This window comes from Stenotrophomonas sp. YJH_SMC_57, assembly GCF_059369755.1.
Genome location: NZ_JCAFSZ010000016.1, coordinates 1 through 57,102, shown reverse-complemented (window position 1 = coordinate 57,102; position 57,102 = coordinate 1). Strand labels below are relative to the sequence as shown.

52 protein-coding genes and 1 pseudogene (1 of these 53 only partly in view) are annotated in these 57,102 nt (G+C 64.2%); 19 read left to right on the top strand and 34 right to left on the bottom strand.

Going from position 1 to position 57,102, the window contains the following annotated elements; genetic code table 11:
• Positions 1 to 1,870, bottom strand: partial view of an ATP-dependent nuclease gene (locus AC5P7U_RS18930; RefSeq protein WP_495221345.1) — the 5' portion only. The gene continues 251 nt to the left of window position 1, outside the view; the window shows 1,870 of its 2,121 coding nt (coding positions 1-1,870); the start codon lies at positions 1,868 to 1,870; its stop codon lies off the left edge, out of view.
• Positions 1,871 to 2,237: 367 nt separating this feature from the next.
• On the opposite strand from AC5P7U_RS18930, the pseudogene AC5P7U_RS18925 reads away from it, so the two are divergent.
• A pseudogene (locus AC5P7U_RS18925) lies at positions 2,238 to 2,477 on the top strand (IS3 family transposase); the annotation flags it as partial.
• An 84-nt stretch (positions 2,478 to 2,561) separates the two neighbouring features.
• On the opposite strand, the gene AC5P7U_RS18920 reads toward AC5P7U_RS18925, so the two are convergent.
• The 5 genes from AC5P7U_RS18920 to AC5P7U_RS18900 form a co-directional block, all read right to left on the bottom strand.
• Positions 2,562 to 2,975 carry a hypothetical protein gene (locus tag AC5P7U_RS18920; RefSeq protein WP_490151689.1) on the bottom strand — a complete coding sequence of 138 codons (414 nt, stop codon included), beginning with the start codon at positions 2,973 to 2,975 and terminating at the stop codon, positions 2,562 to 2,564.
• A 28-nt stretch (positions 2,976 to 3,003) separates the two neighbouring features.
• The gene (locus AC5P7U_RS18915; RefSeq protein WP_495221344.1) at positions 3,004 to 4,818 is read right to left on the bottom strand and encodes a hypothetical protein; all 1,815 of its coding nucleotides are present in this window, start codon (positions 4,816 to 4,818) and stop codon (positions 3,004 to 3,006) included.
• A 128-nt stretch (positions 4,819 to 4,946) separates the two neighbouring features.
• Positions 4,947 to 6,500 carry a hypothetical protein gene (locus tag AC5P7U_RS18910; protein ID WP_495221343.1) on the bottom strand — a complete coding sequence of 518 codons (1,554 nt, stop codon included), beginning with the start codon at positions 6,498 to 6,500 and terminating at the stop codon, positions 4,947 to 4,949.
• A complete protein-coding gene (locus AC5P7U_RS18905; RefSeq protein WP_495221342.1) occupies positions 6,484 to 7,719 on the bottom strand; it encodes a tyrosine-type recombinase/integrase in 1,236 nt (411 codons plus the stop codon). The genes AC5P7U_RS18910 and AC5P7U_RS18905 overlap by 17 nt, the downstream gene beginning before the upstream one ends.
• A gap of 162 nt (positions 7,720 to 7,881) precedes the next feature.
• Positions 7,882 to 8,460, bottom strand: coding sequence for a single-stranded DNA-binding protein (locus tag AC5P7U_RS18900; RefSeq protein WP_169411639.1), 579 nt, complete (start codon positions 8,458 to 8,460; stop codon positions 7,882 to 7,884).
• A 292-nt stretch (positions 8,461 to 8,752) separates the two neighbouring features.
• Between AC5P7U_RS18900 and AC5P7U_RS18895 the strand changes: the two genes are divergently transcribed.
• The 3 genes from AC5P7U_RS18895 (at position 8,753) to AC5P7U_RS18885 (ending at position 14,414) form a co-directional block, all read left to right on the top strand.
• Positions 8,753 to 9,784: a LacI family DNA-binding transcriptional regulator gene (locus AC5P7U_RS18895; protein WP_053449060.1), complete on the top strand. Its 1,032-nt coding sequence runs from the start codon at positions 8,753 to 8,755 to the stop codon at positions 9,782 to 9,784.
• Positions 9,785 to 9,914: 130 nt separating this feature from the next.
• The gene (locus AC5P7U_RS18890) at positions 9,915 to 10,817 is read left to right on the top strand and encodes an ABC transporter ATP-binding protein (RefSeq protein ID WP_049458910.1); all 903 of its coding nucleotides are present in this window, start codon (positions 9,915 to 9,917) and stop codon (positions 10,815 to 10,817) included.
• A 12-nt stretch (positions 10,818 to 10,829) separates the two neighbouring features.
• A complete protein-coding gene (locus tag AC5P7U_RS18885) occupies positions 10,830 to 14,414 on the top strand; it encodes a M1 family aminopeptidase (RefSeq protein ID WP_197563840.1) in 3,585 nt (1,194 codons plus the stop codon).
• Positions 14,415 to 14,506: 92 nt separating this feature from the next.
• Here AC5P7U_RS18885 and AC5P7U_RS18880 read toward each other — a convergent pair whose 3' ends face one another.
• The 6 genes from AC5P7U_RS18880 to AC5P7U_RS18855 form a co-directional block, all read right to left on the bottom strand.
• Entirely contained in the window at positions 14,507 to 14,794 is a 288-nt protein-coding gene (locus AC5P7U_RS18880; protein WP_197563855.1) for a hypothetical protein, read from the bottom strand.
• 2 nt (positions 14,795 to 14,796) lie between these two features.
• A complete protein-coding gene (locus tag AC5P7U_RS18875; protein WP_197563854.1) occupies positions 14,797 to 15,261 on the bottom strand; it encodes a GNAT family N-acetyltransferase in 465 nt (154 codons plus the stop codon).
• 113 nt (positions 15,262 to 15,374) lie between these two features.
• Entirely contained in the window at positions 15,375 to 15,761 is a 387-nt protein-coding gene (locus tag AC5P7U_RS18870) for an SseB family protein (protein WP_197563839.1), read from the bottom strand.
• Positions 15,762 to 15,900: 139 nt separating this feature from the next.
• Entirely contained in the window at positions 15,901 to 17,613 is a 1,713-nt protein-coding gene (locus tag AC5P7U_RS18865) for an alpha-amylase family glycosyl hydrolase (RefSeq protein ID WP_197563838.1), read from the bottom strand.
• The gene (locus tag AC5P7U_RS18860; RefSeq protein ID WP_197563837.1) at positions 17,613 to 19,100 is read right to left on the bottom strand and encodes an MFS transporter; all 1,488 of its coding nucleotides are present in this window, start codon (positions 19,098 to 19,100) and stop codon (positions 17,613 to 17,615) included. The genes AC5P7U_RS18865 and AC5P7U_RS18860 overlap by 1 nt, the downstream gene beginning before the upstream one ends.
• Positions 19,097 to 21,295: a glucosidase family protein gene (locus tag AC5P7U_RS18855; protein ID WP_197563836.1), complete on the bottom strand. Its 2,199-nt coding sequence runs from the start codon at positions 21,293 to 21,295 to the stop codon at positions 19,097 to 19,099. Before AC5P7U_RS18855 ends, AC5P7U_RS18860 begins: the two co-directional genes overlap by 4 nt.
• Before the next feature lie 237 nt (positions 21,296 to 21,532).
• Here AC5P7U_RS18855 and AC5P7U_RS18850 point away from each other — a divergent pair, with 237 nt between their 5' ends.
• Positions 21,533 to 23,584 (top strand): glycoside hydrolase family 97 protein, encoded by a 2,052-nt coding sequence (locus AC5P7U_RS18850; RefSeq protein WP_197563835.1) that lies wholly within the window; start codon positions 21,533 to 21,535, stop codon positions 23,582 to 23,584.
• A gap of 251 nt (positions 23,585 to 23,835) precedes the next feature.
• Positions 23,836 to 26,604: a TonB-dependent receptor gene (locus AC5P7U_RS18845; protein WP_197565036.1), complete on the top strand. Its 2,769-nt coding sequence runs from the start codon at positions 23,836 to 23,838 to the stop codon at positions 26,602 to 26,604.
• A 121-nt stretch (positions 26,605 to 26,725) separates the two neighbouring features.
• On the opposite strand, the gene AC5P7U_RS18840 is transcribed toward AC5P7U_RS18845, so the two are convergent.
• The 3 genes from AC5P7U_RS18840 to AC5P7U_RS18830 form a co-directional block, all read right to left on the bottom strand.
• A complete protein-coding gene (locus AC5P7U_RS18840) occupies positions 26,726 to 26,872 on the bottom strand; it encodes a hypothetical protein (RefSeq protein ID WP_197565035.1) in 147 nt (48 codons plus the stop codon).
• Positions 26,873 to 26,890: 18 nt separating this feature from the next.
• Complete coding sequence (locus AC5P7U_RS18835; RefSeq protein WP_414554718.1) at positions 26,891 to 27,694, bottom strand: hypothetical protein; 804 nt, start codon at positions 27,692 to 27,694, stop codon at positions 26,891 to 26,893.
• A gap of 155 nt (positions 27,695 to 27,849) precedes the next feature.
• A complete protein-coding gene (locus AC5P7U_RS18830; protein WP_197565034.1) occupies positions 27,850 to 29,463 on the bottom strand; it encodes an alpha-glucosidase in 1,614 nt (537 codons plus the stop codon).
• A gap of 214 nt (positions 29,464 to 29,677) precedes the next feature.
• On the opposite strand from AC5P7U_RS18830, the gene AC5P7U_RS18825 reads away from it, so the two are divergent.
• A complete protein-coding gene (locus AC5P7U_RS18825; protein WP_008266913.1) occupies positions 29,678 to 30,676 on the top strand; it encodes a polyprenyl synthetase family protein in 999 nt (332 codons plus the stop codon).
• Positions 30,677 to 30,752: 76 nt separating this feature from the next.
• On the opposite strand, the gene AC5P7U_RS18820 is transcribed toward AC5P7U_RS18825, so the two are convergent.
• Entirely contained in the window at positions 30,753 to 31,538 is a 786-nt protein-coding gene (locus AC5P7U_RS18820; RefSeq protein ID WP_197564012.1) for a dienelactone hydrolase family protein, read from the bottom strand.
• A gap of 130 nt (positions 31,539 to 31,668) precedes the next feature.
• On the opposite strand from AC5P7U_RS18820, the gene AC5P7U_RS18815 reads away from it, so the two are divergent.
• Complete coding sequence (locus tag AC5P7U_RS18815; RefSeq protein ID WP_006423457.1) at positions 31,669 to 32,262, top strand: SMI1/KNR4 family protein; 594 nt, start codon at positions 31,669 to 31,671, stop codon at positions 32,260 to 32,262.
• Positions 32,263 to 32,314: 52 nt separating this feature from the next.
• Here the strand turns inward: AC5P7U_RS18815 and murD are convergent, their stop codons facing one another.
• From murD to AC5P7U_RS18800, 3 genes are all read right to left on the bottom strand, one after another.
• Positions 32,315 to 33,724 (bottom strand): UDP-N-acetylmuramoyl-L-alanine--D-glutamate ligase, encoded by a 1,410-nt coding sequence (murD, locus tag AC5P7U_RS18810; protein ID WP_006423456.1) that lies wholly within the window; start codon positions 33,722 to 33,724, stop codon positions 32,315 to 32,317.
• Complete coding sequence (gene murL, locus AC5P7U_RS18805) at positions 33,705 to 35,057, bottom strand: UDP-N-acetyl-alpha-D-muramoyl-L-alanyl-L-glutamate epimerase (protein ID WP_006423455.1); 1,353 nt, start codon at positions 35,055 to 35,057, stop codon at positions 33,705 to 33,707. The genes murD and murL overlap by 20 nt, the downstream gene beginning before the upstream one ends.
• Before the next feature lie 76 nt (positions 35,058 to 35,133).
• The gene (locus AC5P7U_RS18800) at positions 35,134 to 37,728 is read right to left on the bottom strand and encodes a bifunctional aspartate kinase/diaminopimelate decarboxylase (RefSeq protein WP_008265224.1); all 2,595 of its coding nucleotides are present in this window, start codon (positions 37,726 to 37,728) and stop codon (positions 35,134 to 35,136) included.
• Between the two features lie 75 nt (positions 37,729 to 37,803).
• Here AC5P7U_RS18800 and AC5P7U_RS18795 point away from each other — a divergent pair, with 75 nt between their 5' ends.
• Together AC5P7U_RS18795 and AC5P7U_RS18790 are read left to right on the top strand one after the other, a co-directional pair.
• Positions 37,804 to 38,679: a PhzF family phenazine biosynthesis protein gene (locus AC5P7U_RS18795; RefSeq protein WP_308308531.1), complete on the top strand. Its 876-nt coding sequence runs from the start codon at positions 37,804 to 37,806 to the stop codon at positions 38,677 to 38,679.
• Between the two features lie 120 nt (positions 38,680 to 38,799).
• Positions 38,800 to 39,678, top strand: a complete 879-nt coding sequence (locus tag AC5P7U_RS18790) for a PhzF family phenazine biosynthesis protein (RefSeq protein WP_495221341.1) — start codon at positions 38,800 to 38,802, stop codon at positions 39,676 to 39,678.
• Positions 39,679 to 39,749: 71 nt separating this feature from the next.
• Here AC5P7U_RS18790 and AC5P7U_RS18785 read toward each other — a convergent pair whose 3' ends face one another.
• Positions 39,750 to 40,181, bottom strand: a complete 432-nt coding sequence (locus AC5P7U_RS18785) for an OsmC family protein (RefSeq protein ID WP_006423346.1) — start codon at positions 40,179 to 40,181, stop codon at positions 39,750 to 39,752.
• Between the two features lie 371 nt (positions 40,182 to 40,552).
• Here AC5P7U_RS18785 and AC5P7U_RS18780 point away from each other — a divergent pair, with 371 nt between their 5' ends.
• From AC5P7U_RS18780 to AC5P7U_RS18765, 4 genes are all read left to right on the top strand, one after another.
• A complete protein-coding gene (locus AC5P7U_RS18780; RefSeq protein ID WP_008264591.1) occupies positions 40,553 to 40,951 on the top strand; it encodes an HU family DNA-binding protein in 399 nt (132 codons plus the stop codon).
• 247 nt (positions 40,952 to 41,198) lie between these two features.
• Positions 41,199 to 41,507 carry a DUF3861 family protein gene (locus tag AC5P7U_RS18775; protein WP_197564008.1) on the top strand — a complete coding sequence of 103 codons (309 nt, stop codon included), beginning with the start codon at positions 41,199 to 41,201 and terminating at the stop codon, positions 41,505 to 41,507.
• 56 nt (positions 41,508 to 41,563) lie between these two features.
• Entirely contained in the window at positions 41,564 to 42,112 is a 549-nt protein-coding gene (locus AC5P7U_RS18770; RefSeq protein WP_197564007.1) for a hypothetical protein, read from the top strand.
• 82 nt (positions 42,113 to 42,194) lie between these two features.
• Positions 42,195 to 42,791 (top strand): YceB family lipoprotein, encoded by a 597-nt coding sequence (locus tag AC5P7U_RS18765; protein ID WP_008264782.1) that lies wholly within the window; start codon positions 42,195 to 42,197, stop codon positions 42,789 to 42,791.
• Positions 42,792 to 42,804: 13 nt separating this feature from the next.
• Here AC5P7U_RS18765 and AC5P7U_RS18760 read toward each other — a convergent pair whose 3' ends face one another.
• Both AC5P7U_RS18760 and AC5P7U_RS18755 read right to left on the bottom strand, forming a co-directional pair.
• Positions 42,805 to 43,347 (bottom strand): type 1 glutamine amidotransferase domain-containing protein, encoded by a 543-nt coding sequence (locus AC5P7U_RS18760; RefSeq protein ID WP_049456993.1) that lies wholly within the window; start codon positions 43,345 to 43,347, stop codon positions 42,805 to 42,807.
• A 164-nt stretch (positions 43,348 to 43,511) separates the two neighbouring features.
• Positions 43,512 to 43,979: an SET domain-containing protein gene (locus AC5P7U_RS18755; protein WP_197564006.1), complete on the bottom strand. Its 468-nt coding sequence runs from the start codon at positions 43,977 to 43,979 to the stop codon at positions 43,512 to 43,514.
• A gap of 211 nt (positions 43,980 to 44,190) precedes the next feature.
• Here AC5P7U_RS18755 and AC5P7U_RS18750 point away from each other — a divergent pair, with 211 nt between their 5' ends.
• The 5 genes from AC5P7U_RS18750 (at position 44,191) to AC5P7U_RS18730 (ending at position 49,492) form a co-directional block, all read left to right on the top strand.
• Positions 44,191 to 44,646: an SUF system Fe-S cluster assembly regulator gene (locus tag AC5P7U_RS18750; RefSeq protein WP_008264567.1), complete on the top strand. Its 456-nt coding sequence runs from the start codon at positions 44,191 to 44,193 to the stop codon at positions 44,644 to 44,646.
• 17 nt (positions 44,647 to 44,663) lie between these two features.
• On the top strand, positions 44,664 to 46,139 hold the full coding sequence (gene sufB, locus AC5P7U_RS18745) for a Fe-S cluster assembly protein SufB (RefSeq protein ID WP_006423171.1): 1,476 nt from the start codon (positions 44,664 to 44,666) through the stop codon (positions 46,137 to 46,139).
• 73 nt (positions 46,140 to 46,212) lie between these two features.
• The gene (sufC, locus tag AC5P7U_RS18740; RefSeq protein ID WP_197564005.1) at positions 46,213 to 46,977 is read left to right on the top strand and encodes a Fe-S cluster assembly ATPase SufC; all 765 of its coding nucleotides are present in this window, start codon (positions 46,213 to 46,215) and stop codon (positions 46,975 to 46,977) included.
• A complete protein-coding gene (gene sufD, locus AC5P7U_RS18735) occupies positions 46,977 to 48,239 on the top strand; it encodes a Fe-S cluster assembly protein SufD (RefSeq protein ID WP_006423168.1) in 1,263 nt (420 codons plus the stop codon). The genes sufC and sufD overlap by 1 nt, the downstream gene beginning before the upstream one ends.
• Positions 48,236 to 49,492 carry a cysteine desulfurase gene (locus tag AC5P7U_RS18730; protein ID WP_006423167.1) on the top strand — a complete coding sequence of 419 codons (1,257 nt, stop codon included), beginning with the start codon at positions 48,236 to 48,238 and terminating at the stop codon, positions 49,490 to 49,492. The genes sufD and AC5P7U_RS18730 overlap by 4 nt, the downstream gene beginning before the upstream one ends.
• A 335-nt stretch (positions 49,493 to 49,827) precedes the next feature.
• Here AC5P7U_RS18730 and AC5P7U_RS18725 read toward each other — a convergent pair whose 3' ends face one another.
• From AC5P7U_RS18725 to AC5P7U_RS18670, 12 genes are all read right to left on the bottom strand, one after another.
• Entirely contained in the window at positions 49,828 to 50,097 is a 270-nt protein-coding gene (locus AC5P7U_RS18725) for a hypothetical protein (RefSeq protein WP_197564004.1), read from the bottom strand.
• Between the two features lie 482 nt (positions 50,098 to 50,579).
• Positions 50,580 to 50,879, bottom strand: a complete 300-nt coding sequence (locus AC5P7U_RS18720) for a hypothetical protein (RefSeq protein WP_197564003.1) — start codon at positions 50,877 to 50,879, stop codon at positions 50,580 to 50,582.
• 40 nt (positions 50,880 to 50,919) lie between these two features.
• Positions 50,920 to 51,222, bottom strand: a complete 303-nt coding sequence (locus AC5P7U_RS18715; RefSeq protein WP_197564002.1) for a hypothetical protein — start codon at positions 51,220 to 51,222, stop codon at positions 50,920 to 50,922.
• 710 nt (positions 51,223 to 51,932) lie between these two features.
• Positions 51,933 to 52,424: a hypothetical protein gene (locus AC5P7U_RS18710; RefSeq protein WP_197564001.1), complete on the bottom strand. Its 492-nt coding sequence runs from the start codon at positions 52,422 to 52,424 to the stop codon at positions 51,933 to 51,935.
• Positions 52,421 to 52,867, bottom strand: coding sequence for a hypothetical protein (locus AC5P7U_RS18705; protein WP_197564000.1), 447 nt, complete (start codon positions 52,865 to 52,867; stop codon positions 52,421 to 52,423). Before AC5P7U_RS18705 ends, AC5P7U_RS18710 begins: the two co-directional genes overlap by 4 nt.
• A 41-nt stretch (positions 52,868 to 52,908) precedes the next feature.
• Positions 52,909 to 53,379: a hypothetical protein gene (locus tag AC5P7U_RS18700; RefSeq protein WP_495221340.1), complete on the bottom strand. Its 471-nt coding sequence runs from the start codon at positions 53,377 to 53,379 to the stop codon at positions 52,909 to 52,911.
• A 60-nt stretch (positions 53,380 to 53,439) separates the two neighbouring features.
• A complete protein-coding gene (locus AC5P7U_RS18695) occupies positions 53,440 to 54,051 on the bottom strand; it encodes a hypothetical protein (protein ID WP_197563998.1) in 612 nt (203 codons plus the stop codon).
• A gap of 410 nt (positions 54,052 to 54,461) precedes the next feature.
• Positions 54,462 to 54,665, bottom strand: coding sequence for a hypothetical protein (locus AC5P7U_RS18690; RefSeq protein ID WP_197563997.1), 204 nt, complete (start codon positions 54,663 to 54,665; stop codon positions 54,462 to 54,464).
• A gap of 3 nt (positions 54,666 to 54,668) precedes the next feature.
• Positions 54,669 to 55,181: a hypothetical protein gene (locus tag AC5P7U_RS18685; protein WP_414554719.1), complete on the bottom strand. Its 513-nt coding sequence runs from the start codon at positions 55,179 to 55,181 to the stop codon at positions 54,669 to 54,671.
• Complete coding sequence (locus tag AC5P7U_RS18680) at positions 55,178 to 55,627, bottom strand: RHS repeat domain-containing protein (protein ID WP_414554720.1); 450 nt, start codon at positions 55,625 to 55,627, stop codon at positions 55,178 to 55,180. Before AC5P7U_RS18680 ends, AC5P7U_RS18685 begins: the two co-directional genes overlap by 4 nt.
• A 255-nt stretch (positions 55,628 to 55,882) precedes the next feature.
• Positions 55,883 to 56,299, bottom strand: coding sequence for a hypothetical protein (locus AC5P7U_RS18675; protein ID WP_197563995.1), 417 nt, complete (start codon positions 56,297 to 56,299; stop codon positions 55,883 to 55,885).
• Between the two features lie 10 nt (positions 56,300 to 56,309).
• Positions 56,310 to 57,102: RHS repeat-associated core domain-containing protein (locus tag AC5P7U_RS18670; protein WP_495221339.1), on the bottom strand; the 793-nt coding region annotated here is incomplete at its 5' end.

Sequence of the window (57,102 nt, the reverse complement as noted above, 5' to 3'; positions counted from 1 at the left end):
GCAAAGCCTTGAACAGGTCTTCGCCTGTTCCATACTTTCCCGTGCAGACTAGTTGAGCTGCGTACTGGGCGGCGATGGCCTTCGATGCGTCCTTCTCTTGGAGCGGCTTGTAAATGATCGCTGCCAGCTCCTCCTCGGTGTGCCCGGCACCTTCCAGCGATGTCCAGCTCAACTCAGCTTCAACCAACGTCGCTGTCTCATCGGTTTCTGTAAGGCGTTCATCGCGAGACTTTGCCTTGGCTGCCAGCGAAATCGCCATGTGCATCAGCTTCGCACAGCCATGTAACGCTAGGTCGAATTCAAGCGTCCAGCGGTCTGACACACACACGATAGTCTTGCCGCCTTCAGCTCGTTCTTTCTTCCTCTGCACCGCTACAGCCATCTCCAGCGCCGAGTAGTCGGAATCGAAGCGTTTCCCCTTGGCGGGTTTGGCGACATATGTCTTCGCGACGTCGGGAACGATATCCCGGTCTGTCAGGCAGACCACCGGGATCGGAATTTCCGGACCGTCTCCCTCGCGCTGAAGGATGCGAGCGTAGTGATACAGGCCCGTGTGTCCGACATTGACCATTGACACACCATGTTTTGAGAACGACCGCCCGCACATCTCAGCAATAGCGGGAACCAAGATGGCTTCGGCGGGCCCCTCAACCATCATGACGCCACGGGCGAAGAATAAGTTCGCCTTGGTTGCGTCGATGAAGCGACGTAGGAACGAGTAATCGGTGCGGTTGAGCTTGGTCTTTCCGGCGGCAAGCGGAAAGGTGTGAGCCTTGTGCACCAGCGTCATGTCTTCGATGCGCGCGGTCGAGACCAGCGAAGGGCTATGGGTCGTCATGATGACCTGCACGCGCTTCTCCGCCTGTTCCTCATTGGAATGCTCCTTCAGCAGGTCCATCACGCGCTCCTGCAATTGTGGATGGAGGTGAGCCTCGGGCTCTTCGACGAGAAGCAGGGCGAGCTCCTCGCCGCCCCGAAGCAGTACCAGCTCGGTGGCCATGAACAGCGCGTTGTTGTAACCAAGGCCTCGCGCACAGCGTTCGTCCGGGTGGATGTGCGCACCGGGCAACAACGACAGCTCAAACCTTTCAAGGATTGGCGTCAGCGACAGGTCTGGAGCGATGCGGATGCGCGACTGAAGCTTCTCACCGGAGAACGCGAACTGGCCGAGGTAGTTGTCGTTGATGTCCTTCTCTACGCCCTTGACGACCTCATGCTCACCCAGGTGGTGCTGCGCAAACGCCATCAAGCCGACCAGGCGCTCAGGAACGTCCTTTGGCGAGGCCTTGTCGAAGTCGTTCATCTCTTGGCCTGAGATGTCGTTGTGAGCGCCAAGAATCTGCGAAAGACGTGATTGGCGGCCTGGTCGCAGCTCCGCTTCGGCGTCACGCAGTGGTCTCAGATAGGTCGCGCGTACAAGCTCCCTGACTGCGTAGCCGACCTCCGGCCCGGTTCCAGCAGCGCCGGTTCGAATGACGGTTTCGACGCGCGCTCGCTTCGTCGCTTGTGGCGGGTGGTAGCGCGCCTCGAGATGAAGGATGAGCGAGCAGGTTCCGTCCACACCGAGGGTGAGCCATTCGAGGACCGATGCCTCTTGATCTAGGCTTAATCCACACAGCGTAGCCTCGATGCTGAGCGTTTGAGCACGGCTCTTGCCTTCGATGTGGAAGTCCTGCTCGAAGAGCCTGACGGGCTCATAGCTTGTTGTCAGTAACACCTGCCGGATGGCATCGACGATACCGGTCTTGCCCGCATCGTTCTCGCCGACAAGGATGTTTAGCCCGGGATTGAGCTCCCAATCCAGTTTAGGCGCAGTTGTGCCGTCCCCAAACGCGCGATAGTTACGCGCCCGGATGTGCTTCAGATACATCCTGTCCCCCCCCAATTGTTCGACGGCATCACCTACGAATATTCGCAGGCTCAATACCGACTTTAGTTTTCGCTTGCCGCTTAGTATCAGCTATTTAAGTCCCTGCTTGAAAGACTCGGTATAGCCGCCCCTGAACACTGAAATCAACCAAGCGAACTTCCGCCTTTAGCCGAAGAAGCCAGTAACATACGTAGATAGTACGCGAAACGAATATGGGTCTTCGCGGATCAGTGTGGGTGCAATCGGGCACACGGAGGCTGCGACGCGCTAACGCCACTAGGTCACATCGAGTTCCAGGGCAGCATCGTGGGCACAGAGAAGCTCGATTTCAGCGCCTGCGCGCTCGGTGCGTCCGCGCCAGGCCCTGATGGCCGCCCGGCTGCCCCCGGCTGCTAAGCATCAGCCGTTCCGGGATCTATGCGGCTCCACGTCGTCGCCAGAACCCAACGACAAGCCCCTTGCCTGCCTCCGTGCTGACTGCTTCAGAGCCAGCGGTGGCGTCTATGGATCGCGGCGGGTCAGCGCCGTTGTAAAGGTGCAAGGCCTTGCCGTTGGCGCTTTTCGTGCCCGCCGACTGATGCGCGAACAGGGCTTGATGGCACGCTGGCGTCGCAAGTTCACTCACACCACCACCAGTCGACACGATCTCCCAGTTGCAGAAAACACTCTGGACGGCAATTCAAGCCATCGGCTAGCGATGACCACTCGCGCGACCCTTTCTGCTTCCGAAGATGCTGGCCACTCTTCGGTCCGGTGGCGCAACAGGCCTATACAACTCCTCAGGATCAATGCCCATCCGTTTAGCATTGGCCTCAATCAATGCAAGCCGCGCCAGAAGAGAGTGAACCTGCTGTTCCAGCTTATCCACCTCCGATGTTGCTGCGTCGACACGTTCTTCAAGAGATCTCCGCCTAGTGTCTCGACCGCGCTTTGCGTCTCTCCCAGCTCTTTTGTCGGCAGCGGCGATGACAACATCAAGCCCATACTTCTTTAGGACCCGGCGATCATGGCCAATCGACTTCGCAACTGCTAGCGTCGACAGAGGCATTTCGCCGTAGGGAAGCACCACTGCATCCGCGACATACTTGGCAACCTTCTCGGTCACTCGAGCTTCTATCGACGGCCTGGCCATGTTAATCCAAAGACCTATATTTGGAGGAATCGTGCTCGAACGGGGCCACGATCGCAGAATCATCTCTTGGTGCTGTCGCCAGAATAATACGCAACCCCTCATCGGTCGCTTTGAGTTCATCTACCCACTCAGCGACAAGCAACCCGCCCCCTGCATCCTGAGCGGCCACAGCATCCTGGAGCGCTCTTTCGTTCCGGCGTTGGAGATCAACCAATCGTCTTCGCTGGGAGGCATCGCCCGTGTCAAATAGGTATGAACCGCACCGTTTTACGCAGTTCATCGCACTGGGGCAAGGAGAAGCATTGAAGTCATGCACGCAGAATCCCAAGTGTGTCACGTGGACCGCTTGAACAACGGACTCTAGAAAGATATCCCGCTCGTCGGTCGCAAGAGAAAAGTACATAGCAGCGATGTCCCCTTGTAGTCGACCAGCCCGGATATGCTCTCTGAGCCTACGGAGGCGCTCCTCAGACGTCAGGTGCTTGTATGCCAGGAGATCCCCCTCATGCGCCCTGCGCTGCCACCGCACAAGATACGTGTCGGCGATCCCGGCTCCTGATGCCTTGGAGGTGACATAGTGACGGATCTGATGCGAATTGATGTTGATCGCACGACCGTCCTTCTCCAGCAGGCCCAACCGCTCAAAAACTGATTTCGCCCCGTTCCCACTCCCACCAAGGAAAGTGCCAACTTGCTGTTGACGAATCAAGGAGACCATCAGTGAGCTTGTCCCTTTCTCGCTATGCCCGGCATTCTTGAAGCAGATGAACAGCGCCTCATCCAAAGGAAGCCATGTCCCATCCGCGCGCATTGTCACGCCGCGAATAGATTCTTGAAAGTTCTTCTCACGAAGCGTTTGCAAGTAACACTGAAGCGATGACCGGTTAAACACGGCGACCTTGGCGACCGGATCCCTCCTCGTCTCGACATGTCTGGACAGGTACATCGCGCCCTGCGCTCCAAGCAAATCGCCGATCTCGCGAGCAGTTAACCAATCCTTGTCCATCGCCCAGTTCGGCAGAGGGAACTGATGCGGAGATGCAACCAACTCCTTGGCGCGGACCCTCGCATCGCGAGTTAGCTCCAGGGCTCGCCGTACCGCCTCCTGTGCTAGAGCTGCTTGCCCGGCGCTTAATGGGATCTTCTCCTCAATCGTCCCGTGACCCTTCGCTTTGAAGTAGAAGAGGAAGTGTCTCTCCCCCTCTTTACGGACAGGATTCGTTGTGAGCTGAAGCGGTTCACTCACACGCAGACCTGACGCGAACATCAATGCCGGAATACAAGACACCAGTTGCTCAAATGGACTAAGCGCATATTTCCCAGCAAAAACGTCTGCCAATGCCGTGATCGTTTCTTCGCTGGGAAGCAATGACAACCTCGCCTCCTGCCCAGCTAGCGTCATTCGATCAGCGCTCTCCTGCCGAGGAGTGCGGAAATCAGGCGATACGGCCGCGATCACGCCCGCCTCGGCGAGTCCTGTCAGCATTACTTGCAGGTCCACGCACCGACGATAGACGCTGCTTGGCTTCATGCCAGACTCGAGCATCATGTCTTCTGCTCGCTCTGCATCCTCCTTCCCTAAGCTCTCCCATTTGAACAGCTCACCATGGCCGCCAAGACGTACCTCAAGTGCCTCCCATAGCCAGCGCGCTGCGGTCGACCTGTTGTACAGCGTCCCAGGCTCCTTCCCGCAAATGGCCAGGTAAGCCTTGACCACCTCCGCGAATCGATCCGGCAGATTATTTCTGCATTGTCTATTTGCAATGCCCGCGAACAACAGCGAGACATTGCCGTCCCCCGAACCAGACTTCTTCAAATGTCGAATGTTCCATGAGGGAGCGGCGAAGTCCTGCCCGGGAAACCTGACCGCAAATGCGGCCCTCCCTCGTTCGAGGTAGGCACGCTCCGCTGGAGACAATAGCGTCGCAACTGCCCTAACACGCTTCACGATTCACGCTCCTCAGCAATCTGCCGCTCCAAGTCGCGAATGGCTTGGATGGTCAACACCAACTCTCCCCCGATCCTGTCATCAGCGCGATCACCGAACCTGCTGCGCGCCATTGCCTCAAGCGCATCGCCCACCGCCTTGTGGTCCACCTCCCGAAACGCTGCAAACTTTGGGCATCGGTAGCAGGTGATCGGGGGAGCCAATTTACAGATCCCGGACCGTTGTACATCATGGCCGCAGGCGCCAAGCCCCATCTGCAGAATGGGCGCTTCAGGAAGCTGAGGAAACACACCAGGGACCACTCTTCGCTCTAGCCCCACGTATGGCGAAACATCCGCGGCGCCAGCAAGCTTTCCTTGAAATCGATTCAGATGATTTCCGAATGCCTCTTCCAGGCGTTCCTCGATCTGGTCCATGACGGTTCCAGCTGCATCGAAGTACACCTCTACGTTCTGCAGATCTACGTGAAACAGCAGATGCGCAATATCGAAGCGCGAAGCACCATCTCTTGCAGCCTCAGTTGCGAGTGTGTAGCGGAATCTGGAAGGATTTGCCTTTAAGAGATCACCGGTTCGAGGCGAGACGATACCCACCTCATCGACCCACGCTTGCAGGAGGTAACCCAGGTCCCTGCTCGACGTATCCGGGTCCAACCACCAACAAAGCGGTGTTGTTTCGTCGTGCATTGACGGCTTGAGCTTGTCCAGCCTTTCGCCAAGCAAGGCACTGATGGGTCGATCTTCCTCGACCCGGTGTTCCCCCTGCTCCTTAGCGCGAGGGATTGACAGCACATAGCGCACCAATGTTCTTGTTTCACCCGACTCAACGACGTTGGCTTCAAACCGACGCAACCCTGACCACCGCGTTCGCAGCACTTGGATCGGACGCAGGCCCAGTTCCTGAAACAGCTGGGCAATGATCACCCCCTTCGGATCGCCTACGCCTCGCTTCAGTGCTTTGTCGAGAAGCTCCACTTCTTCGGGCGTGAAGCTACCCTCCTCAGGGTTGGAGCCAAGCACCTTGCGACCCTTCATATTTCCGGGCGCCTTTATACCCTTCAACTGCAGTGCGAGTAGAGGATCGAAGTCCGTCAGCCTGGCGACGTGTGCTCCCCACGCGTAAATCGCGCGAAGATGGGCGAAGTCATTCCCACCGACTCCTTGTGGTGATTCCAGTCCGTACGAGAGAAACGCTTGAAAATCTGCGATCCTCAGCGTTGACCAATCAACCTGGCGATCTCGAGATCTCTGGCTCCAGTATCTAACAGCTCTTGAAACCGCAAAGGCTATGTTCGCTAGGCTCCAAGCCAAGTAGGTTCTCGCCTTCCTAGCGACAAATCGTTTCACTATTTCGATGAAGCGAGTAGACGCAACTCCGATCAGCGGCCTGAAATCAATTGAAACGTATCCCCCACCATCGCTGTTGGCACGCAACAACCAGATATCACCTTGCGTACTCAGCTCCTGCCGATCCTTGATCAACACTGTTTCTGGGAGCTCGGGCAGGTCGCTCAGCTGCTCTGCGAGAAGGCGGTCAGGTGTTGGAGTCATTCCCCAACTCCATATCGAACCGTGCATTGCGCTTTCGGAGGTAGGCATTGCCGCGCCTCTTAAGCGCATTCTTAATGTAAGTGAAGGGCGTGTTCGATGTGGGCGCCCAGCCCCCCATCTCGCGCAGCATTCCGAGCACTACTTCCGATGAATCCGGACTGCCCAGATACTGCTCCAGCAGATCGTCCGCAACCTCTTCGGCCCAGGTGTGTCGCAGCACGTGCCAGCTCATTCGACGCGAGAGACGTCCATTGACCGCCTTCCAGATGGCATCCAAGCTCGAACCGGAAATAGGTGTACCTTCTTCAGTCACGAGCAGATAGGGCGTTCGCGCTCCACGCCGACCACCATCACGGAGCAGCGTGTGGCTGTACTGGCGAATGGCCAGCGCCAGTACGTTAGAGATGGGAAGCTCACGTTCGACGGTTTTCACTTTCGGACGGTTAGCGCTGGTGCGTGTATCCAACACATCCTGAGGGCGCCGAACCACTGCGATGCACGGCCCTTCTACGTTGCGCACATCGTCCGTACGCAGTTTCCCCACTTCGCCCCGTCGAAGCCCTGAGTCACGCGCAAGTAGAGCCCCGATCCAGTTTCTCAACCGCGTTTTCGGATGCCAAGGGTTATGATCGGGGAAGCGTAGCGGCGTCTCGTAGCGCCCATCCTTGCGCCTGATTGGACCGATGAGCTCCCACAAGGCCACATCATCGCCGGCAGCAAGAGGCTCGATTCGCTTTCCACGAGACCTGAAGGCACGCAAGTCCGAGAATGTCAGCCGAAGCTGCTCGTCGTAGAGTGTCAGTTCCGACGGGGGCACATAGCCTTTCCCCCCTCGATCCATTGGCTTTGCAAGCCACCGCAAGAAGCGTTCAATGTTGGGCACGCATTGGCCGATCGTGGCCAGTGCCCGGACGCTGCGGGCATCCCCTTGCCCTACTCTCAAGTACTCGATCAGCCGCTCAAGATCATTTGCCGTCAATCGATGGCCGTCAGCGAACAGGTCGTCCAACGATGCATTCAACCGGTCCTCGCAGAACGTGTAGAGCAAGGCCGCTGCACGCAGGCCATCCGCTAACGTCTTTTCACTGACCGCATTTCGTCGCGAGCGCATCACCCATCGCAAGGCCAAGCGTGGAGGTAATCCAGTGCGCTCATCCACCAGCGTGGGCACAAGCTCCTGCTCTTGCGGGCCCGCTGCTGGCAAGGTCACATTGACCACTCGGAAACGTGGTGCTGTCGCGCCAGTCAACCGCACAGCCGGTCCTTTTATGAACAGCTTGGTCTAGATAGAAATCTACCAGCAAACTCTGGCAAAAAAAATGGCAGGAAACCGAAGTTCCCTGCCACCTTAGTAAATGTACAACGGGCACTACATAGTGACCTAGAACGGAATATCGTCGTCAGCGAAGTCGTCCATCGGCGGCGCCTGCTGCGGCTGCGGGCGCTGGTTGCCACCCTGGTTGCCGTAGCCGCCGCCCTGGTTGCCGCCCTGGTTGCCATAGCCACCGCCCTGGCCGCCACGCTGGCCACCGCCACCGCCACCGCCACCGTACTCCTGGCGCGGCGCCTGCTGGCGCTGCGGGCGATCGCCGCCGTAGTTGCCACCACCGCCACCACCGCCTTCACCGCGGCCGCCCAGCATCTGCATTTCATCGGCGATGATATCGGTGGAGTACTTCTCCACGCCGTCCTGGCCGGTGTACTTGTCGTAACGCAGGCTGCCTTCGACGTAGACCGAGCTGCCCTTGCGCAGGTACTCGCCGGCGATCTCGCCAAGCTTGCCGAAGAACACCACGCGGTGCCACTCGGTGCGCTCCTGCTGGTTGCCATCCTTGTCCTTGCGGACGCTGGTGGTGGCCAGGCTGATGCGGGTGATCGCCATGCCGCCCTGGGTGTACTTCACGTCCGGGTCGTTGCCGAGATTGCCGACCAGGATGACTTTGTTGATGCCGCGCGCCATAGGTACCTTCGTCCGTTGTCCAGGGGCAGACCGCCAGTGATAGCACAGCCCCGGGCGGGGGTGCAGTACGCTGGGCCGCCCCTGTTGAAATTTGGGGGAATGCGAGAACGAGGCATCTTAGCATTGCCGCCGCCATCCGCCCGGCCGGAAGACCCCGGCGGCACCTGAGATTCGGGCTGATTTCCTTGTCCGGCAATGACTTACCCTCACCTCAACGGACATCGGGAAGGGCATTCGCGTCTGCCCATGGCATCATGCCCAGGCACCTTCCACCCGGCCCCTTCCGCGCCCCATGATCATCAAAGGCAAAGCCACCTCCCTGGACATCGCCCACCTGGCCGGGGTCTCCCAGCCCACCGTGTCGCGGGCCCTGCGTGGCAGCCCGATGGTCAACGCCGAGACCCGCGAGCGCATCCTGCGCATCGCCCGCGAGCTGAACTACAAGGTCGACAAGAACGCCTCCAGCCTGCGCCTGCGCAATGCCGGCACCCTGGCCCTGCTGTTCTTCGAGGACCCGACCAACGACGATTCGCTGATCAACCCGTTCTTCCACTCGATGCTGGGCTCGATCACCCGCGCCTGCGCGCTGCACGGGCAGGACCTGCTGGTCTCGTTCCAGCAGCTGTCCACCGACTGGCAGGCCGATTACGAAGACAGCAACAAGGCCGACGGCATCATCCTGCTCGGCTACGGCGACTACCACGAATCGCGCGACCGCCTGCAGCGGCTGGTCGAACAGGGTACGCACTTCGTGCGCTGGGGCGCCGCCCTGCCCGGCCAGCCCGGCGTGTCGATCGGCAGCGACAACTTCCAGGGCGGGCACGACATCACAACCCATCTGCTGCAGCAGGGCTGCCGCCGCATCGCCTTCCTCGGCCATGCCTCCAGCCATTACCCCGAATTCCAGGAGCGCTACCGCGGCCATGTGGCGGCGCTGCAGGAGCGTGGCCTGAGCGCCGAGCCGGCGCTGCAGCACGACGCCATCACCACCGAGGCCTCCGGCCAGCAGGCCTGCCAGGCGCTGCTGGCGCGCGGCGAACCGATCGATGCGATCTGCGCGGCCAGCGACCTGATCGCCATCGGTGCGATGCGAGCCCTGCGCGAGGCAGGGCTGCGGGTGCCGCAGGACGTGGCGGTCACCGGCTTCGACGACATTCCGCTGGCGGCCTCGGTGTCGCCGGCGCTGACCACCGTGCAGCAGGACACCAAGCAGGCCGGCCAGCTGCTGGTGGAGCGCCTGCTGGCACTGATCGGCCGGCAGCCGGTGGACAGCCAGAGCATCCCGGTGAAGCTGGTGGTACGCGATTCGTCGCAGCGCGGGTAGGCAGCGAAGGGCCACTGGCCCTGCCAACGCGCGACAGCCGGATTCCCCCCCCCATGACCAACGGCGGATGCGCACGGACGCGGATGCGCGGATAACGCGCAGACATCGCCCAGGGAAAGGTGTACGTCGCATGCTGAAGATCGATTCGCTGTCCAAGACGTACGCCAACGGCGTGCACGCACTCAACAACGTCAGCCTGGACATCCCGCGCGGCATGTTCGGCCTGCTCGGCCCGAACGGCGCGGGGAAGTCCTCGCTGATGCGCACACTGTCCACCCTGCAGGAGGCCGACAGTGGTACGGCCACGCTCAGCATCCCCGGCGAAGCGCCGATCGACGTGCTGCGCGACAAGGACGCCGTGCGCCGCCGGCTGGGCTACCTGCCGCAGGATTTTGGCGTGTATCCAAAGGTCAGCGCGCTGGACCTGCTGGAGCATTTCGCCGTACTCAAGGGGCTGACCCAGCGTGCGCAGCGCCGCGAAGTGGTCGATGGGCTGCTGCAGCAGGTGAACCTGTGGGATGCGCGCAAGCGCAAGCTCGGCACGTTCTCCGGCGGCATGCGCCAGCGCTTCGGCATTGCCCAGGCGCTGCTGGGCGACCCGCGGCTGGTGATCGTCGATGAACCCACCGCCGGCCTCGACCCGGAGGAGCGCAACCGATTCCTCAACCTGCTGGCGGCAATCGGCGAGAACGTGGCGGTGATCCTGTCCACCCACATCGTCGAGGACGTGACTGACCTGTGCCCGACGATGGCGATCATGAACAAGGGCCAGGTGCTGTTGACCGGGCGCCCGGCCGAAGCGATCGACGCGCTGCAGCACCAGGTCTGGCGCAAGCAGGTCGATCCTTCGGAACTGGCCGACCATGAGGCGCGCTACGTGGTGCTGTCCACGCGACTGGTGGGTGGCCGCCCGGTGATCCACGTGCACAGCGCCAACGACCCCGGCGACGGCTTCGCGGCGGTGGCGCCCGACCTCGAGGACGTGTACTTCCAGCGCCTGCGCCTGCAGGCCCGTGCCCGCGCGGCGGCCTGAGCGGAGCGCGCCATGATCCTCAACTTCTTCCGGTTCGAGCTGCGCGAGCAGCTGCGTTCTCCGCTGCTGTGGCTGCTGGCCGGGCTGTTCGCCCTGCTCGCCTTCGCCGCCGCCTCCAGCGATGCCGTACAGATAGGGGGTGGCACCGGCAACGTGCACAGCAATGCGCCGACGGTGATCGCGCAGATGCTGGGCATCTTCACCCTGCTCGGCATGCTGGTCACCGCTCTGTTCGTCAGCAACGCGTTGCTGCGTGACTTCGAACTCGGCACCGCCGAACTGATCTTCGCCAGCCCGGTGAAGCGTCGCGACTACCTGGCCGGCCGCATCGCGGCAGCGCTGGCCGCGGGGCTGCTGGTCTACGTCGTGATCGCGTTCGGCCTGTGGCTGGCGCCGTTCATGCCCTGGGTCGACCCCGAGCGCATGGGGCCGATCAGCTGGCAAGGCTATGCCTGGACCTTCGCGGTCATCGTCATTCCCAACCTGCTGTTCACCACCGCACTGCTGTCACTGCTGGCGGCGCTGACCCGCTCGATCCTGTGGGTGTACATCGGCCTGGTCGCCTACCTGGTGCTGTACGGCGCCAGCGCCGCCCTGCTGCGAGACATCGACAACACGTGGATCGCGGTGCTGAGCGAGCCGTTGGGCATGCGCGCGCTGGGCCGCACCATCCGCTACTGGTCCACCGCTGAACGCAACAGCGGCATTCCGGAACTGGCTGGCTACCTGCTGGCCAACCGCGCGCTGTGGCTGGGCGTGGCCGCGCTGCTGTTTGCCGCCACCTTTGCCCTGTTCCGCACCGAGCGCAGCGGCAGCGGCCGCCGTCGATGGGGCCGCAAGCCCATCCTGCCCGCTGCGGATGCCGTTGCGGTCCGTCCCGCCCGCGCGGACCTGCCACGCGTGGTTCCGGCGTTCACCGCGACCACGGCCTGGCAGCAGTTCCTGCGCCAGGTGCGTTTCGACACGGGCGGCGTGCTGCGCAGCGTTCCGTTCATCGTGCTGCTGGTGCTGGGCCTGGCCAACTTCCTGCCCAGCGCGCTGTTCCGGCAGACCCTGTACGGCACCTCGATCTGGCCGGTCACCTCGCAGATGATCATGGGCCTGCAGGGTGCCTTCAGCTGGCTGCTGGTGATCATCGTGCTGTTCTTCGCCGGCGAACTGGTCTGGAAGGAACGCAGTGCACGCATCAACGAAGTGACCGATGCCATGCCGGTGCCGAACTGGGTGCCGCTGCTGGCCAAGTTCACTGCGCTTCTGGCGGTGATCATCTGCTTCCAGGCAGCCGGCGCACTGGCCGCGATGGGCGTGCAGCTGGCCAAGGGCTACACCCATCTGGAGCCACTGCTGTACCTGCGCAGCCTGGCGCTGGATTCGGTGGTCTACATCCTGATGGGAGGCCTGGCGCTGGTGCTCCAGGTACTGACCAACAACAAGTTCGTCGGCTACGCGCTGCTGATCGTGGTGATGATCGGCCAGGGCGTGCTGGGCATGCTGGACTACACGCAGAACATCTACAACTTCGGCAGCTGGCCGATCGCCCCCTATTCGGACATGAATGGCTACGGCCACTTCCTGACCGGCCAGCTGGCGTTCCAGGGCTACTGGGCACTGTTCCTGCTGACCCTGATGTGCCTGGCCTCTGCGTTCTGGGTGCGCGGCGTGAGCCAGGGCCTGCGCCAGCGCCTGGCCCTGGCCGGTCGTCGCCTGCGCGGCCCCACCGGCGCCCTTGCCGGGCTGGCGGCGCTGGCCTTCATCGGCGTGGGCGGCTGGCTGTACTGGAGCACCAACATCCGCAACGAATTCATATCGCCCGACCAGCAGCTGGACCTGCAGGCGCGCTATGAGCGTGAACTGTCGAAGTACCGGAACCTGCCGCAGCCGCGCATCGTGGCGGTGGACAACCGCGTGGACCTTTTCCCGGAATCGCAGTCGATGGTGATCGATGCGAACTGGACGGTGCGCAACACCCATGCCGTGCCGATCCAGGACGTACATGTCTCGATGGGCGACGACAAGCAGCTGGTCGCGGTTGACCTGGGCGGGCAGACCTTGTCGATGCACGACGCCGATCTTGGCTACCGCATCTACCGTCTGGCCACGCCACTGCAACCGGGTGAAAGCCGCAACGTCCACTTCCGGGTGGTGCAGAAACCCAACGGCATCACCGCCGGCCAGGCGCCGAGCAACATCGTCGACAACGGCACCTTCTTCAACAGCCGCGTACTACCCTCGTTCGGTTACAACGAAGGTGCCGAGATCAGCGATCGCAACGAGCGCCGCAAGCGCGACCTCGGCGAACCGCGGCGCATGCCCAAGCTGGAAGACCAAGCCGCACGTGCCAACACCTACATCTCCAATGATGCCGACTGGCTCGACTTCCGCACCACGGTCTGCACCGCGCCGGACCAGATCGCGCTGGCGCCGGGCTACCTGAAGCATGAGACCACGGTGAACGGCCGGCGCTGCTTCAGCTATGCCATGGACCGGCCGATGCTGAACTTCTACGCCTACCTGTCGGCACGCTGGGAAGTGCGCAGGGCGACGTACAAGGACATCCCGGTGGAGGTCTACTTCGACCCGGCGCACGGCTACAACGTGGACCGGATGATCGAAGCGGTGCAGAAATCGCTGGCCTACTACGAGGCCAACTTCACGCCCTACCAGCACCGCCAGGTGCGCATCATCGAGTTCCCGGGCTATGCCCGCTTCGCGCAGTCGTTCGCCAACACCATTCCCTACTCCGAGGCCATCGGCTTCATCGCCGACCTGCGTGATCCGGACAAGGTGGACTACGTGTTCTACGTCACCGCGCACGAGATCGCCCACCAGTGGTGGGCGCACCAGGTGATCGGTGCCAACGTGCAGGGCGCAACGGTCCTTTCCGAATCGCTGTCGCAGTACTCGGCGCTGATGGTGATGGAGCAGGAGTACGGCCGCCAGCACATGCGCCAGTTCCTCAAGCGCGAACTGGATGGCTACCTGTCCGGGCGCGGTGGCGAAGCCATCGAAGAGCAGCCGCTGGAGCGCGTGGAGAACCAGCAGTACATCCACTACCAGAAGGGTTCTCTGGTGTTCTACCGGCTGCGCGAGGAAATCGGCGAGCAGGCCCTGAACCGCGCGTTGAAGCGTTTCCTGCAGGACAAGGGGTTCCAGCAGCCGCCCTACACTACCTCGCGCGAACTGCTGGGCTACATCCGTGCCGAGACCCCGGCCGACCGCCAGCAGCTGGTCACCGACCTGTTCGAGAAGATCAGTTTCTACGACAACCGGGTGATGGCCGCCAGCGCGCGCAAGCGCGATGACGGCCGCTACGACGTGACCCTGGACCTGCACGCGGCCAAGCAGTACGCCGACGGCAAGGGCAAGGAAAGCGACGGCACGATGGATGACTGGGTCGAGATCGGCGTGTTCGCCAACGGGCCTTCGGGCAAGGAACGCGACCAGAAAGTGCTGTACCTGCAGCGCCACCACATCACCGGCGCCGCGCCGAAGATCACCGTGACCGTGGACGAGAAGCCGGATGAGGCGGGCTTCGACCCGTACAACAAGCTGATCGACCGGGTGAGCAGTGACAACCGGCGCAAGGTGACGATGTGAGGTGATCGAGCGCCGGCCCCGTGCCGGCGCTCCGCGTGGAATCTTTAGTGCCGAGCCATGCTCGGCATGCTGTCGACGATAGCCGCGAAGGTTCAGCGCACCGGGGGCTTCGGCCCCAGCACCGCCAGCAGCACGAAGACCACGATCGAGGCAACGGTGCCGAGCGCCGCCGGCAAGCCGAACGCCCAGGCCGAGCGCCCCTGCTGGCGCGCCCATTGCGCCAGATGCCAAGCCGCGCCCAGGTTGATCAGCCAGGCAATGACGAACACCGGCCATAGCACCATGCCCACTGCGCGCAGCAGGGGCATGGACACCAGCGCAGCGACGATGGCAGTGACCAGGAAGATCAGTGCGGGCCTGGAATGGCGCGCCGCGTGCATGCTCACGAAGACAGCCTGCGCACCATCACCAGTACGCGATAGTTGCGGTTGTCGGCTTCCTGCAGGGGCATCCAACCCAGCCGCGCATACAGTCCACCGTCCAGGGCCTCGGTCTGCAGGTACAGCTCGTAAACCCCCATCCGCACGGCCTGCGCCGCCGCCTGCTCGACCAGGCCACTGGCCAGCCCTCGACCGCGATGGCTGTCAGCCACGAACACGCTGCCCAGCCAATGTTCGTATTGCGGGAAGGCCTGCATCTCGCGGCGTTTGAGCTGCACTGCGCCGACCAACTGCCCGCCATCGAAGGCGGCGATCAGATGCGGGAAGCCATCGGCATCCTGCGCTGGGTTGAGCCGTTGCAGTTCCTGCTCCAGAGACAGGCCGGCGTCGCGGCCCCATTGCGCGTGATACCACTGGGCCAACTGCTGCCGTTCCGGTGCCCCGGCGGGTAATACCCTGAATTCCATGGCAATGCCTTGATAAGGAAGCGTTCTGTAGCGTCGCGCCATGCTCGATTGATCTGGCATTTTGCGAAAGGCAGTGGAGCATGGCTCGACTCTACAGAATACGCAGCGGCGGTTCAGCCCTGGGCGAAGTCCTTCAGGATCTCGCCGACACCGCTGGGCGAAACTTCGAAGCCCAGCGTGGTGCCCGGGTTGATCACCACGCCGTAGCCACCCGGCACACGGCGCAGCACGTCCAGCATCAGCCAGCGGATCTGGTGCGGTGCCTGCTGGCTGTAGATGCCCACCCGCGACGCATCGGTGAACACGGCCACGTGCAGGGTGCCCTGCTTGTCGAACAGCAGCGGGTCGAAGCCGCTGCCGTCGGGGGTGACCAGGCTGCCGGTCAGCAGCACCACCTCGGAGGCGACGAAGGCCTCCATGAAAGCGCGGATCGGCACCGCCCCGTCCATCGCCGCCTTCAGCAGGGTTTCGATCGGGGTCTGCGGGGCGAGGTCGGTCATGGCGGTACGGCAGGCTGCGGGAGGGGGCTATTGTAGAGTCGAGCTTGCTCGACTGCTCGAGAAGCGTGCCAACCAAGGTTGGCACCCACCAGAGCGGTAGGCAGGTGCCAGGAATCCGGGGGTCGGCCAGCGGCCGGCACTACCGCCCCAGCCGCTGGTCCCGTGCCCGCTGGTCGGCCATCGCCTTGTCCAGCTCGGCCTGCAGCGCCGGCTGCTGCACGGCGGCCTCCAGCACATAGACCTTCACCCCGTGCGCCGGCACTTCCGCGGTCAGCGCCTCCTTCACCTTCAGCTCGCCGCCGTCCAGCGCATCGCGCCAGCGACCGGCCTGAACGAAGCGCGTCACGCTGAAGGCCTTGGCCCGGTCGCCCTTGTTCAGCAGCACCAGCGCGGTCTGTGCCACATCGCCGTGCTGCAGCACCCGGAAGAACACCGCCTCGTCGCCTTGCAGGCGCTCATTGACCTGCAGGCCGCGCTGCAGCGCCGGGGTGGCCTCACGCAGCCGGGCGATGCGCTGCAGCGGCGCGAAGATCGGGCTCTGCGGCGCAGCGTCCACACGCGGCTGGCCGAAGTAGGCGCGGTTGCCGGCATGCTCGGCGCGGCCACGCATGAATCCGGTTTCCGAACCGTAATAGACCACCGGAATGCCGCGTGCGGTGAACAGCCAGTTGTGCGCGTCGATGAAGCCGTTGTCGCTGGCCTGCAGGCGCGGCATGTCGTGGTTGTCGTAGAAGCTCATCAGCTCGTACGGGTTGGCGTACGGCCCGCCGCTCAGGTGCAGCGGCTCGGCCAGGGTCTCAAAGCCCTTTCCTGCGGTGCCGAAGGTCTGTTCCAGGGCACCGCGCAGCGGGAAGTCCAGCACGCTGACGTTGGCGTTGGCCGGCCAGGTGTGCTCGGCAATGCGCGCGGCATCGTAATCGAACGCTTCGCCGAACATGAACATGCCAGGATGCTCGGCGCGGATGCGCTTGACGAAGGCATGCCACCACGGATGCGGCAGCCAGCCGATGGTGTCGATGCGCAGCGCGTCCACGCCCTGCGCGGTCCACTGCAGGTAGGCGCCCACCAGGTAGTCCATCACTGCCGGGTTGTCCTGGTTGAAGTCGGACAGCTCGGCGAGATTGCCATCGAAGATCGAACCGTCCTTGCTGTCGACCGGGCCGATGCTGTTGTAGAACGCATGCAGCGGATTGTGCTTCGGGTCCAGCTTCTGCGGCGGCAGGTTCTGGTGGTCGGCGATCAGCTTTCCGTCCTTGTCGAAGATCTGGCCGAACTGCGGCTGCCGCGTCGGCATGGTCCAGGCCGGCGAGCCATGGTTGCCGACGATGTCCAGCACCACCTTCAAGCCTGCGCCGTGCAGTCCCCTGGTCAACCCTGCGAAGTCCAGGTCCTTGCTGGGGAGGTGCTCATCGAGTTTGTAGAAGTTGATGCCCCAGTAGCCGTGGTAGCCGGTCTTGCCGCGGTCGGTCAGCGTGCTGGTGCAGCTGATCGGCTTGCTGCCGGTGAACGCTTCATCGGGGTTGTCGACGATCGGCGTGATCCACACCGCGCCGAAGCCGAGGTTGCGGATGTACTGCGCATTGTCGAGCACGCCGCGGAAATCACCGCCGAGATAGCCGATGTTGCCGTCCACCTTGTCCGGGCACGGCACCGGAATATCGAAGGTACGGTGCGTGCCACCCTGGTCGCGATGATCGTTGGACGGATCGCCGTTGACGAAGCGGTCGGTGACCACGAAGTACACCGCGTCGCTGGCGAACGGCTCGGTGGTACCCACGTAATCCGGGCGCGGCGCGGCCACCGCATGGCCAGCCAGCAGCAGGGAAACAGCAACAGACAGCGCACTACGCATCACACCACCTCCGGACGGGACGGAACCCGCAGTACGCACAGACCCGCGACGAACAGGCTGCAGCCACCCAGCACCAGCACATGCATCGGCTGGCCACCCAGCCAGGCGCGCAGGGCGAAGCCAAGCGCACTGGCTGCGACCAGCTGCGGGATGACGATGAAGAAATTGAAGATGCCCATGTACACGCCCATTTTCGACGCGGGAACGCTGTCGGACAGCAGCGCATACGGCAGCGACAGGATCGATGCCCAGGCGAACCCCACGCCGACCATCGACAGCAGCAGCCAGTGCGGATCGCGGATGAACATCAACGAGACCAGCCCGGCACCCCCCAGCCACAGATTGACCAGGTGGCTCCAGCGCAGGCCGATCATCCGCACCATCGGCGGGATCAGTACCGCGGCCAGTGCGGCGAAACCGTTGTAGGCACCAAACAGCACGCCCACCCAGTTGGCGCCTTCGTTGTAGGCCACCGACTGCGGATCGGTCGAACCGAAATGGGTACCGGCCACCGCGGCGGTGGTGTAGATCCACATCGCAAACAACGCGAACCACGAGAAGAACTGCACCCACGCCAGCCGACGCATGGTCACCGGCATCGTGCGCAGGTCGCCGACGATGGCCGCCAGCATGTGCGTGCCTGGCAACGCGCGCGCCAGTGCCAGCAGCAGGCCGTAGCCAGCGCACAGGCCGGCCAGCACGTACAGCATCTTGTCGCCCTGGCGCCAGGCAATCAGCAGCGCAAGCAGCACGCCGACTCCCAGCCAAAGGGCCACCTGGCCCCACGGTGCGGGCCCGGTGACTGCGGTGCCGGCATGGTGCGCCGGTGGCTTGGCATCCTCGAAACCGGCCAGCTCCGCGGGCGAGTACTCACGGGTGCTGACCACCGTCCAGGTGATCGCCGCCAGCAGCACCACCGCACCGAAGTAGAACGCATAGCGCACCGTATCCGGCACCTCGCCCGCAGCAGCGGTGTTGGCCACGCCGAAGTGGGCCAGGAGGAACGGCAGGAAGCTGGCGACGATGGCACCCACGCCGATGAAGAAGCTCTGCATCGCGTAGCCGGTTGGACGCTGGCGCGGCGCCAGCTGGTCGCCGACAAAGGCGCGGAACGGTTCCATCGATACGTTGATGGAGGCGTCCAGCACCCACAACGTGCCGGCGGCGATCCACAGCGTGGGTGAATTCGGCATCACCAGCAACGCCAGCGTGGTCAGCACCGCACCGATCATGAAGAACGGACGGCGGCGGCCCCAGCGCGTCCAGGTGTGGTCGGACAGGTAGCCGATCACCGGCTGCACCAGCAGGCCGGTCAGCGGCGCTGCGATCCACAGCCCTGGTACCGCATCCATGTCCGCGCCCAGGGTCTCGAAGATGCGGCTGGCATTGGCATTCTGCAGGGCGAACCCGAACTGGATGCCGAGGAAACCGAAACACATGTTCCAGATCTGCCAGAACGACAGCTGCGGCTTGGCAGGACGGTTCATCGCGCGTCCTCTTCCGTTGCCACCTGGGCGACCTTCAGCGCCATCACCTGGGCCAGGTTGAGCACGCCATCGCGGCCTCCCTTGCCCCCGGTGTAGTGCGCGAAGTGCTGCAGCGCGCTCATGTTGAAGCCCTCTTCAAGCGTGACCATGCACTGCCCCTTGGGCACCGTGAACGTAGCCGAGGTCGAATCCTGTACGGCCACGCTGTGTGGCAGCGTCACCGTATGCCGCTGCTGGGCAATGCCCGGGCACTGCAGCACCAGCTGCTTCACCGCCGCGGTGACGCCGGTGTTGATCGGTCCGTTCGGGTTGTTGTACTGCAGGCGCAGGCGCACCCGCCCGGCCTTGGCCGAAGTGAACTGCCAGCGCTGCTCGCCCTGCAACAGCTGCTGCGGACCGACGCAGACCGTCGGGCCGTGCAGTGATTCCAATGTGCCCTCGCGCCGGGTCAGGCTGAGGCAATGTTGCAGGCCTTCGTCGCTGACGTGCACCTGGCCATTGCTGGCGGCGACCTGCTTGCCGTCCTTCCACAGCCGCTGATCGGCCGCCACCGGCACGGTCCAGCCGGCGCCGGCGCGCGTGGCCTGCGGTGCAGGCGGCGTGGCGGGCGCACGGGCATTGGCATCGGCGGTCATGCCGTCGGCCCTGGCCACGGCCGTGGCCGGTGCGGCCAGCAGCTGCACCGTGGTCGTGTTGCCGTGGGTCTGCGTGCCGCCGGCTACCAGCAGGCCAGTGCCCAGCGTTGCCGGGCGCTCCAGCACATAGCGCTTGCCGCCGGCGTCCAGACTGATGCGACGCTGCGTGCCGAACAACTCCGGCACCAGCACCGCCGGCAGCTTGGGCTGCACGCGGCCATCGTCCTGCACGCCGAACACGCCCTCGATCACCATCGACAGGTACCCCGCCACCGACCACAGCTGGCGCTCGGAGTTGACCACCGGCCCACTGAGCGTGCCTTCATCGACATGCACGGCCTGGCTGACCAGTTCGTAGTTCTCCATGTTGGAACCGGCCAGCGCCGCGCCCCGCATCAGCGAACGGATCTCGGCGGCAATGCGCGGCGCATCGTCCAGCTGGCGCGCGGCACGCAGCGAGTAGGCACTGACGAACGGCCAGATCGCGCGGTTGTGATAGATCGGCTGCTGCGCCTCCTGCGGCCACACCACCGGGCTACCGGCCGGCCCCATCGGGTACGCCGCCAGCGCGCGGCGCGCGCGCTCTGCCGGCAATACGTCGGCGAGGATGCCCAGCGACAGGCCGAGCAGATCGGCCTTGGCATACGGCACCGGGTGCGCAGCTTCGCCGATGTAGCTCATGTACTGGCCGATATCCTCGCGCCAGAAGCGCGCATCGATCTGCTTCGCCAACGCATCGGCCCACGCCCTGTAATCCGGCGCGCGGGCATCGCCCTGCTGGCCGGCCAGCTGCTCGGCCAGGCGCAGCGCCTGGTAGTGCAGCACGTTGGTGGACAGTGCGTACGAATCACCGATGAAGCGCACGTCCTCGCGCGTCCAGTCTGGATAGGTCTGCTCGCGCCAATCGAGGAACGAGGTCTCGCCACGGTACAGGCCCATCTGCACGTCGAACACCATCGCGCGGTCCTGCGCCAGCGTGCCCTGCAGCGCCTGCCAGACCTGGTCGGCAAACGCCGGATCGTCCAGCAGATGGCGTGCGGCCAGGAACCACACCACGCGGTCGCTGCTGATCGGCCAGCTGCCGCCGGACCCGGTGTCCTGCGCGACGAACAGGCCGGGCGTATGCCCATCGCGCGCGGCCGACAGCTTAAACTGCAGCGATTGCCGGGTGCGCTGCGGGTCCAGCCGTGCCAACGCCAGGTCGGCGGCGAAGCTGACATCGCGGGTCCACACATAGGGCCAGCGCGCGCCGGTCTGGAAGCACTCGCAGGGCACCGGTCGGCCCTCGTCGAATGCGGGATCGCGGATCGCATCCACGCGATCCTGGTCCATCTCCTGCTGGGCCAGCGCGAACAGTGCATCGAACATCACGCTGCCGGTCTGGCTGCGCATCGGTGCGGGTGCGACCTGCACCTCACCCTTCGGCGCATGCAGCACGAAGCTGCCGCCGGCAGCGGCTTCGGCGCGCGCCTGGCGGCCGTTGAATTGCAGGTCGGCCGCCTGCGCGGTCGATCCCAGCGCTGCCCCCAGGGCAGCGGTCAGGCAAATGATCTTCAGCATCGAAGCGGCGGACCGGCTTGCGCCCGTCGGCCTCCCTCCCTCTCTGCACGCGTTGTAGGTCCGCACCGCAGTTGCCGGCGGGCGGGCGCGGCCCCTCCCTCAAGGAGCCCTGGCCCCATGGTAGACGCGGGGCTGTCGGCTGCGCCCAGCTGCATACGTATTCATGGCGTTGCGCGATAGCGCACCCGTCGCACTGGCTTATGGTCCGGGTCTGCCAACGGCGCCTTGGGAGGGGAAATGCCGATGTCACCCACTGCTGTACGCGCGGTGTTCGCGCACGTGCTCGGGCTGGTCCTGCTGGGCCTGGCCGCGCTCGCAAGCGCCGCGCCGCAGGTCGTCAGTGTCGAATCGCCGGGCAAGGTGCTCAAGGCCAGCCTGGTGCTGGACGGCGGCACCGCCCGCTACCGCGTCGAGCGCTTCGGCGAGACCGTGGTGGAGGATTCCAAGCTCGGCTTCGCCCTGCGCGGCGGCCACCTGGACCGTGATTTCACCATGCTCGGCCAGCAGCGGCGCAGCGTCGATGACACCTGGGAACAGCCCTGGGGCGAGCGCCGGGTCACCCGCAACCACTTCAACGAACTGACCGTGCAGCTGGCCGAGACCACCGGCAGCAAGCGCCGGCTGGATGTGGTGTTCCGCATCTACGACGATGGCCTGGGCTTCCGCTACGTGTTCCCCGAGCAGCCGAACCTGCGCGAGGCGATCATCGATGACGAGCTGACCGAGTTCGCCATTGCGCCGGAATCGACCGCCTGGTGGATTCCTGCCGGCGAACCGATCCACTACGAATACCTGTACCAGCGCACGCCGCTGCGTGAGGTGCCGCTGGTGCATACGCCGATGACCCTGCGCAGCCGCGACGGCCTGCACGTGGCGATCCATGAGGCGGCGCTGGTGGACTACGCCGGCATGTGGCTGCGCCGCACCGAGGGCCAGCGCCTGCGCGCGCAGCTTTCGCCCTCGGCCGAGGGTTGGAAGGTGCGCCGCGCCCTGCCCTTTGCCACGCCGTGGCGCACGCTGCAGATCGCCGACCGTGCCGGCGGGCTGGTCGAATCGGACCTGATCCTCAACCTCAATGAACCCAATGCGCTGGGCGATGTGAACTGGGTAAAGCCGGCCAAGTACCTGGGCGTGTGGTGGTCGATGCACCTGGACAACGAAAGCTGGGCGACCGGCCCGAAGCACGCCGCCACCACTGCGAAGACGAAGAAGGTGATCGACTTCGCCGCCGCGCATGGCTTCCGCGGCGTGCTGGTGGAAGGCTGGAATCCCGGCTGGGATGGCAACTGGGTTGGCAACGGTTACGACTTCGACTTCACCCGTGCCACGCCGGACTTCGATATCGAGGCGCTCTCGGCCTACGGCCTGAAGAAGGGCGTGCACCTGATCGGCCACCACGAAACCGGCTGCGCCATCGAGCACTACGAAGACCAGCTGAGCGCCGCGCTGGACCTGTATGCGCGGCTGGGCGTGGACCAGTTCAAGACCGGTTACGTCTGCGATGACGGCCAGGTTGACCGTCGCAATCCGAGCGGCGGCGCGCTGTGGCGCGAGTGGCACGACGGACAGTTCATGGCCCGCCACCACCTGAAGGTGGTACAGGAGGCCGCGCGCCGGCACCTGTCGGTGAACCCGCATGAGCCGATCAAGGACACCGGCCTGCGCCGCACCTACCCGAACTGGATCTCGCGCGAAGGCGCGCGCGGCATGGAGTACAACGCTTGGGGCCAGCCACCGAACCCGCCCGAGCATGAGGTCAACCTGGTGTTCACCCGCATGCTGGCCGGCCCGTTCGACTACACCCCCGGCATCCTCAGCCTGAAGGGCCGCCACGGCCAGGCCATTCCCAGCACGCTGGCGCGGCAGCTGGCGTTGTACGTGGTGCTGTACAGCCCGATCCAGATGGCCGCCGACCTGCCCGAGCACTACCTGCAGCACCGCGAGGCGTTCCGCTTCATCGAGGACGTGGCGGTGGACTGGGAGCAGAGCCGCGTGCTGGATGGCGAGGTGGGCGACTACGTGACGATCGTGCGCCGCGACCGCAACAGCCGTGACTGGTTCCTGGGCAGCATCACCGATGAACACGGCCGCGTGCTGCCGGTGTCGCTGGGCTTCCTGGAACCGGGCGTGCGCTACCGCGCCGAGATCTATCGCGATGGCGAGGGCGCCGACTTCCGCGCCCATCCGTTCGCGTTCGTGCGCGAAACCCGCGAGGTGACCAGCGCCGATGCACTGACGCTGGTGCTGGCACCGGGGGGTGGGCAGGCCATCCGCTTCACTCCGCTTTGAATGCCCCGGTAGTGCCGGCCGCTGGCCGGCAACCCGGTGAACGTGATTGCCAGCCAGCGGCCGGCACTACCGCAAGTACTGTCTGAAAGCGATTACACCCCTGCAAACGCCATTGAATACGTATGCAGGGTGATTCCCGCGAAGAACGCGCTGCCTACCATAGCGGCGACGACAGCGGCCACCGCGTCGCACGTCCACGGTCACTCCGGGACGTTCACGAATCGATCTGCAACATTGCCTGGGAGGGGAAAATGTTGAACCACAAGCGCAGTGCGCTGAGTCTCGCGCTGGCCGTTGTGCTGGCGCCGACGCTGGCGTCGGCACAGTCCACGCAGAGCACCACCACGCCGGTCGGCACCGCCGCCACCAACCTGGATACGGTGCAGGTCACCGGCATCCGCCGCGGCATCGAGAGCGCGATCGCGGTCAAGCAGGACGCCACCTCGGTGGTCGAAGCGATCTCCGCCGAAGACATCGGCAAGCTGCCCGACGTCAGCATCGCCGAATCCATTTCGCGCCTGCCCGGCCTTGCCGCGCAGCGTGTGGCCGGTCGTGCCCAGGTGATCAGCGTGCGCGGCCTGTCACCGGACTTCGCCACCACCCTGCTCAACGGCCGTGAAGTGGTCAGCACCGGCGACAACCGCGGCGTCGAGTTCGACCAGTACCCGTCCGAACTGGTCAACGGCGTGACCGTGTACAAGACCCCGGATGCCGCACTGGTCGGCCAGGGCCTGTCGGGCACCATCGACATGCAGACCGCACGCCCGCTCAGCTTCGGCGAACGCGTGATCGCGGTCAGTGGCCGCTACCAGAAGAGCTCGCTGGGCCGCGCCGCCAACGTCGATCCGTACGGCAACCGCTTCAGCGCCAGCTACATCGACCAGTTCCTGGACAGGACCCTGGGCATCGCCATCGGCTACGCGCACAGCGACATGCCGATCCAGGAAAACCAGGTCGGTCTGTACGAGCCGTGGACCACCGAACACACCGACAAGGGCGAGCGTCGCGGAATCGCGCCGGGCACCTACTTCACCGATGGCATCAAGGCGCTGCGCCGCACCGGCAACAACAAGCGCGATGGCGTGATGGCCACCATCCAGTTCCGGCCCAACAACAGCTGGACCAGCACCTTCGACGCGTTCCACACCGAAGCCGAGCAGATCGATACCGCCAACCAGTTCGAGCTGAGCCTCAGCGGCAACGGCGAGGACAGCAACAACCCCAATGCGATCCTGCCGGTGTTCAGCAATGTCGGCCGCAACGCCGATGGCAGCTTCACCGGCGGCACGATCAACAATGCGTATCCGCTGGTGCGCGGCATGTACAACAAGCGCAAGGACAAGATCGATGCGTTCGGCTGGAACAACGAGATCAACGTGGGTGGCGTGAAGCTGGTTGCCGACCTGAACTACTCCAAGGCCACCCGCCGCGAGATCAACCTGGAGAACAACCTGCAGCTGGTGCCGCGCCCGCAGTTCGACACGATCGGTGTCGTCGTGAACAGCGATGGTTTCTCGCAGATCAGGCCGGGCCGGGATTACTCCAATCCGGAAAACCTGTTCCTGACCAACACCATCTATGGTTCCGGCTACGGCAAGGTGCCGGAGGTGGAGGACCGCCTGAAGGGCGCCAAGCTGGCGGCGACGCTGCCGGTTCCCGAGGCCATGTCCAGCTGGTTCTCCGATGTGGACGTGGGCGTGAACTATGCCGACCGTCGCAAGCAGAAGGCGCAGGCCGAAGGCAACATTCTGCTCGGTGCACAAGGCGAATCCACCATCGCCCCGGACCTGCAGTATCGCCCGGTCAATCTCGGCTTCGCTGGCATCGGCTACATCCCATCGTGGAATGTGCCGGCTGCGGTGGGGCGCTACATGACCTTCAACCCGGTCGACAATCTGGACTACCTGATTCCCAAGTCGTGGACGGTCGAGGAGAAGATCACCACTGCGTGGGCGCGCCTGAACATCAATACCGATATCGGCGTGGTCGGCGTGCGCGGCAACGTTGGCGTACAGATGCAGCACACCGACCAGAGCTCGGATTCACGCTACTGGGACAGCTCGCAGCCGGCGGGCAGCAACATCCAGCCCTTCTCTGCCGGCAAGACCTACAAGGATTGGCTGCCGAGCTTGAACCTGGTGTTCATGTTCCCGCACCAGCAGACGCTGCGTTTCGCCGCTGCCAAGCAGGTGGCACGCCCGCGCGTGGACCAGATGCGCGCCGGCCTGGAGTTCGGCGTGGATACCAACAATGGCCGCCCCGGCGGCAGTGGCGGCAACCCGCTGCTGGACCCCTGGCGTGCCACCGCACTGGACCTGTCCTACGAGAAGTACTTCGGCGAGAAGGCCTACGTGGCCGCGGCGATTTTCTACAAGGACCTGAAGAGCTACGTCTACACCCAGTCGGTGGACAACTACGACTTCAGCGGGCTGCTTGGCAACTACGTACCGCCGCCGGGCATGACCGCGCCGGTACAGACCGTCGGCACGTTCTCGACCCCGCAGAATGGCAAGGGCGGCACGTTGAAGGGCCTGGAACTGACCGCGTCGTTCCCGCTGGACATGCTGACCGACAGCCTGCGCGGCTTCGGCGTGCAGGCCAGCGCGACCTTCAACAAGAGCGACATCACCATTCTGGATCCGGAGAGCGCGTCCAGCGTGGGCACCGATCCGATCAGCCTGCCGGGCCTGTCCAAGCGCGTGTACAACTTCACCGCCTACTACGAGCGTAGTGGCTTTGAAGCACGCGTGAGCCAGCGCCGCCGTTCGGACTTCATCGGTGAAATCGGCAACTTCAACGGCAACCGCACCCTGCGCTACGTGGTGGGCGAGAACGTGACCGATGCGCAGGTGAGCTATACCTTCAGCGACAGCAGCGCCCTGCGTGGCCTGACCCTGCTGCTGCAGGGCAGCAACCTGACCAACGAACCGTACCGCACCTACGCCGGCAGCAAGGACCGCCCGCTGGAGTACATCGAGTGGGGCCGCACCTACATGCTGGGCGTGAACTACAAGTTCTGACCTGGCCAAGGTAGTGCCGGCCGCTGGCCGGCAACACAAGGGAAGCAGGGCCGCAAACCCGCTGCGCAGGCAGCGGGTTTTCTTTTGCATCGGCGCTGCCGTGGATGGATGCGGAACCGGCTCATCCTGCTTCGCAGGTGACCAGCGCGGCGCAGCTGATCGCGATGACCAGTATCAGCGCCAGCAGGATCCACCCACTGGATCGGCCAAGGGCGTGGCCAGCAGGGTTCAGCGCAACGAAAATGATCTGGCCCAGCAGTTCCCACATGGCAGAACCGGTCCCTGCTCAGAACTCACCCGATGCCAATTCGATGAACGAACGCTGGCGACTGGCGGCGGTGATGACGCAGGAGTGATAGACCCGATGCCCGGAGACACCCGTGACATAAGCAACGATCTGGACTGACATCTGGGCGACATAGGACCAGCCAGGTACCCATCCCACCGGCTTCGGCACGAGGCTGAAGGCAGCAGAGCAGTCCATGATGTGTTTGGTTGCCTCACCCAGAACGTGCCCCACCTCGGTGTTCATGTTCCAACCTGATGCCAGTTCGGCAGACCAGATCACGGCTGCCACCGACCGCATGGCGGCCTGCTCTTCCACGCCCGGCAATGCCAGGATCGATGCAGGGGCACGCTCTTCCAGCGAACGCTCGGTGGAACGCGAATGACCAGGAGACAGCTCAAATCGCTTCGCCCAGATCAGCAGCACGCGCTGTTGAAGCTCACCGGAGGTCGAGAAGTAACGCACCGCTCGGTCTTCAGCGTTGTAGTACGCCGCGTGCAGGGTGCCATCGGGGTAGACCACGACCGCCGCAGCATGATGCCCGGGGAACCCCAACCGCCACCCATCAAGCAGCAACCCTCCCTCTTTCAGCGGCACCGGCACCGCCGACTCATCGAAATTGCGCCGGAACGCGCCATATTCCGGTCCGAGCAACTGCTTCAAGCCGGGCACCACGTCGGAACCCTCAAAGGCATCCTCCAGCGCCGGACCCACGGTCACGATGGGCGTGGCGCAGACAGGGGAGGCGACAGACAGCGCCGCAGCCAGCGCCAACAGGCGCAACAGGGAAGTGAAGATACGCATCGGAGTTCCGCCGTGCTGGGAGGGCCATCAGTGTTTTCGCCTGCCCTGCCCCGCGCCATGCCAGAAGTTGGAAAGTCGTCGCCACCAGCGGCCCACAAAAAAGGGACGGGGCGCTTCGGCCCCGTCCCCGCAAGTACCGCCACCGGAGAAAACGGTCAGCTGCGTCGGGCGCAATACACCGCACGCGGCGGCAGCTGGAGTTCATTGCCCTGCACCGTGCCCGCATCCGGGCCCGGCACCGCCACCTGCTGCCAGTTGCCCGGCGGCAGCGGATGGCTCACCGCCTCGGCCGACAGGTTGAACGCCAGCAGGAGGGTTTCATCTGCAAGCATACGCTCGAACAGCAGCACTGGCTCGGCACTTTCGATGAATCGGATGCTGCCGTGCAGGAGCGCCGGCTGGCCACGCCGCCAGACCAGGAACGCTCGGAACGCGGCCAGGACCGAGTGCGGGTCGCGCTCCTGCACCGCCACCGCCGCGGCCCGGTGCTCGACCGGGATCGGCAGCCAGGGCTGGCCCGAGGTGAAACCGGCCAGCGGCGCGTCGGTCCACGGCAACGGGGTGCGGCAGCCATCACGTCCCTTGAAGTTGGGCCAGAAGGTGATGCCGTAAGGGTCCTGCAGGGCCTCGTACGGCACCTCAGCCTCGGCCAGGCCCAGCTCCTCGCCTTGGTACAGGCAGACCGAGCCACGCAGCGAGCACAGCATCGCCACCAGCATCCGCGCCAGGCGCGGGTCGGCCGGATGGCCGCCCCAGCGGCTGACCGCCCTTTCCACGTCGTGATTCGAAACCGCCCAGCACGGCCAGCCTTCGGTCATCGCCGCTTCCAGGCGCGAGACCGTGTTGCGGATGTAGGCCGCGCTGTAGTCGTCCACCAGCAGCTCGAAGCTGTAACCCATGTGCAGGCGACCGTCACGGGTGTACTCGGCGGTGGTGGCCAGCGAGTCCTCCGAGGAGATCTCGCCGAGACTGACCGCCCCTGGGTACGCGTCCAGCAGCGCGCGCAGCCGCTCCAGCAACGGCAGATTCTCCGGCTGGGTGTTGTTGTAGTAGTGGTACTGGTAGGCGTACGGGTTGTCCGGGCTGAAGCCGCGGCCCACCCGCTTGTCGGCAGGCTTGGGCGGGTTGTCGCGCAGCTGCGCATCGTGGAAGCAGAAATTGATCGCATCCAGGCGGAAGCCGTCCACGCCGCGATCCAGCCAGAAGCGCACGTTGTCCAGGGTCGCCTGCTGCACGTCCGGGTGATGGAAGTTCAGGTCCGGCTGGTCGACCAGGAAGTTGTGCAGGTAGTACTGCTCGCGGCGCGGCTCCCACTGCCAGGCACCGCCGCCGAACAGCGACAGCCAGTTGTTGGGCGGCGTGCCATCCTCGCGCGGGTCGGCCCAGACGTACCAGTCCGCCTTGGGGTTACTGCGGTCCTGGCGGCTCTCGCGGAACCAGGCGTGCTCGATCGAGGTGTGGCTCAGCACCTGGTCGATCATCACCTTCAGGCCCAGGCCATGGGCCTTGGCCAGCAGGCGGTCGAAGTCGTCCAGGCGGCCGAACAGCGGATCGACGTCGCGGTAGTCGGCGATGTCATAGCCGAAATCGGCCATCGGCGACTTGAAGAACGGCGAGATCCAGATCGCGTCCACACCCAGCGTGGCGATGTGGTCCAGCCGCTCGATGATGCCCGGCAGGTCGCCGACCCCGTCGCCGTTGGCGTCGAGGTAGCTGCGCGGGTAGATCTGGTAGATGACGGCTCCGCGCCACCATGGATAGTGCGACATCGACAGCCCCCCTCCGGGCATGCGTGACCCGCCGGAAGCGGGCCGAAATCCTGTTCCGGCAAGCTTAGCGGTGGCCTCCACGGCATGGCGCAACCTGCATACGTATTCACGCAGGCAGCTGGTCGGCCCGACCCAGGCCTGCCATCCGCCCCGGTTTGCGCCCGAATTCACACCCAGCGCCTATAATCGGCGGTGAGCCTGAAAGCCTGATCGCATGACCATCACCGAAGACACCCGTCCCGCCCTGGGCCTGCCCCAGATCCAGTCGCTTGCCGCGGCCGACATGGCCGCCGTCGACGCCCTGATCCGGCGCCGCCTGTCCTCGGACGTCGTGCTGATCAACCAGATCGCCGACCACATCATTTCCGCCGGTGGCAAACGCCTGCGCCCGATGCTGGTGATGCTGGCCGGCCACGCGGTCGGCCACGCTGGCCCGGACCACCACCAGCTGGCGGCGATCATCGAGTTCATCCACACCTCCACCCTGCTGCATGACGACGTGGTGGACGAATCCAACCTGCGCCGTGGCCGCAGCACCGCCAACGCACTGTGGGGCAACGCGCCGAGCGTGCTGGTCGGTGACTTCCTGTACTCGCGCAGCTTCCAGCTGATGGTCGAACTGGAACGCATGCCGGTGATGCAGATCCTGGCCGATGCCACCAACCGCATTGCCGAGGGTGAAGTGCTGCAGCTGCTGCACGTGCACAACCCGGATACCGACGAAACCGCCTACCTGCGCGTGATCGAGCGCAAGACCGCGGTGCTGTTCGCCGCCGGCACCCGTCTGGGTGCGCTGGCCAGCGGTGTGGACGAAGCGACCCAGCAGGCCCTGTTCGACTACGGCATGCACCTGGGCTACGCGTTCCAGATCGCCGACGACGTGCTGGACTACTCGGCCAACGCCGACGAACTGGGCAAGAACCTCGGTGATGACCTGGCCGAAGGCAAGGCGACGCTGCCGCTGATCCACGCCATGGCCCACTCCGATGACGCCACCCGCGAGCGCCTGCGCGCGATCGTGCAGGACGGCGATGCCTCGGCGATGCCGGAAGTTCTGGCCGCGATCCGCGCCACCGGTGGCCTTGAGTACAGCCGCCGTCGCGCCGAGGAATACGCGGAAGCCGCCGAGCGCGCGCTGGACGGCCTGGCCGACAACGATGCGGTGGCCGCGCTGCGTGGCCTGGCCCGTTACGCGGTGCAGCGCTCGCATTGACGCAGGCGTGCCGACCAACGGTCGGCACCTAGCGCCGCTGTGGGTGGGTGCCGACCGTTGGTCGGCACGCCTTTCTTTACAGGAAACGTTCCTCGAAGAACTCATCCAGCGCCTTCCACGCCCGCTTTGCCGCCCGTTCGTTGTATTGGCAGCCCGGCGGGCTGTTGGCATCGCGCTCGGCGAAGCAGTGCACCGCGCCGCTGTAGTTGGTGAACTCCCAATCGACCTTGGCCGCGTTCATCTCTTTCTGGAAGCCGGCGATGTCCTCGGCGGTCACGCTCTTGTCGTCGGCGCCGTTGAGCACCAGCACCGAGGGATGGCTGCCACCGGCCTGCGCCGGCAGCGGCGAACCCAGCCCACCATGCAGGCTGACCACGCCGGCCATCGGCGCACCGGCACGGGCCAGCTCCAGCACCGTGGTGCCGCCGAAACAGAACCCCACCGCGCCGATCCGGCTGGCATCCAGCGGCGCCTTGCCGGCCTGTGCCTTGAGCACGTTCACCGCCTCCAACGCGCGTGCGCGCAGCAGGGGCCGGTCGTTGCGCAGTTGGGTCGCCACCGGCCCGGCCTCGGCATCGGTCTTCGGCCGCACGCCCTTGCCGTAGACATCGGCCACCAGCACCACATAGTCATCGCCGGCCAACTGCTTGGCCTTCTCGATCGCCGATTCGTTCACGCCTTTCCAGTTCGGCACCATCACCAGGCCCGGACGCTTGTCGTGCTCGCCATCGTCATAGACCAGCACACCACTGAAGGTCGTGCCCTGGTGCTTCCATTCCACCGGCTGCGTCTTCATCGCCGCCCACGCCGGCATCGCCGCCAGCCCCAGCATCACCGCCACACCGCATCGCCAACGATTCATGCGCCTGCTCCGCAAAGAAGGGGACGGAGGGGATCAAGACGTATTCGCCCCTCCCACGTCGCATTCTGCATTGGCGACGTGACGCAGGTGTGGTTGGATACGACTTGATCCCCTCCGTCCCCTTTTTTGCATGAACCTTGCTGATCGCTTTCTGTCCGGACTGATCCCACGCCTGCCCGCCGATGACGCCCCCCAGTGGGCCCATGTCCACGGCGCCCACGCCGACGACCTGCAGCGCCTGCGCGCGCAATGGCCACAGGTGCCGGACAGCCTGGTCGCGCTGCTGTCGCGCGTGGATGGCACCCACTTCCGCGAGTACCCCGGGGGCGAGGTCTGTGTACTGATGCTCGGCTCGGACGTGGAAGACGGCGGCTATCCGTACTACCTGCGCTCGGTCGCGCAGATGTTCGAGGACCAGCAGCAGTGGGACGACAGCATCCGTTCGATCTACGAGGAATGGCTGGATGACGAGCCGGAAATCCTCGGCGACGGCATCGATGCCGACCTGCCGATGAATCGCCGCCTGTGCTTCTCGCACTGCATGAACAACGGCGGCACCTCGATGCTGTACCTGGATTTCGATCCCGCGCCGGGTGGCTGCGTGGGCCAGGTCGTGCGCTACCTGCATGACCCGGACAGCTACGCGGTGATCGCGCCCAGCTTCGATGCGTACCTGCAGCAGCTGATCGACGGCGACTACGCGTTCATCGAAGACGAACAGTAGAGCCACGCCATGGGTGGATGCGGCGCCCCCGGTTGCCGGCCAGCGGCCGGCACTACCCGATGCCCAACCCCGGAATCGCGCTGATGGTGTCCGGATCGAATCCGGCCAGTTCGGCGAAATGGCGGCCACGCGCCACGTAATCGCGGTAGGCGCCGAAGCTCGGTGCGCCCGGCGACAGCAACACCACGCCGCCCTGCTCGCCCAGCGCCGTGCGTGCCAGCGCCATCGCCTCCGGCAGATCAGCGGCCGCGTGCAGGCCGAAGCGACCGGTATCGGCCAGCGGTTGCAGCATCGCGTGGATGCGCGGGCCATTGCTGCCCATGGTCACGATCTCCACCGGCGGCACGTCATGCGCCATGTGCTGCATGAAATCGGTCCAGTCCAGGCCACGGTCGTGCCCGCCCACCAGCAGCGCGATGCGCTGGCCGGCAAAGCATTCCAGCGCGGCCAGGCTGGCGTGCGGCGTGGTGCTGATCGAATCGTTGACGAAGGTCAGGCCATCGGCCACACCGACGCGCTGCAGGCGGTTCGGCAGCGGGCGGAAGTCCTGCACCGCCGGTGCCAGCGACACCGCATCCAGGCCCAGCGCTTCCAGCGCGGCCAGCACCGCGCACAGGTTGCCGCGGTTGTGGCGGCCCGGCAGCGGCGTGTTGCGGGTATCGAACACGGGCTGTTCGCCACGGTGCACGACATCGCCACGCATGTGCCAGCCCTGCGGCTGGTTGAACCAGACCAACTCGCTGTCGGGCAGCGACAGCGCGGCCAGGTGCGGATCGGCCGCATTGAGCACGGCAATACGCGGCGCCGCTTCGGTGACCAGCCGCAGCTTGTCTTCGATGTAACGCTGCTCGCTGCCGTGCCAGTCCAGGTGTTCCGGGAAAAGGTTCAGCACCACCGCCACCTGCGGATGGGCGCCACTGCGCGCCACTTCGCCGGTCTGGTAGCTGGACAGCTCGACGGCCCAGTACTCGGGCGCCGGCTGCGGGTCCAGCACTTCCAGCAGCGGCAGGCCGATGTTGCCGACCAGGCCAGTGCGATGCCCCGCCGCGCGCAGCAGGTGCGCGACCAGCGCGGTGGTGGTGCTCTTGCCCTTGGTGCCGGTCACGCACACGGTGTCGTGCACGATGCCGTCGTCGGCCGCGTGTTCGGCAAACCACAGCGCGGTGCCGCCGATGAAAGACGTGCCCTGCTCCGCCGCTGCCAGCGCGATCGGCTGGTAAGGGCTGATGCCGGGCGACTTGATCACCACGTCGAACGCCGCCAGCGCTTCGGCCGAGGGCTCGCCACGCACCTCCAGCGCGCCCTGCGTTTCCGCCCGCGCGGCCTCGGCTTCAGCAGCCGGACAGAACAGGCTCAGCGGCAGCGACGGCAGGCGCTCACGCAGCACGGCGAACGCCGCACGGCCCTCACGACCCCAGCCCCACAGCGCAACGCGCTTTCCCTCAAGCTTCGAAATCTTCACGCACCCGTTCCCACAGCGCAGCCGGAACGCGATGCTCGCCCTGCAGCTGCAGCAGCGGCGCCAGTTCCAGTTCGGCGGCGTCCAGCTGCGGCTGGATCTCGTTGCAGAAGCGCTTCACCAGCACGTCTTCCTTCCATTCCGGGCGCTGCGCCAGCGTCGCCATCGCCGCACGCGATTCGCGGCCTTCGCCCACGCACTCGAACGGCTTGTGGTCCTGGAATTCCAGCAGCGCATCGAAGCCCCCGGCCTGCTCGGCATCATCCAGCAGGTTGCGGCCAAAGATGCGCACCAGGCGCGTCTTGGGCATGAACGGGGCCAGCGCCAGGAACACGAAGTGGCACTTCGGGCAGACGCCGCACCAGCGGTTCACCGGGCGCTCGCCAAGGATGTGGAAGTTGCGGTTGCAGCTGGAGAAGTGCGCGTCGTAGAAATCGGTCTTGGCGAACTGGCGGGCCACCGCCAGCTCCGACATCGGCCGCAGCAGCGAGTAGTAGTGCAGGTCTGCGGCGACGTGCGCCTGCACATGGCTGCCGAACGCCTGCTCGAATGCCCAGCCCTTCGACCACTGGTGGTTCACTTCACCGGTGCCCGGAATCTGGCTGCCGTAGCTGGCCGAGCGTTCGTTGGAGAACACCACCTGGTCCACACCCTGCAGCAGCGCGGCCAGCACCATGATCGCCGAGTTCACCGCCGTGACCGGGATATGACCGTTCCAGGCGCCCTGGCGGTTGAGTTCGAACAATTCCGGCGCCAGCGCGCGGCCCAGGTTCAGCGTCGGCAGGCCGGTACGCTCGGCACAGGCGCGGATCAGCTGCGAGCCCCCGATCCAGGTCACCGTCTCGTCCACGCCGGCACGGCGCAGCGCTTCGATGCTGACCAGCGAATCCTTGCCGCCGCCGATGGCCACCAGCGCATGCGGCTGCAGGCCCAGCACTGGCGCCTGCACCGCTTCGCCCTGTACCGGCAGGCGGAAGCGCCCGCGCAGGTTCAGGCCGTTGCGGTAGGCGAATTCGCCCAGGCCGTTGAGGTAGACCGTCTCCACCAGCGCCGCGGTATCGGCATCGATGGCGTAGCTGTCGATGCTGACCGTCTCCGGCACGCCCGCCTTGTAGTAGCTGACACCGGCAATCAGGTGCAGCAGCTGCAGCGCGCGCTGCACGGCCGCAGCACGCGCCTCGTCCAGCACGAACGGGGCGCCGGGCACGGTGATGGTTTCCACCATCTCCGGGCCGTCATCGAAGGCGTAGACCAGCCTGGCCACGCCGGTATCCGCAGCAAATTCGCAGCGGACGAAGCGGAAGCGGGAAACCTGGTGTTTGTCAAAAGCAGTCATGGTGTATCCGGTCAGGCACGGGTCCGCGGGATGGCGCGGGGCGTGTCGGTGGGCGGGTGCAGTGCGCGGGTGGCGATCATTCGATCACGTCTTCGCGCGGCATCGCCCGCTGGTTGTAGGTGTTGGACATCACATAGCCGTAGGCACCGGCATCGGCGATCAGCATCACATCGTCCGGTGCGGTCGATACCGGCAGCTTGCGGCGCTTGCCGAACACATCGCTGGATTCGCAGATCGGGCCGACCACATCGAACGCGGCCTCGGCATAGCCGCCCTGGCGGCTGAGATTCTCGATGTCGTGCCAGGCGTCGTACAGCGCCGGGCGCATCAGGGTGTTCATGCCGGCGTCCAGGCCGACGCGGCGCACGCCGTCCTTCTCCACCACCTGGGTGGCATGGGTCAGCAGCACGCCCGATTCGGCCACCAGATAGCGGCCCGGCTCGATCGCCAGGCGGAATGCCGGATGCAACGCTTTGACCTCGGCCAGGCCCTCGGCCCAGGCATCCAGATCGAACGGCTCGTCTTCGTCGCTGTACGGAATGGGCAGGCCACCGCCGATGTCGATGGTCTGCACGCTGCCGATGCGGCGGGCGAATCCGGCCAGCTCGTCGCACATCAGTCGCCAATGCTGCGCGGTCTCCACGCCGCTGCCCAGGTGCGCATGCAGGCCGACCACGCGGCTGCCCAGCTCGGTGGCCGCACGCACGAATTCGTCGACACGGGCGATCGGCAGGCCGAACTTGGAGTCCTTGCCGCCGGTGCGGACCTTGGCATGGTGGCCTTCACCACGGCCAAGATCGACGCGCAGCCACAGCTCGCGGTTGCGGAACAGGTCCGGCCAGCGCTGCAGTGCTTCGACGTTGTCGACGGTGACGGTCACGCCCAGCGCGAACGCGGCTTCGTACTCGCTGCGCGGGCAGAAGCTGGGGGTGAACAACACGCGCTTGGGCGACAGCTCCGGCAGGTGCTGGAACACATGCTTCAACTCGCCGTGCGAGACGCATTCCAGGCCGAAGCCTTCCGCCTCCAGCAGCTGCAGGATCGCCGGATGGCTGTTGGCCTTGATCGCGTAGTAGCGCTGGTCGATCGGCTTGATCGCGGCCAGCGCGCGGGCACGCGCGCGCACGGTCGGCAGGTGGTAGACGTAGCGCGGTGTACCGGCGTCGGCCAGCTGCAGCAGGTGCGCACGCTGGCCCCGCCACCACGGCGTGCCACGCGGGCGCACGGTGCCGGCGATCTCGCGCCAGCGCGGGCCGAACACTTCGGTCTCTTCCACCGGCATCGCGCCGCTGTCGATCAGCTCGGCATGCAGGATCGGCAGCAGGCCATCGGCATCGGCTTCGTCGATGACGAAGGTCAGGTTCAGGTCGTTGGACGACTGCGAGATCATGTGCACACGCTCGCGGCCGAAGGTGGCCCACACGTCCGACAGCTTGTGCAGCAGCGAGCGCATGCCGCGACCAACCAGCGTGATCGCCGCGCACGGCACGATCACCTTCACCTTGCAGATCTGCGACAGGTCGGCCGACAGCGCGGCCAGCACATCGGTGTTGACCAGGTTCTCGGACGGGTCCAGCGACACGGTGACGTTGGTCTCGGCCGAACCGATCAGGTCCACCGACAGGCCATGCTTCTTGAACAGATTGAACACATCGGCCAGGAAGCCGACCTGCTGCCACATGCCGATGCCTTCCATCGACACCAGCACGATGCCGTTGCGGCGGCTGATCGCCTTCACGCCCGGTACCGGAGCCGCACTGCCATCGATGCTGGTACCCGGCAGCTGCGGGCGTTCGGTATCGAGGATGGCCATCGGCACGCCGGCGTCACGGCACGGCTTGATCGAGCGCGGGTGCAGCACCTTGGCGCCGGTGGTGGCGATTTCCTGCGCTTCGTAATAGTCCAGGCGGGTCAGCAGGCGCGCGTCCGGCACGTCCTTGGGGTTGGCGCTGAACATGCCCGGCACGTCGGTCCAGATCTCCACGCGGCTGGCGCCGAGCAGCGCGCCGAAGTACGCCGCCGAGGTGTCCGAGCCACCGCGACCGAGGATGGCGGTACCGCCATCGGCATGCCGCGAGATGAAGCCCTGGGTGATCAGCAGTCGGGTCGGCTGCGCGCGGAAGCGCTGCATCCAGTCTGCGTCCGCGCGCCACTGGCAGTTCACCGACAGCCGCTGCGACCAGTCGCTCTGGTTCGGCTGCGGCGGCATCGCGTCCAGCCACTGGCGGGCATCCATCCAGCCCATGTCCAGGCCGGAGGCGTGCAGATAGGCCGCGCCCAGCGTGGAGGACAGCAGCTCGCCCTGGCCCAGCACGTCGGCCTGCCAGTCCAGCGGGCGGGTGGCCGCACGCGGGTCATCCAGCAGGCCCTGCAGCGCGGCCAGGCGCTCGGCCAGCACCTCGCGGCCCAGACCCAGCTCGACCAGGAAACCCTCGTGGCGCTCGACCAGCGCCGCCACGCGATCGCGGCTGTCCGGCGCACCGTCGGCGATCGCGGTCAGTTCGTTGGTGACCCCGGACAGCGCCGAGACCACCACCAGCACGCGCGAACCGGTCTCTTCCGCACGTTTTTTTGCCAGCTTCCCGATCGTGTCCCAGCGGTGGCGACGCGACACCGAGGTGCCGCCGAACTTCAGTACGATCCAACGATCGACAAGGGGGGAAGCTGACATGGATAGGCTATGTGTAAGGTGGGGGAGCCGCCCGAGGGGGCGGAACCTTCGATTCTAAGCCCAATGGACCCGCCGATGGCCGCCTTCCGCTACCTGCAGCTCGATGTCTTCGCCCCCCACCCCGGCAGCGGCAATCCGCTGGGCGTGGTGCTGGGCGCCGATGGGCTCTCCAGCGCCCGCATGCAGGCCCTTGCCGCGTGGCTGAACCTGTCCGAGACGGTGTTCTTCCTGCCGCCCAGCGCCCCGGGCGCCGACTACCACATCCGCATCTTCACCCCGAACAGCGAACTGCCATTCGCCGGCCACCCCAGCGTGGGCGCGGCCTGGGCTGCAGTCACCTGCGGCCTGGCAACGCCGCGCGACGGCGGCGCGCTGGTCCAGCAATGCGCTGCCGGCGTGCTGCCGGTGCGGGTGAGCGGTGCCGCCACCTCTCCAACCATCGAACTGGCCAGCCCGCCGGCACAGCGCCTGCCGACCGACCCGGGCCAGGTGCCCGGACCGCTGTTGGCGCTGGCCACCGCCGGGCATGCGCCCGAACTGTGGGACAACGGCCCGCGCTGGTGGCTGCTGCCGCTGCGCGACGCCGCCGCCGTGCGCGGGCTGGCCCCGGACATGGCCGCCCTGCGCGACTGGACCAATGCCACCGGCGCAACCGGCGTCGCGGTATTCGCCGACGAAGCCGCCACGGACCATGCCCGCGTCGTGCGCGCGTTCTGCCCCGGCGATGCGGTGAACGTACCCGAGGACCCGGTCACCGGCAGCGCCAATGCGCTGATCGGTGCCTGGATGCGCGAGCGCGGCGCGCTGCCCGGCGGCAGCGGCGCCTATGTCGCCAGCCAGGGCCGCGAAGTCGGCCGCGACGGCCGCGTCCACGTGCGCGTGGATGCCGACGGCACGGTGTGGATCGGCGGCCAGGTGCAGCCGGTGATCGACGGCCAGATCAGCTGGTAACGCCGAAAGAGGGGACGGAGGGAATCAAGTCGTTTGTGCCACAAGCGACCTGATTCCCTCCGTCCCCTTTTTCGTGTGCCGCGCTACCCTATGCCGCCTGTTTACTGGAGTTCCTGCCTGATGTCCGCACGCCGTTTCCTGCAGCTGGATGTGTTCTCCCCGCGTGCCGGCGCCGGCAATCCGCTGGCCGTGGTGCTCGATGCCGAAGGCCTGGACGATGCCAGCATGCAGGCCATCGCACGCTGGACACGCCTGCCCGAGACCACCTTCGTGTTTCCGGCGCAGGCGGCAGGCACCAGCTACCGGCTGCGCATGTTCAGCCCGCAGAAGGAAGTGCCGTTCGCCGGCCATCCCAGCGTCGGTACCGCGCATGCGGTGCTGCAGGCAGGCCTGGCAGCGCCGGTTGACGGCGTGCTGGTGCAGGACGGCATCGCGGGCGCCCTGCCCCTGCGCGTCAGCGGAGAAGGCGCGCAGCAGCGCATTGCCATCCGTACCCCACGGGCACAGCTGGCCGAGACCACCGAAGCCAGCGATCCGCGCCTGCAGGCCGCGCTGAAGGGCTGGGCGCTGGGCACGCTGCCGCCGGCCCGCATGCAGGGCGGGCGCAGCTGGTGGGTGGTGCAGGTGGCCGATGAAGCCGCGTTGCGCGGCCTGCATCCGGAGTGGGATGCGGTGGCCGCGCTGGCCGAATCCACCGATAGCATGGGCCTGTTTGCCTATGCGTTCGCCGATGGCAACGAGGGATTCGATCTGGCCGTGCGCGCCTTCGTCGGCAACGGTCGTCGCTTCGAGGATGCGGCCTCGGGCGCCGCCAACGCGGTGCTGGCGGCATGGCTGGACCTGCGCGATGCGCTGCCGCATGGCCGCGCACCGTTCGAAGTCAGCCAGGGCCGCGAAGTCGGCCACGATGCGCGCCTGACCCTGCGGGTCGATGAAGACGGCGAGGTCTGGTCGGGGGGCCAGGTGCAGACGGTGATTGCCGGCACCATCGATTGGTAGAGCCGGCCGCTGGCCGGCTGTTACCTGGACCTTGACATCATGCGGTTGCCGGCCAGAGGCCGGCACTACCCTCAGCCCAGCTCGGCTTCCAGACTGATCGGCACTGCGCTCAGCGCCTTGGACACCGGGCAGTTCTGCTTGGCGTCATCGGCGATGGCGCGGAACTGTGCGGCGTCGATGCCCGGCACCACTGCCTTCACCTTCAGCCGGATCTGCGAAAGCTGCGGACCGCCTTCCAGCGACAGGTCGACCTTGGCTTCGGTGTCCAGCGAGGTCGGGGTGAAGCCCGCTTCGCCCAGCTTGGCCGACAGCGCCATGGTGAAACAGCCGGCATGCGCGGCAGCGATCAGCTCTTCCGGATTGGTCCCTTTCTCGTCGCCAAAACGGCTGTTGAAGCCGTAGCGGGTCTTGTCCAGCAGCCCGCTCTGCGGCGTGCTCAACAGTCCCTTGCCCGACTTCAGATCGCCTTCCCAGTGCGCGGTGGCGTGTCGCGAGATTCCCATGTGCTGCTCCTGCGTGGCGGTGATGAACGGTCACCCTCGCACGGACCGCGTTATCCCTGCGTCGCTCCGCCGCATGCCAATCGTCCGCTGGAAACCGGGCAGCTGGACACTCCCTCGCCAGCCCGGCCTGCATTTCTCCCTTTATTTCAGTGGTTTCGCGCAACACCCTGACGATCGGCGAGCGGCTGCCAGGCATGCCAGGACGGCCCCATTCCCCACCACCGGCCATGTACTGAATCGGCCTGGATATGAAAAAACATGCACTTTCCACGCTTCGGGCTATTGGCGGCGCCCGAGAGTTGCCCTACATTGCGCTTGCCGACGGGGTTCGGCGCCGACCAAACAACCAACCGTTCACGGAACAGGAAACCATGGCAAAGACCGCTAAGAAGGCTGCCCCGAAGAAGGCAGTGAAGAAAGTCGCTACGAAGGCAGCCGCCAAGCCGGCCGCTCCGAAGCCGATCAAGGAAGTGCTGACCAAGTCCGGCCTGGTTGCACACATCGCTGAAGCCTCCGGCGTCGTCGCCAAGGACGTCCGCGCTGTGCTGGCCTCGCTGGAAAGCGCCGTCGCCTCCTCGGTGCACAAGAAGGGCGCAGGCTCCTTCACCCTGCCGGGCCTGCTGAAGATCACCACCGTCAACGTGGCGGCCAAGCCGAAGCGCAAGGGCATCAACCCGTTCACCAAGGAAGAACAGTGGTTCGCCGCCAAGCCGGCCACCACCAAGCTGAAGGTGCGTCCGCTGAAGAAGCTGAAGGACGCCGCGCTGTAAGCGCGCGCCCCGACGCGGACTCCGACGGGACGGCTGTGGCCGTCCCGTTTTTTTTGCCCGCGCCCGCAACACAGCGTTGCCGGATCCCGGGAAATACGCGTCCAGGCCCGCCACCATTGACCGGGCGCGGTCGGGTCCAGGCCCGGAACGTACCGGGTGGAACACTGCGTGCAGCGCCGGCCGTCGCCGTCGGCCGCGGGCTTGCCTATCGTGGGCACATCCTCCACTGCTACGGCGAGCACCCCACATGGCCAGCCCTTCCACCCGCTACCGGATCTCGGTGACCCCCATCGAAAAGGACGGGTTGCAGTGCACCGGGCGCTGCACCATCGAACTGGAACACCGCGCCAGCCGCGACCTGATGCGCCTGCTGGAAGCTGCACCGCGTACGGCCGGCATCAGTGGCGACGAGCGCGCCACCCTGGTGATCGCCAGCCAGCTGCTGCGCGACATCGTGCAGCGTCACGCCGAGACCGACGGCCACGCGCTGGCAGCCATCGCCGCACAGGTGCTGCCGGCACTGGACGCCCTGGCCCAGCTGCCTTCCTCGCGCTGACCGCCGCGCACTCGATACACTGGCGCTCTCACGGTTGCCTCGGGGAGGAGGCAGGCATGCGCCGTATCCTGTTGTTGATTGCGCCCCTGGCGCTGCTGGGCTGCTCGCGGCCGGCAGCCGCACCGGATGCGGCACCTGCCGCGATACCGGCCAGCACCGATCAGCCGTCGAGCGCGTCGCCAACCGCAGTGCCCGGCGGCGACCCACCCGCTGCGCAGTCGCCTTCGGTCGACCCGTTGTTCGCTGCGGTGGCCCCCGATGCCGAGCCGCCCTCGGTGATGCTCAACCGCTACGTGCGCGCACTGCTCAATCGCGATCGCCGCGCCAGTGATGCGGCTTGGACCTTCCCTCCTGGCGACGCCCGGCATGCCGACGACGCCGCGCTGCGCCAGCTGCAGGATGTACGCACGCTTCACCTGCGCAGCAGTACGCCGATTGCCCGCAGCCCGGCACAGCCCGCTCAGCTGCTGGAGGTGCCGGTGCAGGTGCGTGCGGTCACCGCCAACGGCACTTTCCATTTCAGCGGCTGGTACCGCGTGCAGCCCAGCAGCGACGGCCGCGCCTGGCAGATCCAGTCGGCGCGCCTGCAGCCAACGCTGGACTGAACCGTTGCAGCCGCATGCACGCACGATTCAGCCGGCGCGGCTACTCTTTCTTCCATCCATTCCAGAGCCACCGGTCACTGCCATGCGCCTGCGTTCCCTGATGACCCGCCTCGCCGCCTCCACCGTGCTGATCGCTGCCGCGATCGGTGCGCAGGCCGCCCCCTCCATTTCCGGCCGCGAACTGTCGGTGGGTGCCAGCGACGTGCAGCAGTACCTCGACGGCAGCTTCCCGCGCACCCAGGACGCGCTGGGCGGCCTGATCGCCCTGACCATGAGCCACCCGCAGCTGAGCCTGCCGGCCGGCGAACGCTTGAACCTGGGCATGGACGTGGCACTGGCCACCGCCGGTGGCAACCCGGCCAAGCTGGGCACGGTGAAGCTCAGCAGCGGCCTGCGCTATGACGCGCAGACCCAGGGCTTCCACCTGCAGCAGCCGAGCGTGGATGACTTCACCCCGGCCAACCAGGGTGGCCGTCTCGATTCGCGCACCCGTGGCCTGCTCAATGCCTGGCTGAGCGACTACGCCCAGCGCGAGCCCATCTACAAGCTGGACCCGGCGATGGCCGGCGTGCTGGGCGCGCTGCAGGTGCAGTCGGCACAGGTGAAGAACGGCAAGCTGGTGGTCACCTTCAACCAGAACCTGGGCAACCTGGTGCCGGCCGGCATCCTCGGCAAGTAAGGCAGGGCCGGCCTCACGCCACCAGCGCTTTCACTACCGCCTCGCTGAAAGCCGGAATGTCATCCGGCTTGCGGCTGGTGATCACATTGCCATCCACCACGACCTCGGCGTTGCGCCACTTGGCGCCGGCATTGGCGAGGTCCTGCTGCAGGGATGGCCACGAGGTCAGCTCGCGTCCATCGGCCAGGCCGCTGTTGATCAACAGCCACGGACCATGGCAGATGGCCGCTACCGGCTTGCCGGCCTCGGCGACGCTGCGGATGAATCCCAGCGCCGCCTCGTCGGTGCGCAGCGTGTCCGGGTTGATGACACCACCGGGCAGCACCAGGGCATCAAAGCGGCCGGCATCGGCCTCGTCCAGTGGCACGTCTACTGCCACCACGCCACCCCAGTCCTTGTCTTTCCAGCCCTTGATGGTCGCCTCCTTCGCAGGCGATACCACGCTGACCCGTGCACCCTCCGCCTCCAGCAGGCGCTTGGGTTCGGTCAGTTCGGACTGTTCGAAGCCGTGCGTGGCAAGGATGGCAATCTGCTTGCCGCTGAGACGCTGAGCCATGTCGGATGCTCCATTCGAAAGGAGCGGACAGCGTGCGCGAGGAGCCATTGAACGGCGGTGACCCAACCGTGCACGGCAGGTGGAGACTCATGCGGTAGTGCCGACCGCTGGCCGGCACAATCATCAAATCAGTGCCGGCCAGCGGCCGGCACTACCCGCAGCGGTCAGCGCTTGGGCTGCAGCATGGTGCCGGTGCACCTGGGCGAACCGCAGCGGCACTCCCAGATCTTCTTCAGCTTCGCGGTGTGGCGCTCGGCCAGGGTGATTCCGTAGTTGTAGGTCAGCTCTTCGCCGGCCTTGATATCGCGAAGGGCCTCGATGAATACCTTGTCGCCACGGCTGTCGCCGTCTTCGTCTTCCTCGATCACCGCCTCGCAGTTCGGGTCGCAGCTGTGGTTGATCCAGCGTGCGTCGTTGCCCTTGTAGTTGGCGTCGATCACCCAGTCATCGTTGAGGGTGAACAGGAAGGTATGGCCGCTTTCGACGTCGCCGCTGTCATCGGCATCGACGTCGCCGTGGCTGCGCAGCAGGCCCTTGTACTGGATCACGCGCTCGCCCTGCTTGATCGGGGCCATGGCGAACACGCCGTTGCCATGGATGGCGGACTTGCGGGCTTGGATCTTCTTCGGCATCGGCACGGGCTGTTTGCAGCGAATGGAACGGGGATTCTCGCCCATTCCGGGTGATTGCGAAAATCACCCCATTGGCGCAGCATTGCGCCCTGGCAACGGCCCCGGTGCGTCCCCTCCCGGCCTGGCCCCAGCGCCGGCTGAATGCCCGGCTTGGATGGCGGCGAATAAAAGCGTACAATTTCAGTCCGCTTTAAGAACCACTCGCATCCCCATGTTGCGCGTCACCAAACTCACCGATTACGCCACCGTCGTGCTGACCGTGCTTGCCGCCCGTCCGGGCGAGGTACTCAGTGCCACCGAGCTGGCCGAATTCACCGGTCTGGAGCCGCCCACCGTCAGCAAGGTGCTCAAGCCGCTGGCCCAGGCCGGCCTGGTCGAGGGCCTGCGCGGTGTCCGCGGTGGCTACCGCCTGACCCGCCCGGCCCTCGAGATCTCGCTGTTCGAAGTGGTCGAGGCAATGGAAGGGCCGCTGGCCCTGACCGAATGCAGCCACGACCACCACCAGTGCGGCATGGCGCCCAAGTGCGGCGCGCGCAGCAGCTGGCGGCTGATCAACGACGTGGTCTCCGAGGCACTGCGCGACGTCACCCTTGCGCAGATCCTGCCCCCTCTCCCCCTTGCCGATGACGAACAGCGCCGCACCATCGCTGTCGACGTCGTCTCCTGATCCGTAGGCAGCCCCCCATGGCCACCGAAACCATCGAAAACGTCGCCCACGACGACACCCCCAACCGCGAGATCCACGAGCAGCTCGGCCGCAAGTATTCGGCCGGCTTCATCACCGAGATCGAGTCGGACTCCCTGCCGCCGGGCCTGGACGAGGACACCATCCGTGCCCTGTCGGCCAAGAAGGAAGAGCCGGAGTGGATGACGCAGTGGCGCCTGGACGCCTACCGCCACTTCCTGACCATGCCGATGCCGGACTGGGCCAAGCTGGAGATCGCCCCGATCGACCTGCAGGCGCTCAGCTACTACTCCGCGCCGAAGGGCCCGAAGTACGCCTCGCTGGATGACGTGCCCAAGGAACTGCTCGACACCTACGACAAGCTGGGCGTGCCGCTGCACGAGCGCGCCAAGCTGGCCGGCGTGGCGGTGGACGCGGTGTTCGACTCGGTGTCCGTCGGGACCACCTTCCGCAAGGAACTGGCCGAAAAGGGCATCATCTTCTGCTCGATGTCCGAGGCCATCAAGGAACACCCGGAACTGGTGCGCCAGTACCTGGGTACCGTGGTGCCGGTGGGCGACAACTACTTCGCCGCGCTCAACTCGGCGGTGTTCTCCGATGGCAGCTTCGTGTTCATTCCCAAGGGCGTGCGCTGCCCGATGGAACTGAGCACCTACTTCCGCATCAACGCCGGCCACACCGGCCAGTTCGAGCGCACCCTGATCGTGTGCGAGGACAAGGCCTACGTGTCCTACCTGGAAGGCTGCACCGCGCCGATGCGCGATGAGAACCAGCTGCACGCCGCGGTGGTCGAGCTGGTGGCGCTGGAAGACGCGGAGATCAAGTACTCCACGGTGCAGAACTGGTACCCGGGCGACGAGAACGGCGTCGGCGGCATCTACAACTTCGTCACCAAGCGTGCCGAATGCCGTGGCGCGCGCAGCAAGGTCACCTGGACCCAGGTCGAGACCGGCTCGGCGATCACCTGGAAGTACCCGTCCTGCGTGCTGCTGGGCGACGACTCGGTAGGCGAGTTCCACTCGGTGGCCCTGACCCACCACCGCCAGCAGGCCGACACCGGCACCAAGATGATCCACGTCGGCAAGCGCACCAAGAGCAAGATCGTCAGCAAGGGCATCAGCGCCGGCCGTGGCCAGAACACCTACCGCGGCCTGGTCAAGGTCGACCGCAACGCCGATGGCGCGCGCAACTACACCCAGTGCGATTCGCTGCTGATCGGCAAGCAGTGCGGTGCCCACACCTTCCCCTACATCGAGGTGAAGAACCCGGGCGCCACCGTCGAGCACGAGGCCACCACCTCCAAGATCTCCGACGACCAGCTGTTCTACTGCCGCGCCCGTGGCATCAGCCAGGAAGACGCGGTGTCGATGATCGTCGACGGCTTCTGCAAGCAGGTGTTCCGCGAACTGCCGATGGAATTCGCAGTGGAAGCCAAGAAGCTGCTGGAAGTCTCGCTGGAAGGCTCGGTGGGCTGACCGCCCGCCCCGCTCCTCGCAAACGCATTCTCTTTACCGGCCGGCTGCGGCCCGCCCCACGGAAACCCCCACCATGCTGAAGATCGACAACCTCCACGCCCGCATCGGCGACAAGGAAATCCTCAAGGGCCTCTCGCTGGAATTGAAGCCCGGCCAGGTGCACGCCATCATGGGCCCCAACGGCGCCGGCAAGTCCACCCTGGGCAATGTCCTGGCCGGCCGCGACGGCTATGAAGTGACCGAAGGCAGCGTGCAGTTTGAAGGCACCGACCTGCTGGATCAGGATCCGGAAGCGCGCGCCGCTGCCGGCCTGTTCCTGGCGTTCCAGTACCCGGTGGAAATCCCGGGCGTGAACAACACCTACTTCCTGCGCGCCGCGCTGAACGCCCAGCGCAAGGCACGCGGCGAAGAGGAACTCGATTCGATGCAGTTCCTCAAGCTGGTGCGCCAGAAGCTGGCCGTGCTGCACCTGAAGGACGAACTGCTGCACCGTGGCGTCAACGAAGGCTTCTCCGGCGGCGAGAAGAAGCGCAACGAGATCTTCCAGCTGGCCGTGCTGGAGCCGAAGCTGGCGATCCTGGACGAAACCGATTCGGGCCTGGACATCGACGCGCTGAAGAGCGTGGCCGACGGCGTCAACGCGCTGCGCGCCGCCGATCGCTCGTTCCTGGTCATCACCCACTACCAGCGCCTGCTGGACTACATCAAGCCGGACGTGGTGCACGTGCTGGCCGACGGCCGCATCGTCAAGAGCGGTGGTCCGGAACTGGCGCTGGAACTGGAAGCGCACGGCTACGATTTCCTCAAGGATCGCGTGGTGCGCGAGGCGGCGGTCTGATGAGCGCGCTGCTCGACTCGATGGCCCAGGCCTTCTGCGGCAGCGATGCGCGCCGCGAAGTGCTGGACGCGGCCCTGCGCGACGGCCTGCCCGCCGCCCGCAACGAAGCCTGGAAGTACACCTCGCTGCGCCAGCTGGAACGCCGTGCGTTCGCAGCGGCGCCGCTGCAGGGCCCGGCACTGGACGCCACGCTGCTGGAGGACATTCCGGCGCCACGGCTGGTGTTCGTCAACGGTCGCCTCGATGCCGCGCTGAGCGACGTGCAGGCGCTGCCGGCCGGCGTGCAGCTGCAGCCGCTGTCGGCCGCGCTGGCCGACGGCGAGGATGCGGTGCGTTTCCTCGGCCGCCGCTACGAGCGCAGCGAGGAAATCTTCGCCCGCCTCAACGCCGCCCTGGCTGATGAAGGCGTGGTGCTGCGCGTGGACGAAGGCGTGCAGGTGGACGTGCCGCTGCAGCTGGTGTTCGCCAGCATTGCCGGCGATACCGACCTGGCCTGGCACCACCGCCACCTGATCGAACTGCGTGCCGGCGCCAGCCTGGGCGTGGTCGAGCACCGCTTCAGCGTGGGCGACTCCGCCCACCTCGACAACACCGTGCTGCACGCCCACGTCGCCCGCGATGCCGTGCTCAAGCACGCCCGCGTGCAGGCCGGCAGCGCGCGCCAGACCAGCTTCCTGCGCACCGACGCGGTGCTGGCCCGCGACGCGCAGTACCACCGCGTCGATCTGGAACTGGGTGCCGCGCTCAGCCGCCATGAACTGAACGTGCGCCTGGAAGGCGACAACGCCCAGCTGACCGCCAACGGCGTGCTGCTCGGCAATGGCCGCCGCCACGTGGAAACCCGCCTGGGCATCGACCACATCGCGCGCGATACCACCTGCGAACTGCTGTGGCGCGGTGTTGCCGCCAACCGCAGCCGCGTGGTGTTCCACGGTGGCATCCAGATCCGCGAAGGCGCCGACGGCACCGACGCGAACCTGTCCAACAAGAACCTGCTGCTGTCGGCCGACGCCGAGATCGACACCCAGCCGACGCTGGTGATCGACGCCGATGAAGTCAAGGCCGCGCATGGCGCGACCGTCGGCCAGCTCGATGCCAACGCGCTGTTCTACCTGCGCTCGCGCGGGCTGCCGCAGGCCCAGGCGCAGGCGCTGCTGAGTGCCGCGTTCTGCCATGAACCGCTGAAGATCCTGCCGGAAGCACTGCGCGAGCAGCTGGCACGCCGCTTGGACAAGGCGCTGGTCGAGGCGGGTGTGGCATGAACCTGTCCACGCCGCGCCCGATCGAAGAACGCACCGGCGCCCCCGACTGGGACCGCGTCCGCCTCGACTTCCCGCTGCTGATGCGCGAAGTGCATGGCAAGCCGCTGGTCTATTTCGACAATGCCAACACCGGCCAGAAGCCGGTGCAGGTGATCGGCGCGGTGGACGAGTTCTACCGCCGCTACAACGCCAATGTCAGCCGCGCGGTGCATGCACTGGGCAGCGAAGCCACCGACGCCTACGAAGGTGCGCGCAACAAGCTGGCGCGCTTCCTCAACGTGCGCCCCAGCGACCTGGTGCTGTGCAGCGGCACCACCTTCGCCATCAACCTGGTGGCCTACTCGTGGGCGCTGCCGCGGCTGAAGGCCGGTGACGTGATCCTGGTGTCGCGCATGGAGCACCACGCCAACATCGTGCCGTGGCAGCTGGTCGCCCAGCGTACCGGCGCGACCATCCGCGTGGCCGAGATCACCCCCGACGGCGCGCTCGACCTGGATGCGCTGCGCGCAGCGATGACCCCCGAGGTCAAGCTGCTGGCGGTCACCCACGTCTCCAACGTGCTGGGTACGGTCAATCCGGTGCGCGAGATCTGCCGCGAAGCGCGCAAGCGCGGCATCATCACCGTGGTCGATGGCTCGCAGGCCGTGCCGCACCGCAAGGTGGACGTGGCCGGGATCGGTTGTGACTTCTACGCCATCACCGGCCACAAGATGTGTGGCCCGACCGGCACCGGCGCACTGTGGGCCCGCCGCGAGCACCTGGACGCGATGCCGCCGTTCCTCGGTGGCGGCGAAATGATCAAGGAAGTCAGCTTCGACGGAACAGTGTTCAACGATGCCCCGCACAAGTTCGAAGCCGGCACCCCGAACATCGCCGGCTTCATCGGCCTGGGCGTGGCTGCCGACTACCTGCAGCAGCTGGGCCAGGAGAACGTGGAAGCACGCGAGGCCGAACTGCTGGCGCACTTCACCGAAGAGCTGCGCCGCGTCGACGGCCTGCGCATCATCGGCGAAGCGCCGGAGAAGGCCGCCGTGGTCTCGTTCCTGATCGATGGCGCGCATGCCCACGATCTGGCCACCCTGCTGGATCTGGAAGGCGTAGCCGTGCGCTCCGGCCAGCACTGCGCGCATCCGCTGCTGCAGTACTTTGGCGTAGCCGCTACCTGCCGTGCGTCGCTGGCGTTCTACAACACGCACGCCGAGATCGAGCGGTTCATGACTGCGCTGACGAAGGTGCGGAAGTTGCTGGGGTGAGATACCTGGCGAAGCTCGGGATAGATGCAAACGCCGCAGGAAACTGTGGCGTTTTTTTTGCGCGTTGGACACAGGTAAGCAGAGGCGTGGCTGAGAAACGCTGAAGTGATGCCAAGAACTGGCAATTTCCCGGTAATGCCGATCCATCCATCATCAACGGCCTTGAGGCACCCTCCTCTACACGCCAGAAAGCCTGGATACCCCGCAGGCAATCAAGAACAAGTACATCATCACAACGCCCCTCAGCCCCCACCATTTCACCCAAATGGAGCGCCGACGCCTTGGAGCTACAGAGGAGCTACAGAAAAGCGCAGACATCAATCGAATATCTCAACTCACGCCCCACCCCAGTCTTCGACAATCTTCTCGACTGCCAATATCTGATCCTGCGCATAGGATTCATCCCGGAAACGGATGTCAGCATCGTCAAGATAATGCCATATCAAATGCGGGACATCTATTCCACAAATGCTTGACTGAAGGGCTCGCTTAAGCGCCTCGGCCCTCGTATACCAGGCAGAGACTTGTTCCGCAGAAGCAGGTTCGGATTCCAGCAACATCCGTAGGGAGGCAGCAGCGGACTTCTCTTCATCAGCAGCACTCACCGGGGCACCTGTTTCCTTATCCACCGAGGATCAAACAATACAAGATCAGCAGCCTCACCGCGGCCTGCAGACTCAAGATTATTGTGCAGACTCGGAGTGCTCCCACTATTGAAAGGGTGAAGGTGAAGACGCTCCACGCATCTGCGGTTCCGCGAGCGATCGGACGTGAGGCGGCCGCCAGCTTTGGGCGCGCTGGCATTGACGACGATTGCTGCGCCATAAATCGTCCCGGCCCCCGGTACGCTCCCAGTTGAGCCCGTTGCGAGAACTTCTGTCCCGCAATGTTTCCAGTGGGTACCAGGCGACCACATCACGGGATAAATGTAAACGCCACAGGGAACTGCGGCGTCTTTCTGTTGGTGGACCTATGCAAACACTCAGCCTGCGAAAGCCCTGCTAACAGCCACGGACCCACGCATCGAGCACGGGGTTCCTCGCATGCGCACACCCTACATCATCCACACCCCTGGCGATATTTCCCATCACCCAACAAGCATCGAGATGCCGCAGGCCACTAAGAACACGTAGGTCGCGACAACACCCCTCAGCACCCACCGCTCACCCCGCGTGATCATCAGACCTTTGCCGGAAAGCGCAAGCAATCCAATCCCGCGCAGGCACCGAAACCACCAGTCAACCCTGATGATGCCGACCGCCTCAAGCACTTCCGGCCGCTTCCGCTCCATCTTCAGCAGTATCCGGTGCGCCGCAAATCCATTCATCCACATGCCTCCCAGGATGAAGGAAGAGCAGACAGGATAGCTCTCAATAATGCCCGTCACCTAGTCCCTCCCAGAAGGAAAATGTGAACTTCATTCAACCTCAATTACCGCCCCATACCGAATCGCAAAGCCCCAAGGCGAGGCTCAAGAGCACTCCATCCAAGCGCCCTTCCCTTACCGCACGCAGCTGCCTGTATGTCGTGTCGAATGATGCCAGACTTCTTCCGGACAATTCAGGGTGATCGCGACGCAAACGCATCTTGAATTCAGCGCAGAAATAGAAGTGTGCCGGATAGAAGATCAGAATCCCAACGATTGAAACCAAGAAGGGCCAGTTCATAACCCTATGGTTGCCCATGCTGCGCCGCTGCACGACGACCGCAAAAGTCATCTGCAGAGGCATGTAATGACCTATCGGCACCCGCCTCGGACACCAGCAGAATCAATCCTGTCTTCACAAACTGCTTCATCGGAGGCGAGCTTGATACCTGGAACTCACTTCAGATCTTCGAGATCAACATACACTTCTCCGAAAGTAGCTTTTGGAATCGGACCAGGGACCCTCAAAGATTGGACATCAAGTGGGGGATGCATTTCGCCGAGAAGAAGATCATCCGTCGACCCGTCCGTCTTCCTAAGCCTGAACGCCCCAGTCACTGATACCCACGAGTAGGCATAGCGATCAAACACGTCACTCTGGAGATCTATTGGGCCCCTGATACGAACTTCGGTCTCATCGGTCACTCCAGCCTCGAACAGCTCCTTGCTGGAGCTCAATACAAAGTGCCCCCGACTAACTCCGAGATAGCCCTCCATGCGTATCGATTTCCCATCGAATAGCCGAGGAGTGGCAGCCAGCGCCCGGAAGCTGACTCGACAAGCTGGATTCTGGCCGATCCCACAGCCCTTTGCGGGCGCTGTCTGCCCTCCTTCCTGAAGACCGCAACCGACCGCGGGAATCGTCAAGAAGAAGGCCACACAAAGCTGATAATTTAGTCTCATTTTTCCTCCTGCTCGAAACTCTCGCTGTTGGCAGGCGGCAACGCAGCATCCGCAGTTGCCGTCACTGAGCTCTACCGTGCTTGGTTGCGACCGCGCAGAACTTTAACTGTATCAGCGAAGAACACTCGCAATGACTGAAGAAACATATCGCGCCCGAGCAGTAGCAATACCACTATATTCCCTCAACAAGACCCTTGACTGCTCAACCATCTCCCGCCCGCCCGTAATGGACAGAATATGAAATGCCGGCTCTATGTAACCATCACTCTTACGAATGAAGTCCATGCATTCAGTCAACCCAAAGTCTTCCCCATAGTCGGCCCAGCGAATATATCGCCCCCAGAAGTCCACCTCCCCCCATCGAAAAAAGCTATCCCTTGACATACGAATCAACTCAGAAAGTCTAGCCTCCAATTTTCGAACAAAGTCAGGATGGAGGTTATTAGCCGCCACGCTTCCAAAATCCAAAGATTGCCAACAAAGAACCATAGCATTTGCGACAGCAGACGAGCTCCCCGACAACCTTATTACATCATCATAGGCATCAATCGCGGCACCAACATCACCCAGCTCCTCGATGCGAATAGCACCTTCAGTATTCATCTCGCACTCCCAGCAGCATTGACGCCAGCATTCACAACTTCACCCTTACGAACACTTACCCATATCTGGGACCTATTTTTTGCCGTAACAGTGTAAGCGGAAATACCAGCAGCAGCTGCATCTTGCGTTATGATTCCGGCTGCAGCTGCATCTACCCAATAGTTTGCGGGATTGGAGGCAACATTCTCAAATATTCGCGCATAGCGGAGGCGCGATGCCGCCGCAACAGGATTAACGTGCCCCACAGCATCTCTGAAAATATGGCCAGCACGCGCAAAATTGAATTGCACTCTAGCTACACCAACCGGAATCCCACCCGATGCCAGCATACCCCCGCTGGGAGAGTTCATCGCAGGGATCGCCATGTCATGAAAGAGAGATTCAAAGTCCAGAATGTTTCCGTTCTTGGTCAGATCCCCTGAAAGGCCAAGCCGCGACTTCACTTCAGTCGAACCGCGTTACCCATCCGCCACCACTGCTGCTTTCAATCAGGAAAACCCACCCCGCAGGGCGGAATTCCGATCCGCTCATGGCGCAATCTCTGAAGATCCATCTCCATCAATGCGCGCGTGGACTCCGGGGGATCAAGACGCAAGCCCTGCTCAAGGATCTGCATCGCACGTTTGCAATCTCCCCCGCCCTGTTCCATAGATAGAAACAGTGCCAATCGCTGCATTGCACTGACATCCATTCTCGCGGCGCCCTCCTCAAGCCAGTAGCGATACCGCTCCATATCGCCACGTGTCGAATAGTGCCATTCGAGCTTTAGGCGGGCCTCTACTCCCCCTTTTTCAGCCATCGAAATCTGACGTTTCAGATCTTCTTCGGAAAGGACCAAGCTTCGCGCGTCTTCATGCTTCTCATTTCGGGAGAACCGCTCACCCGGAGACTCCCCGTTACCGCAGCCAACAAGCAGCAAAGACAAAGCAAAAATTCTCGCCTCACGCATTGCCATGCTCCGCCGGCAATTCTAAATGCAGCATCCATCCACTCAGGAGATTCAGCTACGGACGCATCACTTGGAAAGGTTAACCGCAGCAACATCGTAAACCTTGGCGTCAGCAATGACGGCCGAGCAACTCTTGCGAGACGCGTCCAGCATAATTTTTCCAGAAACAGTCGCAAAGTAGACGCCATGCCGCCTTTTAACGAGGCCCCAGTCTATGGTTTCCTTCTCAGTCCACACGATGATGCAACTATGCATATCGGTGCGATTTGGAAGATCGGGCCCAGGATAGAAAACGACACCCCTATCGTTCTCATAAAGCATAAACCCGCTGGTCTCCACCTCCACCGAATCCAACTTCTCGGGGTCAACAATGATCCTGGCAATAGGTACGCCGCATAGCTTCTTGAGCTCTCTGGAAACGATCTCGTTGCAGCGATTCTTTACAATTGAATCCCCTGAAGCCAAAGCCCCTCCACTTGACAAGGACCAACCCACCAGCACTAGAAAGGCAGCCGACCTAAAGTATATTCTCAAAATGTCCTGCATAGACACGCTCCGCTCCTGAGGCTTCACCTGCGGCTCGCCAAGCCTTTTGATTAAACCAAACAATCCGCCCATCCGGCCTGGCAACATAGCTATCCACTCTTTTTCCAAAGGATCTCGCGATGTCGTGGTCATCCGTCATCCCAACATAATTGAATTTTCCTGAAGCGGCATATGCACCATTTCCGCTGTGTAGATTGTTCTCGGGATGAGTGTGCAGCATTGCCCTCAACTTGTAGGCACCGCTGTAAGGAACTATGGACGCGGAGCCACTTGAAGAGCCAGCACCCCAGTCCATGACCCTGAAATCTCGCGGATTCCTCTCCTCCATGTTCGCGAAGACCTCCCTGCCAGAAGCCTCCTGAAGCGGTATGGCTTTGTCCGAAAAATATCATGCCGCACCTTCCGGACTTGAATGTGGCAATGCCTTTGATACCTTCTCCAGACATGCGGCCGACCTGCGGCCGGCACACCGAAATGGTTGTTCAGAGGATCCACAAAGGGCGGCTAACACTGGGCGGGCTTGCAGCTTCCACATAAGGCTGCTACGAGCCCTTCCCGCGTAGCAAGCCGACGAGAATAGGTATGTAACCCACCGTAAACGCCGCCAGAACTATGAGCACCCACTCAATGAATGAAATTCCTGTATGCCCGTAAACGAGACGCAGCAATCCATAGCTGGCGATAGCGGAAGCAGCAGCTTTCGCGTAGTAGACGGCGATACTCTTCAGGATCAGTTTGCTCTTCATTTCCTACTTCAACTTATCGTTTACAAGTGGCTCAAGATCGCCTGATGAACTGACCGCCGCACCGACGGCATTGGCCGCTGTTTGGACGGGATTGGAGTATTTAAACCCAGGAGTAGCTTCCTTTATACCTTGCATCAGATTTCCTGTCGCAACTCGCTCAGTCTGCGTCATTCCAGCACTCGCACTTCTAGCCGCTACGCCAGGCGCAGCAGAAACAGCTGCCCCTAAGCCAGCCGTTCCCCCACTCAAGGCAGCACCCTTCGCAACCTCGGATAAAGAAGCGGTCTTGCCGTCAAGCTGTGCATTTGCCTGGGCTGAAACTGCACCGACGGCTGCATTTCCAACCACGTTTGCAGCAATGGTTCCACCAGTAGTGGTAGCGGTGTTTGCAATGGCACTTACTCCACCACTTAGCGCGCCAGCCGCTGTCGCGACAGGAACTTGCCCCCATTTTACTTGGGAGAATCTTTCGCCCACCGACCCTTCCGCCATAGCCATCTGAACACCGATGTTCACAACATTGGCGCCCCCCCCCCCCACAAGCACTGGGGGCAGCGCCCATCCGGATCTTTGAACTTGTAAGGGTTGTTGTAAGCGTAGGCGTAGCGGTTCAAGTGGCGCATATCGCCGCCTTCAACCGTTACCGGGTCAACGCTAAGGAGAGCCCCTACCGCCGGATCCATGTACCGCTGCTGCATATAACTCAGCCCCGTCTCCGAGTCCGTCACATGCCCGGTGTACCCCGGCCCATCCGTCAACGGCCGGTTGACCACCGCGCCATATGGCTCATATACCGTACGCTCGATCACTTGGCCATTGACATCGGTGATCGCCACCGGTGATCCCAGTGCATCGGTGTGAATGTACTCGACAACCTCCTGGGCAACCCCCGGCGCCACACTGGCCACCAGCACCACCAGCGCGAGTATCGCTCGAATCAACAGCAAAGAGAGTCCGTTCATGGCTTAGTCCCAGCTCAGTACACCGCGGGTGACCGGCCGTTCGGCCGACCACGGGGAACACCCACCTGCGCCGAATGAAGCACCTCCCCCCGGTGCTTCTGGTAGTGCACTCATGAAAAGTTCATTTTTCCGAGGGCGCGTCTGAGCAGTCAAGAGGCGGAAGTCGCTGCTATGAGTTTTCAGTAGGCACTGGAAAAAGCAAGAACGCCGCGGGAGATCGCGGCGCTCTTGTTTCTAGTGACCGCGGATGCTGACCTACTGAACGACAACCGTAAACGTCATTTGAACAGGCAAGCCCAACTGTCCCAGTCCGTGGGCCGTCTCAGCTTCCATTGAAAGTTCACATGTTCCTCCCCCTGTTTCGTTGGCTGCGCTGATCACAAGTATGTCGAGGAAGGCCTCGTCCACGCCCGGAAGCTCAGCCATTGGAATGCCTGCGCTTCCTACAAGGCGCCCGATGCTCGAGATCATTCGAGGGATATCGGCTTGCTCGCCCTGCAGAGACAAGACCCACAATCCCATCCGCTCTACAACTTCACTGCCGGCAGACGTCACCCAACGATTCCCCTTTTCGTGCGCGCGCGTCGGCTTCGCATTAAGTATCCCGGACAGGACTTCGGGCCGCAGTTCGGCACCTCTCAGGTAGAGCGTTATTTCGCATGTATAACTCATTCATCGTCCCTCATCTGTCACCCAAATTCCCAACAACTTCACCCTGAGGGTTTACTACATCTCCCGTATCAGGATTCGTTCCATAGTCATCGAGCCCTTTCCCGCCGCCCTGTCCCTTGTCCGCCTGCTTGATTCCATGAAAACGTCTCCTTCCCTCATTTGAACCGACGTCGTTGCGCCTACCCCACTCCTCTGCCCCCCTATCACCTGGCCAATAACCATTTGGGTGGCGTCTAGACTCCTCTGTAAGCTCACCGCATCTGCGCCCGCCGCAGGGATGAGGCGCAACAAAAAAGAGAAGAGGAGCAGCAACTGTCGCCGCAACCCCACTGGATACCGCTGGAACTGCCACTGGGGCAGCTCTAACGAACACGGTGCCCAATGTGACCACGGAAGCCGCACTGCTAGGTTGAGCTGCCGGTCTTCCAGAACCTGCAGATGATGCGCCTTGAGCTGTCACCTCAACCGGCGCAAGATCTTTAATCGGCGCTGTCGCTTTAAGCTCGTCTTGTGCGGCCCGTCCATCTGGATCCGTGTAACGATAGGGATGGCTGCTGGCGTAGTTATACCGGGAGAAGAGATGCTCCGTCGCCGAAATCGGATCAGTTGACAGAAATGCACCCAACGCCGGATCGTAATACCGCTGCTGCATGTAACTCAGCCCCGTCTCCGAGTCCGTCACATGCCCGGTATACCCCGGCCCATCCGTCAACGGCCGGTTGACCACCGCGCCATACGGCTCGTACACCGTACGCTCGATCACCTGGCCATTGGCATCGGTGATCGCCACCGGTGATCCCAAT

Coding starts and splice junctions, on each gene's coding strand:
- AC5P7U_RS18910 (WP_495221343.1), bottom strand. CDS start 6,500: ATGACTCCAACACCTGACCGCCTTCTCGCAGAGCAGCTGAGCGACCTG.
- AC5P7U_RS18900 (WP_169411639.1), bottom strand. CDS start 8,460: ATGGCGCGCGGCATCAACAAAGTCATCCTGGTCGGCAATCTCGGCAAC.
- AC5P7U_RS18895 (WP_053449060.1), top strand. CDS start 8,753: ATGATCATCAAAGGCAAAGCCACCTCCCTGGACATCGCCCACCTGGCC.
- AC5P7U_RS18890 (WP_049458910.1), top strand. CDS start 9,915: ATGCTGAAGATCGATTCGCTGTCCAAGACGTACGCCAACGGCGTGCAC.
- AC5P7U_RS18885 (WP_197563840.1), top strand. CDS start 10,830: ATGATCCTCAACTTCTTCCGGTTCGAGCTGCGCGAGCAGCTGCGTTCT.
- AC5P7U_RS18880 (WP_197563855.1), bottom strand. CDS start 14,794: ATGCACGCGGCGCGCCATTCCAGGCCCGCACTGATCTTCCTGGTCACT.
- AC5P7U_RS18875 (WP_197563854.1), bottom strand. CDS start 15,261: ATGGAATTCAGGGTATTACCCGCCGGGGCACCGGAACGGCAGCAGTTG.
- AC5P7U_RS18870 (WP_197563839.1), bottom strand. CDS start 15,761: ATGACCGACCTCGCCCCGCAGACCCCGATCGAAACCCTGCTGAAGGCG.
- AC5P7U_RS18865 (WP_197563838.1), bottom strand. CDS start 17,613: ATGCGTAGTGCGCTGTCTGTTGCTGTTTCCCTGCTGCTGGCTGGCCAT.
- AC5P7U_RS18860 (WP_197563837.1), bottom strand. CDS start 19,100: ATGAACCGTCCTGCCAAGCCGCAGCTGTCGTTCTGGCAGATCTGGAAC.
- AC5P7U_RS18855 (WP_197563836.1), bottom strand. CDS start 21,295: ATGCTGAAGATCATTTGCCTGACCGCTGCCCTGGGGGCAGCGCTGGGA.
- AC5P7U_RS18850 (WP_197563835.1), top strand. CDS start 21,533: ATGCCGATGTCACCCACTGCTGTACGCGCGGTGTTCGCGCACGTGCTC.
- AC5P7U_RS18845 (WP_197565036.1), top strand. CDS start 23,836: ATGTTGAACCACAAGCGCAGTGCGCTGAGTCTCGCGCTGGCCGTTGTG.
- AC5P7U_RS18840 (WP_197565035.1), bottom strand. CDS start 26,872: ATGTGGGAACTGCTGGGCCAGATCATTTTCGTTGCGCTGAACCCTGCT.
- AC5P7U_RS18835 (WP_414554718.1), bottom strand. CDS start 27,694: ATGCGTATCTTCACTTCCCTGTTGCGCCTGTTGGCGCTGGCTGCGGCG.
- AC5P7U_RS18830 (WP_197565034.1), bottom strand. CDS start 29,463: ATGTCGCACTATCCATGGTGGCGCGGAGCCGTCATCTACCAGATCTAC.
- AC5P7U_RS18825 (WP_008266913.1), top strand. CDS start 29,678: ATGACCATCACCGAAGACACCCGTCCCGCCCTGGGCCTGCCCCAGATC.
- AC5P7U_RS18820 (WP_197564012.1), bottom strand. CDS start 31,538: ATGAATCGTTGGCGATGCGGTGTGGCGGTGATGCTGGGGCTGGCGGCG.
- AC5P7U_RS18815 (WP_006423457.1), top strand. CDS start 31,669: ATGAACCTTGCTGATCGCTTTCTGTCCGGACTGATCCCACGCCTGCCC.
- murL (WP_006423455.1), bottom strand. CDS start 35,057: ATGACTGCTTTTGACAAACACCAGGTTTCCCGCTTCCGCTTCGTCCGC.
- AC5P7U_RS18800 (WP_008265224.1), bottom strand. CDS start 37,728: ATGTCAGCTTCCCCCCTTGTCGATCGTTGGATCGTACTGAAGTTCGGC.
- AC5P7U_RS18795 (WP_308308531.1), top strand. CDS start 37,804: ATGGCCGCCTTCCGCTACCTGCAGCTCGATGTCTTCGCCCCCCACCCC.
- AC5P7U_RS18790 (WP_495221341.1), top strand. CDS start 38,800: ATGTCCGCACGCCGTTTCCTGCAGCTGGATGTGTTCTCCCCGCGTGCC.
- AC5P7U_RS18785 (WP_006423346.1), bottom strand. CDS start 40,181: ATGGGAATCTCGCGACACGCCACCGCGCACTGGGAAGGCGATCTGAAG.
- AC5P7U_RS18780 (WP_008264591.1), top strand. CDS start 40,553: ATGGCAAAGACCGCTAAGAAGGCTGCCCCGAAGAAGGCAGTGAAGAAA.
- AC5P7U_RS18775 (WP_197564008.1), top strand. CDS start 41,199: ATGGCCAGCCCTTCCACCCGCTACCGGATCTCGGTGACCCCCATCGAA.
- AC5P7U_RS18770 (WP_197564007.1), top strand. CDS start 41,564: ATGCGCCGTATCCTGTTGTTGATTGCGCCCCTGGCGCTGCTGGGCTGC.
- AC5P7U_RS18765 (WP_008264782.1), top strand. CDS start 42,195: ATGCGCCTGCGTTCCCTGATGACCCGCCTCGCCGCCTCCACCGTGCTG.
- AC5P7U_RS18760 (WP_049456993.1), bottom strand. CDS start 43,347: ATGGCTCAGCGTCTCAGCGGCAAGCAGATTGCCATCCTTGCCACGCAC.
- AC5P7U_RS18755 (WP_197564006.1), bottom strand. CDS start 43,979: ATGCCGAAGAAGATCCAAGCCCGCAAGTCCGCCATCCATGGCAACGGC.
- AC5P7U_RS18750 (WP_008264567.1), top strand. CDS start 44,191: ATGTTGCGCGTCACCAAACTCACCGATTACGCCACCGTCGTGCTGACC.
- sufB (WP_006423171.1), top strand. CDS start 44,664: ATGGCCACCGAAACCATCGAAAACGTCGCCCACGACGACACCCCCAAC.
- sufC (WP_197564005.1), top strand. CDS start 46,213: ATGCTGAAGATCGACAACCTCCACGCCCGCATCGGCGACAAGGAAATC.
- sufD (WP_006423168.1), top strand. CDS start 46,977: ATGAGCGCGCTGCTCGACTCGATGGCCCAGGCCTTCTGCGGCAGCGAT.
- AC5P7U_RS18730 (WP_006423167.1), top strand. CDS start 48,236: ATGAACCTGTCCACGCCGCGCCCGATCGAAGAACGCACCGGCGCCCCC.
- AC5P7U_RS18715 (WP_197564002.1), bottom strand. CDS start 51,222: ATGCCTCTGCAGATGACTTTTGCGGTCGTCGTGCAGCGGCGCAGCATG.
- AC5P7U_RS18710 (WP_197564001.1), bottom strand. CDS start 52,424: ATGAATACTGAAGGTGCTATTCGCATCGAGGAGCTGGGTGATGTTGGT.
- AC5P7U_RS18700 (WP_495221340.1), bottom strand. CDS start 53,379: ATGGCAATGCGTGAGGCGAGAATTTTTGCTTTGTCTTTGCTGCTTGTT.
- AC5P7U_RS18695 (WP_197563998.1), bottom strand. CDS start 54,051: ATGACCACGACATCGCGAGATCCTTTGGAAAAAGAGTGGATAGCTATG.
- AC5P7U_RS18690 (WP_197563997.1), bottom strand. CDS start 54,665: ATGAAGAGCAAACTGATCCTGAAGAGTATCGCCGTCTACTACGCGAAA.
- AC5P7U_RS18680 (WP_414554720.1), bottom strand. CDS start 55,627: ATGAACGGACTCTCTTTGCTGTTGATTCGAGCGATACTCGCGCTGGTG.
- AC5P7U_RS18675 (WP_197563995.1), bottom strand. CDS start 56,299: ATGAGTTATACATGCGAAATAACGCTCTACCTGAGAGGTGCCGAACTG.